This is a genomic window from Alkalihalobacillus pseudalcaliphilus (assembly GCF_028610675.1).
GTDB classification, from domain to species: Bacteria; Bacillota; Bacilli; order Bacillales; family Bacillaceae_D; genus Alkalihalobacillus; species Alkalihalobacillus pseudalcaliphilus.
In genome coordinates this window covers 174691-232361 of sequence record NZ_JAQQWS010000006.1, presented here as the reverse complement: position 1 = coordinate 232361, position 57671 = coordinate 174691, and the positions used below count along the sequence as shown (strand labels likewise).

The window sequence follows — 57671 nt, the reverse complement described above, 5'->3', positions numbered from 1 at the left end:
CAATTTCATTGATTGCACGAACCATATTAGCAATTTCTGAGCGTGGGACCGTTGCATCCTCTAAAATTGTAGTTGGTTTTAAGCGAGCTAAGGCTGACAGTGCAGAACGCCGTGCTGTACTCAATTGTTCTGCTTCAAATTCAGATTTGGCGACATCTACTTTTAATGCACCACTTTGTACACAAATAGTCGCGATTTTATCCATATCTGTTTGAACGGATTGAATAGGTCCATCTTGTTCGATTAATAAAACAGCTTCTACATCCGTCGGCAGTCCAATCTTTGAAAATTCTTCAACGACTTTAAGGGTAGGTTGATCTAAAAACTCTAACGTTGCAGGTATGACACGGTTGGCTATAATGGTTGATACCGTTTGTGCAGCAGCCTCCATGCTGTCATACAAAGCAAGCATCGTTTTTTTCGTCTCTGGTTTTGGTATGAGCTTGAGAATGGCTTCAGTTACAATACCAAGCGTACCTTCAGAACCAACGAATAAACGAGTTAAGTCATAGCCAGCCACGTCCTTAGCAAGTTTGCCTCCGGTTCGAATGATTTCCCCATTCGGTAGAACTATTTCAAGCCCTAATACATAGTCTCGAGTTACACCATATTTTAAACCACGCAATCCGCCAGAATTCTCGCTGATGTTTCCACCAATTTGAGAAATTTTCATCGAACTGGGGTCTGGAGGGTAAAAGAGTCCAATTTCTTCTACCGTTTGGATCATTTCTAAAGTGTTGACACCAGGCTGGACCGTGATCGTCAAATTTTCCTCGTCTATTTCAAGAATTTGATCCAAGTGCTTAAATAAAAGGACAATGCCACCTTCAAGTGGTGTTGTACCCGCGCTTAAATTGGTGCCAGAGCCTCTAGGTATGATGGGAATCTTGTGTTGGTTACATAGCTTGACAATTTCTGCCACTTCTTTTTTATCTCTTGGTGATAGAATAGCATCAGGCATTGCTTGATAATTAGGTGTCGCATCAAAAGAGTAAACGAGCTTAGATGCAGGGCTATCCTCATAGTTTTCTTGACCAACAATGTCGATAAATTCGTTTTTTAAAAGCTCTGTAATCATCCAATCAACTCCTATTCTTGCTATCTCCATCATAAAAAGAACGGGCCATAAATCCTATGTGCGAATGTCTAAATATAGGCGCGAGAGGAGTAATAGTTTTGGTTATAAGTACAATTTTAAACGATAATCTAAGGGTTACTTTTTTGATGCAATGTAGGAGATAAATAAGAAGGTGAACGAATGTCAAAGTCACTTCCATTTTCCTTTAAGAGGTATAGACATCTATATTAAATATTCGGTATGATTAATAGAATAAGAGGAGGGGCATTTATGTTTGCTATAGGTATTGATGGTGGTGGTACAAAAACGGTGGCGATTCTAGCTTCGTCTACTGGAGAAATCGTGGCACAGGCTTCAGGAGGTACTACGAATCCCAATAGTATCGGAATACATGAGGCAAAAAGTGAGCTTATAAGACTTTTACATTCATTGAGTATTCAGAATGAGCAAGCTTATAAAAATGTGGTTAGTGTTTTTGCTGGGTTATCAGGGATAGAGGCCAAGAATTATAAAGAAGAGATAGGTCAATGTTTGCAGAGTCATTTACCTGAGGTCCTTATAACGATAGATAACGATGCGGTGATTGCACTATACTCAGGTACTTTCGGTGGACCTGGTGTTGTACAAATTTCCGGAACAGGGTCGATTACATACGGCATAGACTCAAAGGGAAACCGTCATCGAGTGGGAGGATGGGGTTATTTAATTGGAGATGAAGGAAGTGGATTTGCGATCGGACAAGCAGGACTTCGTGCAGCTTTTTTAGAAAATGATAACCGTGGTCCCAAAACCGAGATAACGAAACTTCTTCTCAAACATTTTCAAGTGACTCATCTAAGTTCGGTAATCACTTTTGTTTATGGAGAAAAGGCAAGGGCGACAATAGCGTCATTAAGCAAAATCGTCATGGTTGCCGCGGACAATGGAGACCGTATTGCCAATGAAATTATAAAGGCCCAGTCACAACAATTAGGTGAACAAATCGCCGCCTTAATCTCGGCGAAGCCATTTCAAACAGGAGAAAAAATCCCTGTCGTTCTTACTGGTGGTGTGATGAATCGAAGTGATTTATTTATTGAGGATATCATGAAAACGTTAAAAGACAATCTGAACGAACAGGTTGAGTTAATTCTACCAAAGCTCCCCCCAGTAGCTGGAGCTGTAATCGCCTCTTTTCAAGCAGCCAATCATCATTTGGAAAAGGAAAGCTTGAGTGACAAATTTTTAAAGGGTTACTTGTAGAATTGTCGAAATAGATATGGACATTGACATATCGTGAGTGAAGTGCGAATGGGAGGCGATCATAAATTCCCTAAGCGATTCGCACCGTGAAAAAAGGCGATTTCCGTCGATTGTTACGTGGTTTTTAAGAGCGGTGGGTAGAGCAGAGTTTATGAGTAGCTGAATTTGCGTTTAATATGACGGAAATGAGACATTTCCGCAGTCGCACCTTACATAGGTGCGTGGATTGAAATCATCGTTTATTAACTCCCTTCGTGACCGTAGACACAGTCGCACCTTACATAGGTGCGTGGATTGAAATCTGTAACTTGAGCTTTTTCATTTCAAGCCACTCGTCGCACCTCATGTAGGTGCGTGGATTGAAATTCCAAAATTATTAACTAAGAGAGGTGGGTTAATAGTCGCACCACATGTAGGTGTACACCCCTTAACTTTACAGGTTAAACCCTTCTCTCTCCAAAAACTCTGCTAGATTAGGAGACTGTTTATACTTTACTGCCGCTACCTTGTCCTTATCTACAATAACTTTAGATAAGTCAATTTGGTTTATGCTAGCTATGGCTAATGTATAGTGTATGACGTCTGCTAATTCTTTTTCTAAGGATGAATTTCCCGTATTAGACTTTCTTCCCTCTTGCTGATTTAATGCTTCAGCAACCTCTCCAATTTCCTCAACTAGTTTCATGAATAAATCATTAGAGGTGATCCCTTGTTTGTATTTCAATGCTAAATAATCTTGTAATCCCTTGATAGTTAGTTGCTTCATATATTTTCTCCTCCGAAAAACATTTACTTTATTACATACATATAACCTAATAACTAAATGAAATGTGTAAAAATTTAATTTTCTGAAAGCTCACGTTCCTTCCAATAGTAACATACTTACTAATAGGTGAAAAAATACTGACTTGAAGATGTGGACGAATGCTTTAGAGACTACTAACGGTAAGGCCTTTGTAAAGTTATAGTTGTGTATAAAATACAGAATATTTAGTTTTTGGTGTATGAACTATATTTTGTCTAGTTCCTTATTTTATTTCGTTTGGGATAATTAACAGGTAAGAGGAGGTATCTTTTAAATAAATGTAAGCGTTTTAAAATGTAATCGTGATAAAGGAGGATGTTTCAATTGGGAAGAATTTTGAAGAAAATGAATCTATTGTTTCTTATTATTCTATTAACTACTTCATCAAATTGGTCAGCTATAGTAGTAAAAGCTGAAACGCTAACAAGAATTGTGTATCATCAAAAGTTTGAAGATGGGGTGGGTGTTGCTAAGTCTGCAGGTAATTCTACTCTTGATTGGGTTACATCAAGTGAAGAAGGACATGCTATTTATGTAACTGATAGAACAAATGATTACGATGGTGTTGATATCTTTTTTAGTGATGTGGGCATGGAACAAGACAAAAAATACTCAATTGAAGTGTCGGGGTATATAGGAAACGATGAAAATATTCCTAGTGACGCACGTGCTTTACTTCAAAATGTAGATAGCTATCAAGGTTTATATGTTTCTAGTGAACTAGCAACAGGAGAACCTTTTACTTTAAAAGGGTCATACATAGTGGATATAAATAAAGATAAAGCATTTCGAATTCAAACGAATGGTGCAGGAAAAGAACTTTCCTTTTATATTGAAGAAATCCTAATTACAGAAGAAGAACAAGAGGATGAAGAAGTACCAACGGAACCGAGTGAACCAATTGAGGAATTTTCAGCTATTAATTTTGAAAATGGTGAGTTAAATGGTTTTGAAGGAAGAGCAGGAACAGAGATATTAACGGTAACGAATGAAGCGAATGCTACGGAAGATGGCTCTTATTCTTTAAAAGTTGAGAATAGAGAACAACCTTGGCACGGCCCTACTTTAGATGTAGATCCTTTTATAGAACTAGGTGCTGAATATAAAATTTCTGCTATGGTTAAGTTGATTTCACCTGAGACAGCCCAACTTCAATTGTCCACACAAATTGGGAGTGGAGATGGTGCTAGTTATAATCATATACATGGTGAAACGTTAGATGTTGAAGATGGGTGGGTTAAGCTTGAAGGAACCTACCGTTATACAAGTTTAGGTAATGGTAACGTGTCTATTTATATTGAGAGCTCTAATCAGGCAACGGCTTCTTTTTATGTCGATGATGTTACATTTGAAAAGCTTAATTCAGAAGCAATTGAAATTGAGGATGAGTTAGAAGCGATTAAAGATGTCTATCAAGATTATTTTCTTATTGGTAATGCAGGGGCCATGAATGAATTCGATGGGGTGAGAGGGCAACTGCTAATGAAACATCATAATCTTATTACAGCAGAAAATGCGATGAAACCAGGTTATGCCTATAATGAGCAAAGGGAATTTGATTTTACGGCTGAGGATGATTTCGTATCGGCTGCATTAGAAAATGAATTACGCATACATGGTCATGTTTTAGTTTGGCATCAGCAATCGGCTGAATGGCTTCACACGGATGACGAAGGAAATTATTTAGACCGTGAAGAAGCACTAGCCAATTTACGTACACATGTTCAGACAACCGTAGAGCATTTTGGTGAAGATGTGATTTCTTGGGATGTAGTGAATGAAGCTATGAATGATAATCCTCCAACCCCAACTGATTGGAGATCATCCTTAAGGCAATCTGGGTGGTATCATGCAATTGGTGAGGATTATGTGGAACAAGCTTTCTTAGCAGCTAAGGAAGTTATTGTTGCAAATGGCTGGGACATAAAATTGTATTACAATGATTATAATGATGACAACCGAAATAAAGCAGAAGCCATTTATCAAATGGTCAAAGAAATCAATGATAATTACGCTGCCGAAAATAACGGGGAGCTTCTTATTGATGGAATTGGTATGCAAGGGCATTATAACTTAAATACGAACCCAGAAAATGTGAGAATGTCACTTGAGAAATTTATATCACTTGGTGTGGAAGTCGGAGTAACAGAACTTGATATAACAGCCGGTAGTAATGGCGTACAGACTGAAGAAGAAGCGAATACACAGGGATATTTGTATGCTCAACTTTTTCAATTATATAAAGAGCATGCTGAGCATATTTCACGTGTTACATTTTGGGGCTTGAACGATGCAACTAGTTGGCGTGCAGCCCAGAGCCCATTATTATTTGACCGAGATTTAAAAGCTAAACCTGCTTACTATGCGGTCATTGATCCGGAGCGTTTTATTGAAAACCACGAGGTGGATAGTCAAGAAGCTAATCAAGCCACCGCTGTCTATGGTACACCCCTTGTAGACGGAGAATACGATGAAATTTGGGATAATGCCGACGAGTTACTCATTAACCGTTATCAAACAGCGTGGAATGGAGCTGATGGAGTCGGACGAGTTTTATGGGATGAAGAAAACCTATATGTCTTTATAGAAGTGAATGATTCTGAGCTCGATAAGACGAGTGATAACCCATGGGAGCATGATTCGATTGAGGTATTTATTGATGAGAATAATACGAAAACGTCTTATTATGAAGAGGACGATGGACAATATCGTGTTAACTTTGATAATGAGACGTCATTTAACCCGCCAAATAAAAGTGAGGGATTTGAATCGGTGACTAAAGTGACCGAGACTGGTTATACAGTCGAATTGAAAATTCCGTTCACAGAAGTGACGCCAGAATCAGCAATGAAACTAGGTTTTGACCTACAAATTAATGATGCCCAAAACGGCTCACGTCAGAGTGTCGCGACATGGAATGATTTAACTGGACAAGGCTTCCAAGACCCCTCAGTATTTGGAGTCTTAACACTTGTTGCAGATGGGGAACCAGGAGAACCCGGAGAACCCGGAGAGCCAGGAGGACCAGGAGAACCAGGAGGACCAGGAGGACCAGGAGAACCCGGAGAACCCGGAGAACCCGGAGAGCCAGGAGGACCAGGAGAACCCGGAGAGCCAGGAGAACCAGGAGGACCAGGAGAACCCGGAGAACCCGGAGGCTCAGGAGGTAAGGGTACAGAGCAGAACGGGAATACATTACCCCATACTGCCAGTAACTTCTACCAGTATTTATTGATAGGGTTCGTGTTCTTGCTAATTGGAGGTACGGTATACGTCGTAGCCAAACGAAGACTAGCTTAAATATAACGTGTTCCAGTAAATAAACAGGTCAGTGTTTTAGACCTGTTTATTTGTGTCCAATTTTTTCATACGGTTAAATGGAATTCATCCATTTTTAACAAGGATTTTAGAGTTATGTGAAGAACTGAAGGAGAGAGTAAGTTTTAATGATGGCTTTATGATTAGGAGGCTTTTGATGAGGCATTACAATACATATAGGTCAGACCTGCTAGAAAAGGATTTTTATCCAGTTGTAAGGTCTTATTATTATCGCACTTGGGAGAAATTTTATATGGATGTCCATGATCATGAAGATATTGAAATTATGTATGTGATTGATGGACAATGTGAAGTGGAGATTGAGACTCAAGTTTTTCCATTAAAAAAAGGGAATTTTATCTTGCTCGATGCTAGAAATCGACACAGACTTATTGTCGAGCAGGATCATTATTGTCGAATGCTTAATATAGAAATTGATTTTGTCGAAAAGGAAGATATTTATCCTTCAATTAGAAAGTTAGTCAGTAAAAATGACATATTGGCTGGACTATTTGGAGCGAGGTTTACCTATTTAATCTTTAAAGATACTCTAGATATTTATCAAACGTTAAAAAGTATAGTCTTGGAGATGGATACGAATAGTGATGAGGTTGAGTTGATGGTCTATGCCCAATTAACACAATTATTCATACTACTTTCTCGTATGATTGATGCTCAAAAAAAGAAAGAGATAGAAAAAGTTACAAATCGGTATGTGAAAAAAACCATTGATTTTTTACATCAAAATTATGATGTTCCTTTGAAAATGCCGGATATAGGAAATGTGGTTAATTTACATCCAGGCTATTTACATCGCATATTTAAGGAACATACGAACCAAACCGTGATTGACTATTTAACACATTTACGAATGAATAAAGCAAAGATGCTGTTGACAGAAACAGAGATTCCTATTATAGATATCGCTTTATACATTGGGGTAAACAGTCGACAATATTTTAGTTTACTATTTAAGAAGTATACACAACAATCTCCTTACGAATATCGCAAAAATCATCAACGTCAAGTTTAGTTAAATCGCTTAAGAAGTTAATATTCGTTACATAATTTTTTGAAAATAGTTAAGAGATTGAAAACAATATGGCTATCTATTTGTTAGAGTTTTGCTATATAAATGTATGGTACGAAGTTTTTCAGAAAGTAGACTGTACATAATGTGTGTCAGTTCTATCACGTTAAATCAGAGGAGTTGAGATGAACATGGAAGAACATGTGATTCGTTGGGGAATCTTAGGAGTAGCGAATATCGCAAAAAATGCTGTTATACCAGGAATCGTTGAGTCGAAAACAGGTGTAGTATCTGGTGTTGCCAGTAGGAGTTTAGAGAAATCTCAAGAATTAGTAAAGGAATTGAATCAAGGTAGAGCATATGGGTCTTATCAAGAACTTCTTGATGATCCTTCTATTGATGCCGTCTATATTCCTTTACCAAACCATCTCCATAAGGAATGGGTTATTCGTGCAGCCAAAGCGAAGAAACATATTCTCTGCGAAAAGCCGATCGCCTTAACTACAGAAGAAGTGAAGGAGATGAAACAAGCTTGTCTTGAAAATGAAGTGCTGTTATTTGAGGCTTTTATGTATCGTCATCAGGAGCGTTATCGGAAGATTCAATCACATATTAACAATGGTGATATTGGTGAAGTGAGGGGAATTAGAAGTTCTTTCTCCTTTAATAATGCACAGGCATTAGATAACTTCCGAATGAAGCCTGAATATGGAGGAGGAAGTCTTTATGATGTAGGTGTTTATCCTCTTAGTTTAGCAAGGATGATTTTGAAGGATGAGCCTGAAGCGGTGACTGTTCATAGTTTTACTCCTGAGTCCCATAATGGTGTTGATATGGTGGCATCAGGCTTAGTAGAGTTTAGCAATGGCCGTTTTCTAACCTTTGATTGTGGCATGTGGTCTGCTTTTAGAAATGACGCAGAAATTCTTGGAACAAAAGGCAGAATTGTCATTGAAGATGCTTTCACAGACGGGCTAAAAGGTTTTTCTTTAATAATCGGCAATGAAACAAATGAAATCGAGGTAGCTGATACGAATCATTATGCCAAACAAGTTGATTTTTTGGCGCGAGTATTACGGAAAGAGACCGGATTAATTTATGATATCGAGGATTCGATTTTAAATATGAAGGTGCTAGATGCTTGTCTACAATCACAAAAAAATCGTGAAAGGGTGGTGTTGTAGTATGTTGCGTTCTATCTCTGTAGAAGGATTAGAGAATCCGGTTTCTTCACTGATAATAGGATCGGATTACTTCACGCCAGATAAACAAGAGCTTGTTAATGAAGTAATTGAACAGTATCTTACTGTAGGTGGTAATACGATAGATACGGCCTTTATTTATGGTGGTGGACAAAGTGAAAAGGCGATAGGACAATGGGTCGATCGTAATAGCAGTAACCGCGAACGTTTGCAAATTTGGACTAAAGGAGGGCATCCGAATAAGAATGGCCCTACAATTAATCAAAAAGATTTGACTGAGCAAATCAAAATCAGTTTAGAGCGTTTAAAAGTCGACCAAGTTGACCTGTATGCACTTCATAGAGATGACCCAACTCTTCCAGTTGGAAAGATTTTAGAATGGTTAAATCAACTTGTAGAAGATGGATATATGAAAACTTTTGGAGGATCCAATTGGTCAACTAAACGATTAGAAGAAGCCAATAATTATGCAAAAAAACATAGAATGCGAGGATTCTCTTTCTCGAGTCCGAACTTGAGCTTAGCAAAAGCAAAAGAACCTTATTGGCCAGATTGTGTAAGCCTGGACCGTGAAGATATAATATGGCATGAACAAACGCAATTACCCGTACTATCTTGGTCATCACAAGCACGAGGATTCTTTACAGGGAAGTTTAATAAAGCGGAGCAGTCAAATCAAGAACTCGTCCGTGTGTTTTATAATGATGCGAATTGGAAAAGATATGAAAGGGCTCAGAAGTTAGCTGAACAAAAAGGGATGACAACGATTGAAATAGCTCTTGCTTACGTCCTCAATCAATCATTTCCAACGGCAGCTATTATCGGACCACGCAATTATAAGGAAATAGTATCTTGTGCGAATGGAGCAAGTATTAATCTTTCTACTCAAGAATTAGAGTGGCTCAATTTAGAAGTTGATTTTATAGAATCGTAAAAGGTTGCATTTTTACCATTATTTCTCCATTATAGGGAATGAACACCACAAATAATGAGGAGGGTGAGATGGTGAAAAAGTGGGCATATTTCATTTTAGTCGTTGCTTTTGGATTCGTAATGACGGCTTGTAATGAAGAACAAGTACAAATAGAAGAAGGTAATGGCGGGTTCTTATGGAAAGCTGTAAATGGGGACACCGAAGTGTATTTACAAGGCACGATTCATTTAGGGACCGAAAATTTCTATCCACTAAATAAACAATCAGAAGAAGCTTATGAACAAGCAGATGTTGTTTTACCTGAAATTGATTTGACGGATCTTAATAATATGACGCTATCCTCACAATTGATGATGGAAAAAGCGATGTACCCAGAGGGACAGTCATTACAAGATGATTTGTCGAGTGAAAATTATGAGAAGCTTGAGAGCATTCTTTCAGGCTTTGGAGTTGATATGGTGATGGTCGAGAACTTTCAACCATGGTTTATGGAAATGACTCTTTTACAACTTGCTCTTGAGGAAAGTAGCTATCAGGCGGAGCAGGGTGTTGACCTATATTTCCTTGAACGTGCAGTTGAAGATGGAAAACAGATTCAGGAGTTAGAATCCATTGAAGAACAACTTGATGTTTTATCAGGTTTTTCTATGGAACAACAGCTTGTCACTTTAACAGACGCTATCGAAGGCTTTGACGATATGGAAGATGAGTTAGAACAAATGGCTAACGCATGGTTAGCTGGTGATGTCGATGCTTTAGCTGAAATTGATGAGGATTACGACGAGTCGTACGAAGAGTATATGCTCGAACTAAATGAAAATAGAAATATTAAGATGGCTAATGAAATTGCTGAGATTTTAGAGGCGGATAGCGGCCAGAATTATTTTGTGATTGTAGGTGCCATGCACTTTGCATCAGAGCCGACAATCATTTCACTTCTAGAAGAACAAGGATACGAAGTCGAATTTGTCTATTAAATTTTGTAAGCTCCCGCGTGGCTTAGTGGTGGGCTGAAATCCACTGGCTGTGCCAGTTAATTCAGCACCACCCCGCAGGACGTGGAGCATAATTTTCGGTAGCGATGAGCAATGCTCCATGTTCGCACTAACTTTTATACAAAATATATTTTCTTATTTGCATTTCCAGTCATTGTCTGTTATTCTTAAGTAGAATTATTTTTGTTCGGTTAGTAATAAGAGTGTTTAAGTTTTTCGCCTTAGATATCTAAAAGAGCAATAATAGTATCAAAATTATGAATCGGTTTGATTCATGCAGGAGGTAACAACCATGCAAGAAGGTACAGTAAAATGGTTTAACGCAGAAAAAGGTTTCGGTTTCATCGAAGTTGAAGGTGGAGACGATGTATTCGTACATTTCTCAGCTATCCAAGGCGAAGGATTTAAATCTTTAGACGAAGGTCAAAAAGTAACATTCGATACTGAGCAAGGCCAACGTGGTCTTCAAGCTACTAACGTATCAAAAGCATAATGATAAAAGGACTCAAATTTTTGAGTCCTTTTTCTTTTGAGAAAAAAAGCTCATCGCAGAGCCCGATTCACTCCGCCACCAACAAACATGAAAGTCATCTATCGCCACCTTAAGGTTCATAAGGAATCGTGAAGATACGGAGGCAAAACCTAGGAGTATCTGCACAAAAAGAGGGTTAATGTGAAGATACGGAGGCGAAACGTAGGAGTATCTTCACAAAGTGGTCATTCATATGTAGTGGAGACTTTTAAACATCTGGCCCGTTTACAACTCGATCACCATTGGAGTCGGCTGAACAAAAAGGGGCACTGTCCTACTAAGGTCATTTATCGCGAGATGGATGACGAGCTAACTTCAAGGCACAACCTATCGCCCCTAAGTAATTTTCATATAAAAGGAGGGAAAAGAAATGTCAGACAATCAAAAATGGTTTCGATCCGTTCATTTAGATGATTCGATTGTAAAAGCACTGGAGCTATTAGGTATCCACCAACCTACTGAGGTACAAGAACAAGTAATTCCTAAGGCTTTGTTACATCTAGACCTTATCGTGCAATCTCAGACAGGCAGTGGAAAGACACTCGCTTATGCTTTACCAATCTTAGAGAAAATACATTGGGAGAGCAATCGTCCACAAGCGCTTATTTTAGTGCCAACGCGAGAGTTAGCTGTACAGGTGACAGAAGAATTAACAAATGTAGGACTTATGAAAAGGATTCATTCTGTTGCTTTGTTTGGCAAGGATTCCTATCTGAAACAAAAGAATTTGTTAAAACAAAAAACGCATGTGGTTATAGGTACACCGGGAAGGGTCCTTGACCATTTACAAAAAGGTACCCTAATTGTGGAAGAAATAAAGCATTTTATTATCGATGAAGCTGATGAAATGTTAAACATGGGTTTTATTGATAATGTGAAAGAAATCATGGCGTATTTGCCCAAGGAGAAGCAAACTTTATTTTTCTCCGCAACCTATCCTGAAGAAGTGAAGGAATTATGTTTGAATTTCATGCGTGGTCCCGAAAGTATCTCAATAAAGCCGCATGAAAAAGTGGTTAAACAAATTGAACACGCTAAAATCGAAATACCACAAAAAGAAAAAAGACAACTATTACAACGTGTGTTAATTAAAGAAAACCCTGATAGCTGCATCATCTTTTGTCAGACACAAAAAGAGGTAGACCAATTGTATCGAGTATTAAATCAATCAATGCAGGCACTAGAGAAGCTCCATGGTGGACTAGCTCAACGTGATCGTTTTAGGTCGATTGAAAAGTTTCGAGATGGTAGTTGCCGTTATTTAATTGCTACAGGCTTAGCCGGTAGAGGGATTGATGTAAAAGACGTTTCACTCATTATCCATTTTGATGTGCCTACTGAGGTTGAAAACTATGTGCATCGTTCAGGGAGGACTGGTAGGGCTGAACAATCAGGTAAGGTGATTACGTTAGTTTCACCAGATGAGCAAGCTAGTCTTGAAGCGATAGAAGCTTTTTTAGGGTATAACATACCAGTATTACCTATCCCAAGTGAAGAAGAGACCCAGAGGACAAAACACCTTTTTGATAAAAAAATGAGAAAGACAGAGCAAAAAGAAAGTAAAGCGATTCACTTGCAAACAGAAGTGACGAAGCTATTTTTTAACGGTGGGAAAAAGAAGAAGCTTCGAGCCATCGACTTTGTCGGTGCCATTACGAATATTGATGGGGTAGACGCCTCTGATATTGGCGTTATTTCCATTTATGAGCATCAGACATATGTTGATATTCTTAATGGAAAAGGCAAGCTTGTTTTGAGTGAAATGAAAATGTTAACGGTAAAGGGCAAACAATTAAAGGTCCACATTGCGAAAAAGTCATGATAGCAACCTGAATAAAAACACGCTTATAGTTAAAAATACAAATTAACTATAAGGAGGTGGTAACGTTGACAAAAAAACAAGCGGTCGGAAGTCAAAAGAATAAAAATCAAAAAAGAAATAACGAAGCTCAACCAACCCATACGTATGACAAAAAGTTAAACGGACCCAATCGTCCAGCAGAATAATTATAAAATAATGAAAGGGATACCAACAAACCTGACGTTTTTCCCGCAAAAGCAAATGGGAGAGTTTCAAATTTATATGAGGTAATCCCTTTTTATTATTGAGAGGCTTTCTTTTGGTGCTGTAAATTCTCGATATGACGTAGTGAGACAATAAAACAGATCATAAAGCCCATAAATACGGTTGGTGCTGAATATCCAAGATAATAATAAAAACTAGGAACGACAATATTTGCTGCAATGGTAATGAAGAGAATTGACTGGCGAACCATTAATGCTATTAACCACAAACCGATAAATACGAGTGATATCATTGGCTCTGAAGCAAGGAAAAATCCTAAACAGGTTGCAATCCCTTTGCCACCTGTAAATTTCAAAAAGACAGAGTGAATATTACCGAGTAAAAGTAACATTCCAAGTCCCATTACTCCAAGCGGTGAAAAAGAATCCATCGCAAACCACGTAAAGATAAAGGCCTTTCCAGCGTCACCTAATAAAACGAGTAATCCATATTTTTTCCCAAGGGATAAAAAGGCATTACTTGCCCCAATATTTTGAGTGCCGACCTGTTGAATATCTATTCCTTTCAGATACCCAATGATTTTACCGGTTGGAATTGAACCAATTAAATAAGCTAAAACACCAAAAATGATAAATGAAAACATGCTGCTTTCCCCTTTCCCATAAACATTTTACTACAAATTGACATAATGAAAAGAGAAATCTGTTATAATTCATGCCTAAGCAATATGTGGAACAATTGATTAGAATAGGAAAATAAAAAGTTCTAGATTACAGGTGAAAGAAAAAATGGAGAGTTACATCTATATTTTTAATTGTCATGAAGATGAACGAGAGCTATCATATTTAGAGAAAAGGATGTTTTTTGGTGTTAAGACCAATGATAGGCTGCTAAAAAGTAATACGCGAATTTGCCCTAGCCGAAGTCCGTTTATAAAGGGGCGCTTACGGGTTATTTATGAGGCAAAAATGTTAGCTGATTTACAGTCTCAGTGTGATGGGTATGACACTTTAGGCAAAAGTTTTAAAATACAAGTTATAAAAATGAGTGGTTTACAAGAAGGTTTACATTTCACCGAGAGGAAAAGTTTAGAAAGTGAAATAGGTAAGAGTATGAGAGGCAAGGCCAATTTAAAACAGCCAGAACTGACATTAGCCATTTTGAAGAAAGGTGACTATTGGTATTTTGGTGAGTATGAAGAAGGAGAACCAGTTTGGTTGAAGCACCAACAAAAGCCAAAGATGTATTCAACTGCGTTAGGTACTCGTCTTGCAAGAGCCGTTGTTAATATCGCCGTCCCTCATATTTCGAATCAACAGGTCATTGATCCGTCCTGTGGGATTGGAACCGTATTAATTGAAGCATGCTCAATGAATATTCGTATTTGTGGTAGTGATATTAATCCATTGGCAGTAATAGGCACAAGAGAAAATCTTGCTTTTTTTGGATATGAAGCTGTTGTAAAAAAAGAAAACATGCTTGAAATCAAAGAGTCTTATGATACGGCTATTATTGATATGCCATATAATCTCTGCTCAGTCATCTCAAATGATAAAAAGCGAGCAATGATGATGCATGCACGTAAGTTCACGAAACGACTAGTTCTTGTAACGGTAGAACCTATGGATGACCATTTAATCGAAAGTGGTTTCACAATTATTGACCGATGTACAGTAACTAAAGGCCATTTTCAAAGAGAGGTCCTCGTGTGCGAATAAGGGGAATACATGAACGAAATAAAAGTCGATCACACATGTACGAGAGCAGAAAAAAAGATACAATGAAATAAGAAGTAACCAACAAAGCTATAAGCAGTTCTAGTGTTGTTAGGTGCATAAAACAAGTAACCTAAGCAGACCATGTCTCGTCGTTAAGTCCCGAAAAACACAAAATTAAATAACCTATTTAACTTGAGCGGTGTATCACCCTTTGAACATATACAAGAAGCACAAGGCGAAGCCCGGTTTACTTCGCACCAACAAATAAGTAAGTCAGCTATCGGTAATTTAACGATTCATATAAGTTTGTGCATAGAAGGAGTCCAAAGCAAGGGGTAACTGCACAAAGAGGCGGTTAATGTACAGATGTTGAAGCTAAACCCAAAGAAGTATCTGCACAATGTCTCTTCTTCATGGATAGTGCAGCTCCGACACCAACAAAAATGGAAGTTAGGTTCTGCTCTTTGACTGTTGGCACTTCGTTCATTGGGCCTTTGTTTTTTTTCATTATAATGATAGTAAAATGATTTTTTGAACTTGAGAATTAGCAGTAGCGGGCGAGTTATGCGGAGACTCCCGCGGGACGTAGTGGCGGGCTGAAATCCACTGGCTGTGCCAGTTAGCTCAGCGCCACCCCGCAGGACGCGGAGCATAATTTTTGGTAGCGACGAGCAACGCTCCATGTTCGCACTTTCATACAAAAGGAGAACAAAATGAATAATTATCGATTGACCATTCAATATGATGGTACACGCTATAAAGGCTGGCAACGATTAGGTCATACCGATCAAACGATACAAGCCAAAATAGAGCATGTTGTAAGTAAGATGGCGGATACAGCGACAGAAATAATCGGTAGTGGCCGAACGGATGCAGGGGTACATGCCATGGCTCAAATCGCCAATTTTAAAATGAGCAAAGCTATGAGCGAGAAAGAGGTACACAGTTATCTGAATAGATTTTTGCCTCAAGATATTGTGGTGACAAATGTTGAAATTGTTTCTGACAGGTATCATGCAAGGTTTCATACAAAAGAAAAGACATATACATACAAAATATGGAATCAAGCTTACACGAATCCGTTTTTAAACAAATTTAGTATGCATGTTGAGCAAGAGTTAGATATTGAAAAAATGAAAAAAGCAGCTCAATATTTTGTCGGCACACATGACTTCACCGCCTTTTCAAATGCTAAGTCCAATAAAAAAACAAAAGTACGGGACATTTATAGTCTTGAGATAACAAAGGAAGCAGGGCTAATCGAGATTAAAATATCTGGAAATGGTTTCCTTTATAATATGGTTCGCAAAATAGTTGGTACGTTGATTGAGGTAGGGGTAGGCAATATAGATGGGGAGATTATTCCGCAAATCATTAAAAGTAAGGAGCGTAACCAAACGGGCCGTATGGCAGAAGCGGCTGGGTTGTTTTTAATGTAATAAAATCAAAAGAGCCCGTTTATTTTATCAAATGAATAGAGGCTTTTTTGTATGTAAGTGAACTTCAAGGCACAACCCATCGCCCCAAGGTAACTTTCATATAAAAGCGATCTGGGAAATGTATTGGCTGCATTCAAAAAAGACATTGTTTTGAAGTGTGTTAAATTGTATAATTTATGTGAAGTGTTTCACATATGAATGGAACGATTTAAAGTACTAACTCTAATAATCCATAATGAAGTGAGTGATTCGGGTGAGAAAAAAAGTCATTCTAGCAGGTGGAACTGGTTTTACAGGGAATTACTTTGAAAAACGATTTTCAGAAATGGGATACGAGGTCTATATTATTTCACGACAACAACCGCATATTACCTGGCAAGAGAAGGATAACATTCAACAAGCATTAGAAGGTGCTGAGTTGTTACTTAACCTAGCAGGGAAGTCTGTAAATTGCCGTTATCACGAGAAAAATAAAAAAGAAATTTTTTCTTCAAGGACAGAAACAACAAACCTTTTAGGTGAACTTGTTGCTACTTGTAAGACGCCTCCAAAACTGTGGATTAACGCTAGTACGGCAACGATTTATCGTCATGCAGAGGACAGGGCTATGACAGAAGAAAAGGGTGAAATCGGTACTGGATTTTCAGTTGAGGTTGCCAAGGCATGGGAACAGGCTTTCTTTTCACATAAGCTTAAGGAAACACGGCAGGTTACTCTTCGAATTTCCATTGTTCTTGGTCAATCTGGTGGAGTGATGATTCCTTATTCGACCTTAGCAAAGTTTGGATTGGGTGGTCATCAAGGCAACGGTAAGCAAATGTTTAGTTGGATTCATATAGAGGACTTATTCCAAATGGTGTTATTTACGATGACATATGAGGAAGTAGAAGGAATTTATAATGCGGCAGCACCGTTTCCTATTACTAATCGTACCTTTATGAAGACGGTGAGAATGGCGTACAATCGTAAGTTGGGATTACCGGCTACGAAATGGATGCTTGAGGTGGGAGCTTTTTTCTTACGAACAGAAACAGAATTGTTGTTAAAAAGTCGTTGGGTCACTCCAGACCGTTTTCTGCAGAAAGGTTTTACTTTCCAATATCCAACTATTGAGGTAGCCTTAGAAGAAATTTCTACTAAAGGATTGTACCGTACGTAACGTCAAGTAGTATAATAAATGAAACAACAAAGCAGGGGCTGATACAATGGGGCAGACGTATTCCGTTGGTGAATTTTCGAAAAAAACAAGCACTTCCGTTAGAACGTTACATTATTACGATGAAATCGGTTTGTTAACGCCGAAGAAGCACCCAACAACCGGTCATAGGCAATATGAAGACCAAGATCTCATCACATTACAGCAGATTGTTACGTTTAAATGGTTAGGGTATTCGCTTGAAGAAATTGCTCAAATGATTAGTCAAATTCATGATGTGAATCATTTAAAAGAAAGCTTAAAGTTTCAAAAGTATTCATTCGAGCAAAAAAAGAGTCAAATTAACCATGTCATTGAAGCGATTGATCGAACATTAGAAAATATCGATGATAAAAAACAATATGACCCAAGTGTTTTCATAAGCTTTATTAATGGTGTTCAGACAGAGCCGCACCAGAAAGATTGGATCGCTAAATATACAACGCCTGATATAGCCGATCGATTATTTTCAGTATCACCAGAAAGGCAGAAAGAAATTGATCAGCACTATTTTACCTTTATGAATTCATTAAAGGAAATGAAGAATAAGCCATATGATTCAGAAGAGGCAGAGCAATTTATCAGGGAATTTATTACGTATACAGATTCATTTCTTGACCAAGAGCTAGTCGATATTTTAAAAGGTATTGATGACATAGAAGTAGAGGAGCTCACCGCCTATTCTCCTTTTATGGAGAGTGAATCAGAATGGTTAACAAAGGCTATGGAGCATTATGAGAAAAAGTTTGGATAATCTTTGTTATATGTAAGTGAATAGTCAAAAAAGCTGTTGAGGAATATCCTTCAAACAGCTTTTTTTGTTAGGGTTAATATTGCGAAAAATCAAATAGTTATATACACTAGTCCTAGGAATAAAGAGAGATGTTTACGGATTACATTACGATAAAAGATGAGCTGAAGTAGTTCTAATCTATTTAGCGGAGGGGCTAAGATGTCTTTATTAGAACAAATGCTAACGTTTACAGATGAAGAAGAAGAGGTTTTAAGAAATCGTCATGTATTGCAGTCTTGGTATACTTCAAAAAAAAGCTTTGTTATTGAAGCAAGTAAGTTTCTACAGCCTGGATCAGAAATTATGATAAGAAAACATACCCGCTTTATTGAATTCCCGAGACATAAGCATGATTATATTGAGATGAATTATGTGTATCATGGCAGCTCTACTCAAGCAATAGGTAAGCACACCGTTCATTTAAATAAAGGTGAATTGCTTATTTTAAATCAGCATATTGAACATCAAATTGAAGTCTGTCAAAAAGAAGACATCATTATTAATTTTATTATCCAACCTACTTTCTTTGAGTATATTTTTTCATTGCTTAATATAGAGGGACCACTTTATAGTTTTCTCGTGAATAGTATCCATAATACCGAGCAATTCGGCCAATATTTACACTTTAAATGTGCGGAGGAAGAAACCATCCAAGCTTTGATTAATACCATACTTGAGGAAATTATATCGCCAGGACCATTTTCTAAGCCAATGATAAAGTTATATGTGGGGCAGTTAATTGTTGAATTGACAAAGAAAGCGAATACATTAGAAGGGGTACATGAGAACTCTCTTCATAATCAATGGATGAGAGAAACATTAGCGTATATTCATGAAGAATATAAGCATGCATCTTTGACGGAACTTTCTAGAAGGCTCAACCAACCAGATTACCTCATAAGTAAGGTCGTAAAAAAACAAACAAATAAAACGTTTAAGATGCTATTACAGGAGAAAAGGTTAGATGTTGCAGCTAAGATGCTCGAACAAACTAATATCCCGGTAGGTGTCATCTCTGAAGAAGTAGGTTACATGAATTTTAGTTACTTTTATAAGATTTTTAAGAAAAGGTTCAGTAGAACACCATTAAATTATCGTAAAGAAATGTCACTTCAAGGATGAGTGGCATTTTTTTTATTTATGAAGATTGCAAATAAGGACAGTTTTTTGTCAAATATAAATATTGGATTCGTGATTGAAAACGCTTAATGTTTACTTAAGATGTTGTAAGGATAGAGGTGATAATCGAATGTATGCTCACCGATTAGCGGTAGACATAGGTGCATCAAGTGGAAGAGTGATGGCGGGAAGAATCGAGCAGGGAAAAATTAACCTTATGCAGGTTCATCGCTTTGAAAATAAATTAATTGAGAAAAATGGACAGTTTTGTTGGGATATCGAAAAGCTTTTTAATGAAATTAAAAAAGGTATTCAAATAAGTGTGAAGAATGGATTAAATCCTATCAGCATTGGTATTAATACGTGGGCTGTAGATTTTGTACTTCTTGATCAAGACAAAAATTTACTAACAGAGGCTGTGTCATATCGAGACCCGCGAACAAAGGGCATGATGGAAAAGGTCATCGCACAGCTAGGGGAAGAAAATTTGTATGAGCGCACCGGAATTGCCTTTCAACCTTTTAATACGATTTATCAGTTATTAGCTATCAAAGCAAAGCAGCCGGAGATTTTAGAAAAAACCAAATACTTTTTAATGTTACCAGATTATTTTCACTATTTGTTAACTGGGAAGTTAGTGAATGAGTATACAAATGCATCTACGACACAACTACTAGATGTTTTTACAAAAGAATGGGATCAATCTCTATTAAAGCAATTAGAGTTACCGAGTGAGATTTTTCAATCACTACATAAGCCTGGTACAAATATGGGCTTCGTCACAAAAGAAATAGAAGAGGAACTAGGTGTGCGATTAGAAGTGATTTTGCCAGCTACACATGATACAGCATCGGCCGTAGCTGCCTTGCCAGAATCGAAGTCTTCTATTTATATCAGCTCAGGAACATGGTCCCTAATTGGGATTGAAAACCACTTCCCATTATGTGTGAGACCTGCGTTAGAAGCCAATTTTACGAATGAAGGGGGCGTGGATGGCCGCTTTCGTTTTTTAAAAAATATAATGGGACTTTGGATGATTCAAGAAGTGAAAAGATTATTAGATGAACGATGGACTTTTGAAGAGTTAGCAAACGCTAGTAAGTGGTCAAATTATTCGGGTGTGATAAATGTGAATGATTCACGATTTTTAAAGCCAAATAACATGATTACGGAAATACGTTCCGCGTGTAAGGAAGCAGGATTTCCTGAACCAATTGAACCGGCTGATCTGACGAGATGTATTTATTTGAGTTTAATAGAAAGCTATAAAGAAGCAATTAAAGAGATTGAAGCAATCGTTGATCAACCTTATTCATCTATTCAAATTATCGGTGGTGGTTCAGCTAATTTAGAGTTGAATCAACTTTTAGCTAATCAAATCAACCGTATTGTCAGCACTGGGCCAACTGAAGCAACAGCGATTGGTAATTATATCGTTCAGGCTATGGCTACTGGTGAAATAGCTTCATTATCTGAAGCGAGAAAATTAATCAAGCAATCATTTGAAATTCATTATTATCAACCAAAAGGAAGTGGCACCTATGTCAATGAGGTTTGAGAATGCAAAAGAAGTATATGAGCAATGGGGGATAGATATAGAAGAGGCTTTTACGAAGGTACGTCGCGTTTCAATTTCTGTACATTGCTGGCAGGGTGATGATTTAAAAGGGACAGAGGCTGTTCAGAATGAGCTTTCAGGTGGGATTGAAGTGACCGGCAATTACCCGGGGCGTGCAAGAGATGGTAATGAGCTTCGGGCAGACTTAGAAAAAGCACTTAGCTTAATTCCAGGAAAACATCGAGTGAATTTACATGCGATGTATGCGGAAACAAATGGTGAGTTTGTCGAAAGAGATCAACTAAAGCCTGAACATTTTAGGAAGTGGGTTGATTGGGCCAAAAAGTTAGGTATTGGACTTGATTTCAATCCAACTGTTTTTGGACATCCAATGGCGGCGGATGGTTTAACACTTGCTCATCCAAAAGATGAAATTCGCAAGTTTTGGATTAATCATTGTAAAGCATCCAGAAGAATTGCCGCTTATTTTGCTGAAGAATTAGGCACTGCCTCCCTTGTCAACTTATGGGTCCCTGATGGTTTTAAGGATACGCCGAGTGACAGGCTTACACCACGTAAACGTTTAAAAGAATCATTGGATGAGATTTATGCGGAAGAATTCGATCCTAAGTATGTCATAGATGCCGTAGAGAGTAAGTTATTTGGAATTGGCTCTGAAGCTTATGTCGTTGGTTCGCATGAGTTTTATATGAATTATGCTAATCAAAGTGGGAAACTTTGCTTATTAGATACAGGACATTTTCACCCTACTGAAATGGTATCAAACAAACTGTCGGCGATGCTTTTGTTTCATTCTAGAGTTGCCCTACATGTATCTAGACCGGTACGTTGGGATAGCGACCATGTTGTTACATTTGATGATGAGTTACGAGAAATTACAACGGAGCTTGTCCGTAATAATGCGTTGGAGCGGGTCAATATAGGCTTAGATTTTTTTGATGCAAGTATTAATCGTGTAGCAGCTTGGGTAATAGGCACAAGAAATATGAAAAAAGCACTCTTGTATGCAGCGTTAATCCCACATAACTATTTAAAAGAGTTGCAGGATAGAGGGGATTTTACATCAAGGCTTGCACTACAGGAGCAAATAAAAACGTTTCCGTTTGGGGATATTTGGGATGAATACTGCAAGCGTATGGGTGTGGCAACAGAGAACGAGTGGTTAGACGTTGTCCAGCAATACGAAAAAGATGTTCAGTTTAAGAGAGAAGATGAAAAAGTAGGTAGTTAAAAAGAATGAAGGTGGGAAGAAAATATGGTTGTGAATAAATGGAATCCTGACGTGGCAGAAATGATTGAAGCAGGTCTAGGTGAGTTGGTCTACCGCTCTAATTTGATTGGTTCAGACCGAGCGGTGTGTAATTGGGGTGGGGGTAATACCTCAATGAAAACGAGAGAAGTAGATTTTCGTGGTGAAGAGATTGACGTATTATGGGTAAAAGGCAGTGGATCTGACTTAGCGTCGATGAAGAAGGAAAACTTTACGGCACTAAAATTAGCTGATATTGAGCCGTTAAAAGAGAGAGAAGAAATGAATGATGCGGATATGGTCAACTACTTAAGCCATTGCATGTTAGAGCCTACACATCCTAGAGCTTCTATTGAAACATTATTACATGCTTTTCTACCGTTTAAACATGTTGACCACACTCATCCCGATTCGATTATTAGCTTATGTTGTGCGGATAACGGCCGTGAGTTAGCGAATGAATTATTTGGTCAACGTTTTGTTTGGGTGCCTTATATAAGACCAGGGTTTCAATTGTCAAAAATGATCGCTGAAGGGGTGGCACAAAACCCAGATGCGGAGCTCGTATTAATGGAAAAGCATGGCCTTGTTGTTTGGGGAGATACAGCCGAAGAAAGCTATCATAAAACGATCTCGGTAATTCAAGAGGCGGAAGCATTTATTGAAGAGAAGCGTAAAAGTTCTGATGACATCTTTGGAGGTAAGAAGTACAAATCATTACCTGATGTAGAAGAGCGGCAAAGAATTTTAAGTGAGATTATGCCACTAATACGTGGGTTAGTAAGTGATGGAGAACGGAAAATGTTAGTAACCTATGATGACTCAGACTCTATTTTAGAGTTTGTCAATAGTTACGGTGCGAATGAGCTATCCCAAGTAGGCGCAGCTTGTCCCGATCATCTCGTTCATACAAAAAGGGTTCCCTTATTTATTGATTGGACACCTGAATCCGAACTTACGCGTTTAAAGGAAGCTATTTCTGCAGGGATTTCTGCTTATCAAGAGGAATACGTGGCCTATTTTGAGCGAAATGCTCACCAAGATGACCAAATGTTTGAGCCGTCCCCCCGTGTAGTGTTAATTCCAGGAGTTGGCATGATCAATACAGGTAAATCTCTAGCCAATGCACAGGTAAGTGGAGCCTTATATACAAGGGCTATTTCGGTCATGCGTGGTACAACTGCATTAGGCAACTTTGTTTCATTAAATGAGGAAGAGTCCTATGAGATCGAATATTGGCCATTAGAACTTTATAAATTATCGTTAGCTCCAATGGAGAGTGAATTCTCTAGGAAGGTCGTATTTATTACAGGTGGTGCTGGGGGAATCGGCAGTGAGACAGGCCGTCAATTTGTTGAAAAAGGGGCACATATAGTCTTGGCAGATTTGAACCTTGAAGGTGCCGTACGAGTAGCAAGTGAGATTAATGATAAATGGGGAGAAGGTCGAGCGTTAGCATTAAAGATGGATGTCACGAGTGAAGACGAAATCCAAGAGGCATTTGCTGAGGTTGCGAGAACTTATGGTGGTGTAGATGTCTTAGTTAATAATGCTGGTTTGGCTACATCTAGTCCTTTTGAAGAGACGACATTAAAAGAATGGCAGTTAAACATGGATGTACTTGGTACAGGATACTTCCTCGTTGCTAAGGAAGCTTTCACACTCATGAAACAACAAAAAACGGGTGGAAGTATGGTCTTTATCGGCTCTAAAAATTCGATATATGCAGGGAAAAATGCTTCCGCCTATAGTGCTGTCAAAGCAATGGAAGCACATTTAGCCCGTTGTATAGCGGCAGAAGGTGGCGAATATGGAATTCGAGTGAATACAGTCTTACCTGATGCTGTATTACAGGGATCCGCGATTTGGGGATCCGCATGGCGAGAGGAACGAGCTGCCGCTTATGGAATTGCACCTGACCAATTAGAAGATCATTATAAAAAAAGAACAACGCTTGGTGTTAATATTTACCCAACCGATATAGCTGAGTCGATCTTATTTTTTGCATCATCGAAAGCAAGTAAAACAACAGGTTGTATGTTAACGGTAGATGGAGGTGTACCTGCTGCTTTTACACGTTAAGACGGTGGGACAATCTAAGTGAAGGGAGTATGACCAGTGAAAAGGTTGGCATCTGTGATGAAGGTTCATAAAGAATTTTATGAAGAGTACGAGAGAAGACATCATGAATTATGGCCAGAAATGAAACAGACATTGAAAGATTATGGTGTAAGCCACTATTCTATTTTTTTACTAAAAGAGACGGGCCAATTATTCGCTTATCTATGGGTAAAAGATGAACAGCTCTATGAACAGGTGGCTCAAACAGACATTTGCCAAAAATGGTGGACTTATATGGAACCGTTGATGGAAACAAATGCCGATAGAAGTCCAGTCTCTATAGAAATGTCAGAGGTCTTTTATTTGGAATAAGTTATGTTCAAAGGAGTGAGGGAATGTCTGATTATGTGTTAGAACTTAGGAATATAACTAAAGAGTTTCCTGGTGTAAAAGCACTGGATGATGTTCATTTCCAACTGAAACCAGGTGAAATTCATGCGTTAATGGGTGAAAATGGAGCAGGGAAATCAACGTTTATTAAAGTAATAACAGGCGTCCATCAACCGAATAAAGGTGATATGTTCGTACGTGGTAAAAAGGTAGAACTAAAAAACCCAAAGGAAGCTCAAGCTTTAGGTATTGCAGCTATATATCAGCATGTGACTAATTATCCAGATTTAACTGTAACGGAAAATATCTTTATGGGGCATGAGAAGGTACAAAAAGGGACAAGAAGGCTCCTTTGGAAACAGATGCATAAAGAAGCAAAAGATATATTACGCTCATTAGGGTCAACGATTGACCCTAAGACGGAGATGGGAACATTAAGTGTTGCCCAACAACAAATTGTCGAAATTGCCAAAGCGATTTCAACCAATGCCAAAATAATCATTATGGATGAACCGACAGCAGCATTAACGTCAAGGGAAAGTGAAGAGTTATATAAGATTGCTGAAAGTTTGCGAGACCAAGGGGCATCTATTATTTTCATTTCTCATCGCTTTGAGGATATGTATCGATTGGCTTCTCAAGTAACTGTTTTACGTGATGCTAAATATATTGGTTCCTGGGCAATAGATGAGATATCTAATGAACATTTAATTGTGGCTATGGTTGGACGCGAAATCACACAAGTATTCCCAGAGAAGAAGGGGCAAATTGGAGAGAAGATTTTAGAGGTCAACGGATTAAGTAAAGTCGGCCATTTTGCTGATATTTCTTTTTCATTACACAAAGGTGAAATTTTAGGATTAACTGGATTAGTAGGTGCTGGAAGAACAGAGGTTTGCCAAGCACTATTTGGACTAACTCCTTATGAAAAAGGTCAAATGATTCTAAAAGGAAAAAAGGTCAAGATTAAAAGTCCGAGAGTTGCGATGAAATTGGGCATCGGTTATTTACCGGAGGACCGTCAAGATCAGGGACTGGTTTTACAATGGGGAATTGGTAAAAACATTACATTACCGGCATTAAGTAGTTTATCAAAAAAGGGCTGGCTTCGAGAAAAGAATGAAAATAAATTGGCGAAAGAGCTTGGAGAAAAAGTCCATGTAAAAGCCAATGGTATTTTTGATTTAGTTAGTTCCTTATCAGGTGGAAATCAGCAAAAGGTTGCGGTGGCTAAGTTATTAACAAAAGAGCTAGATATTATTATTTTAGATGAACCAACTAAAGGTGTAGACGTAGGGGCTAAATCAGCTATCTATGAAATTATCAATGATCTAGCAGCTCAAGGATATGGCATTATTATGGTGTCCTCGGAAATGCCTGAAGTTCTTGGTATGAGTGATCGGATTGTTGTCATGAAATCAGGTCGTATTAAGAAAATAGTTACAAAAGAAGAGGCTACGCAAGAATTGATTTTAGAAGCGGCAATGACAGAAACGAAAAAACAAAGCTCTGTTTAAGAACGTGCAGAAAAGAGGTGAGGTATTTGGCACAAATCAGTATGGGAGATTCACAGGAAGTAACCGATGAAAAGAAGGTATCCATACTAGTTGGCATTTCAAAGTTTCGAGAATTAGGGTTACTCGTATTTATCATTTTGTTATGTATTTTTATTCAAATGCGTAATCCAAGTTTTTTAACGGTTGGAAATGTAACCGATTTAATTACGAATACGGCTATACTTAGTTTATTGGCGTTAGGGATGATGCTCGTTCTCATTACAAGAGGTATTGATTTATCGATTGGTGCAACTTTAGCATTGTCAGGAATGATTGTCGCTCAAACCGTGAGTGCCTATCCAACATTGCATCCATTATTTGCAATCTTATTAGGAATTGCGATTGGAATAGCTTGTGGGCTTGTCATTGGTTTTTTAGTATCTAAGATAGGTATTTTACCAATTATTGCAACATTAGCAATGATGAATATATATCGTGGTCTAACGTATACGGTGAGTGATGGCCAATGGGTAAGCGCCTATCAAATGCCAGAAAGCTTTGTTGGTATCGCAACAAGTACAATTTTAGGTATCAATACGCTCGTCTTTATTGCCATTGTCATTTATATAATCGGTTACTACTTTATTAATCATACGATGACGGGTAGACAAATATATGCAGTTGGGAGTAATCCAGAATCAGTTAAAGTGAGTGGTATTAACGAGACAAAAATTTTATTTATCGTTTATTCCATCATGGGTGGCCTTGCAGGCTTATCAGGTGTTTTGTGGGTATCAAAATTTGCATCAGCACAAGGTGATACCGCATCTGGTTATGAGTTAACAGTTATTGCAGCATGTATTCTCGGTGGTGTTAGTATAGCCGGTGGTTCTGGTAAGGTACTTGGCGTCATTTTAGGTGCTGCTTTACTAGGGATTCTAAATAATGCCTTACCACTCATAGGAGTGTCACCTTTTTGGCAAATGGCTATTCAAGGCTCTATTATTATTGGAGCTGTATTGATAAACGCTCTGGTCAAGCGTGGTGTCGAACGAAATAACCTACTGAAGAGGAGGATTTAAAGGTGGAAAGTATGACTAATCATACCGAATATGTACGTCGAACTTTAAAAAATAAACAAGAGTTTTCACTTAAACGATTTTTCTTTCAGTGGGAATGGGTTCTAATCCTCGTATTTATATTAGTTCTTATTATTAATACGAATCTATCACCTTATTTTCTAAGTGGTAGTGGGCTAATCAGCGCAACGAGTGTATTTCTTGATAAGGCCTTTATCGTTTTCCCGATGGTCATGATTATGATTTTAAGAGATATTGATATATCTGTAGGGTCAACAGTTGCCTTATCATCTGTAGTCATGGCAACGCTTTATAATAATTTAGGTGTGCCGATGGAAATGGCGATTGTTATATGTTTGATTGTCGGCGGATTATGTGGTCTTTTAAATGGATTATTGATAGTTAAGTTTAAAGAATTATCAGCGGTCATTGTCACATTAGGAACAATGATTCTATATCGTGGAATTGCTTATGTATTCTTGGAGGATCAAGCTTCTGGTAGTTTTCCAGAATGGTTTAGTTTTTTTGGCTGGGGAAATATTGGTGGGGTTCCTTTCATTTTAATTGCATTTATTGTGTTGGCTGTTTTATTTACATTGTTATTGCATAAGACCACATTTGGACGGCATGTATACGCGATTGGAAATAACCCTAAAGCAAGCCGTTTCTCAGGTGTTCAGGTCGATAAAGTAAAAGTAATTGTTTTCACATTAGCAGGGTTAATGGCGGCTGTAACGGCGATATTTCTTGCATCAAGGATGGGGAGCACGAGACCCAATGTAGCGATGATGTATGAATTAGATGTAATTACGATGGTTGCATTAGGTGGGATAAGTACAGCAGGAGGAAAGGGTCGAATGATTGGGGCAATTATTGCGGTATTTATTATTGGCTATTTGCAATACGGGCTAGGCCTTATCAATATCTCCTCACAAACGATGTTAATTATTATTGGTGCGTTGTTAATTATTGCTGTTGCGATACCAAAAACAAACCTATATCAACTGGCTAACCGTTTTAAGAAGAATAAAGAGTCTCAACAAGTAAAGGAATGAACTACATAGGCATTCTATCATGGATGCCTCTGTTCAAATAAAAGATAAAGGGGAGTAAAAGCATGAAAAAATTACTTAAGTCACTTGTCACTGTGGGTTTAGCACTAACATTATTAGCAGCTTGTGGTTCAGATGAGACAGGCCAGTCTAATGGAGGAGAAGGTTCTGGAGATAATGGTGATGGAACAAAGACACATGCCATGATCTTTAAGAATACTGGTAACCCTTACGGAGAAAAAATGATGGAGGGCTTTGAAAGTGCATTAAATATTGAAGGGCATGAAGTAATTTTGCGTTCGCCAGATCAGCCAACTGCAGAAGGGCAAATCCAAATCATTGAACAGTTAATTACACAGCAAGTAGATTCGATTACGATTGCTGGGAATGATGAAGACGCTTTGGAACCAGTATTGAAAAAAGCGATGGATGCGGGGATTAAGGTTTTATCTATGGATTCTGCTGTAAACGCTAACAGTCGAATGGTTCATGTCAATCAAGCAAACCCTGAAAGTATTGGTCGTACACTTGTAGATGCGATTGCTGAAATGATGGACAATGAAGGAGAGTTTGCGATTTTAAGTGCAACGTCACAAGCAGCCAATCAGAATATTTGGATTGAATATATGCAAGAGACTTTAGAAGAAGAGCAATATTCGAACATTGACCTAGTTAGTGTAGTTTATGGTGATGACTTAAGAGATAAGAGTACTTCAGAAACGGAAGCCTTGTTATTACAATTCCCGAATTTAAAAGGTATTGTTTCGCCAACGACTGTTGGGATTGCAGCAGCAGGTAAAGTTTTATCTGATAGAGGTCTAAGTGGTGAGATTGCGTTAACCGGTTTAGGCTTACCAAGTGAAATGGCCACATATATCCAAAACGGAGTGTCACCAGCGATGTTTCTTTGGAATCCGATTGATGTCGGTTATGCAGCTGGATTAACCGCTAAAGCTCTAGTTGAAGGCGAAATAACAGGTGAAGTGGGCGATAGCTTTGATGCTGGAGATTTAGGAAATTTGGAAATCGTTGAAGATGGTGAAGGTACTCAAATTTTGTTAGGTGATCCTTACCGTTTTGATGCTGATAATATTGATGAGTGGAAGGAAGTTTATTAAATTATACAAGAATGATAAAAAGCTTCTTTACAGAACGGACATATCACCTGTCTGATTTTATAAAGAAGCTTTTTTTTATCGGTAATTCATTGACATGTCCCCTTCTTTTATGGTAAAAAAATGATAGATTTAGCACTCAGATAATGAGAGTGCTAATTAGATTTGAAAGGGGCGTTTATCATTGAAGAAGGAATTTAAAGCTGAATCAAAACGATTGCTCGAAATGATGATTAATTCGATCTATACACAAAAGGAGATCTTTTTAAGAGAGCTTATTTCCAACTCAAGTGATGCAATTGATAAGATCTATTATCGAGCATTAACAGACGACAACATTACATTTAATAGTGAAGATTATTTTATTAAAATTGATATGAATAAAGATGAACGACTTCTTACGATTACCGATACAGGAATTGGGATGACCAAAGAGGAGTTAGAGGAGAATTTAGGGACAATTGCTAAAAGTGGTTCTTTAGCATTTAAGTCAGAAAATGAATTAAAAGATGGTCATGACATCATTGGTCAATTTGGTGTTGGTTTCTACTCGGCCTTTATGGTTGCTGAAGATGTAACCGTGACAAGTCGAGCTTTGGATTCTGAAGATGCCTATGTTTGGAAGTCGGATGGACTTGATGGGTATACCATTGAATTAGTGTCCAAAGATTCTGTGGGAACTACCATTGAGTTAAAAATAAAAGAGAATACAGAAGAAGAAAGCTATGATGAATACTTAGAGGAGTATCGTATTCAAGCGATCGTGAAGAAGTATTCGGACTTCATTCGTTACCCAATTAAAATGGACGTAACCAATCGTAATCTAAAAGAAGGAACAGAGGACGAATGGGAAGAGTTTTCAGAAGAGAAAACGATTAATAGTCTTGTTCCTATTTGGCGTAAGAATAAAAGCGAACTTCAAGACGAGGACTATGAAAACTTCTATCAAGAAAAGCATTATGGTTTCGATAAACCATTGTCACATTTACATATTAGTGTAGACGGTGCGATTCGTTATCAATCCATTTTATTTATCCCTGAATCGATGCCTTTCGATTATTATACGAAAGAGTATGAAAAGGGACTAGAGTTATACTCAAATGGTGTACTGATTATGAATAAGTGTGCGGATTTACTGCCAGACTATTTTAGTTTTGTTAAAGGAATGGTGGATTCAGAGGATCTATCCCTAAATATTTCCCGTGAAATCTTACAGCACGATCGTCAGTTAAAGATGATTGCTAAAAATATAAAGAACAAAATCAAAAGTCAGCTTCAAGGTTTACTGAAGAACGAAAGAGAAAAATATGAAAAATTTTATGAAGCTTTCGGTCGTCAATTAAAGTTTGGAATGTATAATGATTACGGTGCTAACAAAGACGATTTAAAAGATTTAGTCATGTTCTATTCTTCAAAAGAGAAGAAATTAGTAACGCTTGCTGAGTATGTCGAAAGAATGCCAGAGGAACAAACATATATTTATTATGCGTCTGGTGACTCCATTGATCGTATTGATAAAATGCCGCAAACAGAGCTCGTTTCAGATAAAGGCTTTGAAATTTTATACTTTACTGATGATGTAGATGAGTTTGCGATTAAGATGCTGATGAATTACCAAGAGAAAGAATTTAAGTCGGTTTCAAGTGGTGATTTAGGGCTTGATTCTGAACAGTCAAAAGAAGAAGAGAGTAAGAAAAATGAAGAGCATCAAGACCTTTTTGCAGAAATGAAAAAAGTGCTTGAAGGCAAAGTGAAGGATGTTCGAGCATCTAAACGATTACGTACGCACCCTGTATGTTTTGCGACTGAAGGTGAAGTGACCATCGAAATGGAGAAAATCCTTAAGGCGATGCCAGATAACCAAAATGTAAAAGCCGAGAAAGTTCTAGAGATTAACACAGAGCACGAAGTTTTTAAAGCGTTAGCTAGCTCTTATGCAAGTGATAAAGAGAAGTTAGGTTTATACACGAATCTCCTATATAACCAAGCATTATTAATTGAAGGTTTACCATTACAAGATCCCGTTCAATTTACGAATGACATGTGTAAAGTAATGGTGTAATGATTTAGGAAAAAAGCGCTAATGACCATGGTTGGTGATTGGTGCTTTTTCTTTTTTCCTAATAATTCTTTAGGCTAAAAGAGAGAGAAAAAATTGGAATTTTTTGTGGATTTGTAGAGTGGACATGAATATTGTGGGATTTTCGCGATTCTAATCGAAATCACGCAGTTTTCCATGTATAATAAAGAAGGTTAGGCAATCTTTTTACGGTTAGTAGTTGAAGTATTGCTACATAAGTAGAGTAGAGAATATGTTAATTTTTATGCAAATAAGGAGGGTCTAGCTTTGCTCGTTACGATTATTGTATTGTTAGTCATTGCCATTGGATTATTAGTGTTTTCAATGCGTGCCAGTGGAAATAGTAGCCAAGAAGAAGAAAGAATGGAAGATTTAAAGATTTCCTTTCTACAGGAAGTACAAGATGTACAAAAAGAGATTCGTAGTTTAGAACTAGATTTAGAAATTGTTGCCAAGGACGCTGGGATTCAATTAGGGAATGATCGAGAGAGAAAATTAAAAAGAGAGTTGCTTGATTTATATAAGCGAGGCTATTCATTAGAGGGCATTGCAAAAGAGAAAAGATTGCCTGTTGATGAAGTGGAGAAAAAATTAAACCCTTATATCAGACAAGTTCATGAAGGGGGAAAAGTAGTCAATGGCGCATAAAGGATTACAAAGTTTTGCTGCCGGTATGATTGTCACTGTTGGTGTATGTGGAATTGCTTATTATGTAACAGGAAGTAATCAATCTGCGGGGGCAGAGGCAAGCTCAGATGTTGATGACTTAACAGAAGAAGAATTAATTGTTGAATTGCAAGAGTCAGGTTTTGTTGTTCAAACGGAAGCGGAATGGCAAACCCAGCTCGAAGACCTTGAATTAGCAGTGACTGAAAGGGTTAGTGCTGATTTTGCGGCTCAGCTAGAAGAAGCTCAAGCAGAGTCAGAGGCAGATGAGGACGAGGATGCTGACGGTAGTGATGATGATGACCAAGTTGTTTATCGCACGGTGTTAACGGTTTCACCTGGTATGACGAGTATTGATGTTGGTCGTGCTTTAGAGGGAGCAAATATTATTGACCGCGCCCGAGATTTCTTTGAAGAGGTTGAAGATCGCGGTCTTGAAAATGATTTAAGACCAGGCTCTTTTGAAGTTGAAAGTGGTATGTCGATGGATCAGTTAATGGATATCATCTTCTAACATGTATGATAAAAATGGATGAAAGGGGATTTTACCTTTTCATCTTTTTTTTATGAGCAGTACGTTATTTAAAGTGAACCGTTTTAGAACGGCTATCTAAATACTATTTCTAATGCTTCGTAATCCTTTGAAAAGGAGAAACAGACAAAGGAAAATGAAGGTGATGGCTGCAATATCCCCAAATAGGTTAGGCCAAGCAAAATCATACAGCGTAACATCGACTTTATTGATGGGAAAAACCTCGCATTCATATATTTTTGAATATTGTAACATGAGGATGGGATAGAAGTCGAATCTAGTAAAAGTAAGGATAATAGGGGTGACAATATGCGTCAAAAGAGAGAATGGTCAGAGATCAGAGAAAAAGGGCCTATCATATATATTTTAAAAGATGGAGTACTTGGCTGGGGAATACCTACAGCTATCTTATATTTCTTTTTCATAAGAATTTTAGATAACGGCTTTGCCTTTTCACAGTATTTTTCAGAGGGCTGGGTATGGGAATTAATGATGGCCCTTATTATCTTCCCATTAACCGGATTATTATTTGGCTGGCTTATGTGGATTTTGGGTGAAAGGAAATACAAACGGGGTAAGGTATAAGATTTTTTGGTTCAATAAGATGAAAAACACTAAACCCTGCTTTAGGGGAGAGTGTTTTTTGATTTGTATTGAAGTATAGATGTGGAATCTTGGGGTTGCGAGCGGAAAAAGCAGGAGAAAGCCCGAGCAAAAGCCGAATCTCGGGTTTGCGAGCGGAAAAAGCAGGAGAAAGCCCGAGCAAAAGCCGAATCACGGGGTTGCGGGCGAAAAAAGTGGAAGAAAGCCCGAGCAAAAGTCGAATCACGGGTTTGCGAGCGGAAAAAGCAGGAGAAAGCCCGAGCAAAAGCTGAATCGCGGGGTTGGTGGCGGAAAAAGGGAGAGAAAGCCCGGGCAAAAGCCGAATCACGGGGTTGCTCGCTGAAAAAAGAGTAGAAAGCCCGAGCAAAACGGAATAAGAGATACCGACGGCGGTGAATAGTCCTTTCATATAACTATCCATTAAAAAACTGCAACCAAACTAATTATCTTTCGTAAAAAGCATATAAATCGTTTGAATAAATGATCAGAACTGTGTTTTTTTCTTCCTGTAAAGGGGAATTACACTACAATATTCATAAAAAATGTTAAAATAAGAAATATGTGAAAAAATAGTCGAGGTGATTGAAGGTTGGATAATCAATTCAATAAAGCGAAAGGGTTTGGCGAGATACTCGATCAAACCTTTCGCTTAAGTAAAAGTAATTTTAGTGTATTCTTTTTGATTTTCCTTATTTTACAAGGGCCATTTATTTTGTTAGAAGCACTTGTGCAACTTGCTTATGGAACAAGTTTATTCCAAGCTGGCGAAACAGGAGCTCCTTGGTATGAAAGAATGATTTCTGGGTTAGGAATAGACGAGATTGGTGTCGAAGATGATTTGACGGTTTTAGCCCGCGATGCTTGGGTATCGTTTATAGCGATTATTAGTTACATATTATATCCAATCGCTCAGGCAGCGATCATCATTGGTGTATTACAAATCAAGAACCAACGAACATTTACGACGGGTATTTTATTAAAAGGTGCATTTTCACGTTTCGGGCCTGTAATTGGAAGTTCAATTATTTATTATTTAATCGGAGTAGCGATCTTTGTTGTACCATTTTTCCTATTGTTAGTATTTGGTGTGATTAGTATCGCGGTCGCTGATAACGTGATTACGATCCTGTTGTTTATTTTATCTATTATTGCTTTAGTCGTATTTGTTTTTTACTTCCTATTAAGATGGTACCTATATTTACCTTTTGTCGTTGTAGAAAAGGATTTTCCAGGTATCGGGAAAAGCTGGAATATTACCAAGGGACACGGCTGGCGTATTTTCGGGTTATTTGCTGTTATTTTCATTATCATGTTGATGGTAGCAACTGCGGTTGAATTTACTCTCTCCTTTTTCTTCGGTTATAGTGTGTTCACAACTGTCATAGCTAGTGTTGTTGCCCTATTTGTTAATATGGTTACGGCTGTCGCTTTAGCTGTTATTTTCTTTGATTTAAAAGTTCGGAATCATGGTGAAGATTTGCAAATGATGATGGACGATTACAAATCATAATAATTAGTTCGTTTCAAAGTTTACGAGTAGAGGGGGTGTTTCCTTGCTTGACCCACAAAATGCGAGACAGCAGCTGGAGCAGATTTTAAGTGAACGTGAGTATACGATTTATTATGAGGATACACAAGGGATCTTTTCCCGAGTCCTTAACGCGATTGTTAATGGGATTGTCGAACTAATTAGTAGACTGTTTCCAGATTTTGAACAGGTGGCAAGTGGTAATGAATTTCTTATTTTCGGTATTGTCGTAGCCGTTGTGATAGCTTTAATTATCGGTTGTATTTTCATGGTACGATCTATCCAGAGGAAAAGACGTTTTCGAGATAGTAAGCCGTTAGAAGTACTAACTGAAACTGAGTGGACCTATGAAATGCATGAAAAGAAAGCTTATGAGTTAGAAAGCAGTGGAGAATATTCACAAGCAACGCGCCATTTATTTTTAGCGATTCTTTTATTCTTTGATGAAAAAGGCTGGTTAGTAGCGAAGCGTTGGAAAACAAATTGGGAGTATTATGATGAACTTGTTCGTACAGACAAAAAAAGAGCAGAGCGATTCTTTGATTTTGCCTTATTATTTGACCGAGCCACATATGGAAGTCACGATGTTTCTGAGAGTGAGTATAGCCGTTTTAAAGAAGAAGCAATGACGATGTTAATGGATGAGAATCGGCAAGTTGACGAAGAGTAGAAGGAGGTGATTTTGTACCTTGAGTTCAACAAAGAAAATTTGGTTTTATATGGTCATAGGATTGGTGTTATTTTGGGGAGCGGGTTATTTTGTGTTTGCTCAGCAACCTAAGGAATTTCCACCTTTTGTTTCAGAATCACCTTCGCCATCTGGAACAAAAGCGTTGTATACATATTTTGATGGGCAAGAGTTGGAGGTAGAGCGATGGGAACATGCGCCCATTCATTTACAAGGTGAAAACCAGGTGATGCTAATGATTGAGCCAGCTTATATGCTTTCCCGTGAAGAGATGGAACAGTATATTCGCTTTGTTGAAGCTGGGAACACCCTCATTTTTATGAGTCATTATCCAACAGAGTATTTTGGACTAGCTACAGATATTGCAGCGGTGGAACTTTCAGAAGAACCTGTTGAAGTGACTACGGCAGATGGAGAGTTAAAAGAAGGAATCGTATCGACACCATTAAGGTTAATCGTTGATGATACGAACCATCTGTTAGTAGAAGATGAGTGGGGACCAATTGCCACAGAACAACAACTAGGTGAAGGCTCATTGATTGTAACGGTGACGCCCGAGTGGTTAATGAATCACTTTATTTTAGATGGTGATCATCTCGAACTAGTTTTATCGTTGATGAATGAACATATGGATGCGGGAACAACAGTGCTGATAGATGAATTTGTTCATAATCCAGATCAAATTGATAGCTATTATGAATTGTATCCATTTTGGTTCCAACTTCTCTTTGTGCAGCTTATACTGCTGACCATCTTTATTTTATGGGTTCAAGGTAAGCGATTTGGACCTATTGAGTCGGTACGCGAGGAAACGGTGCGTTTTAGCTATGAATCGTTACGGGCGTTAGCTGCATGGCATTTAAGAAGTAAGCAATATAAAAGTGGCTTACAGATTCAAGCAGATTTTTTAAAAGTGAGGATTCAAGAGCGCTTTGGTATTTCTTCATCCCATACTTTGAATGAAATCGCAGATGGATTGACAGCGAGGTTCTCACATCAATTTAATGAGAAAGAAATACACAGATTTATGGAAGGCTTACAACGTGTGTTAGCTAAGCCAGAAGTAAGTAAGCAGGAATTTTTACAATGGTCAAAAAGGATTGAACATTTCCGAAAAGAGGTGGAGCAAGGATGAGAGAAGAATTAACATCCTTAATAGAAAAGTATGAGCAACAAATTTTAGGACAGAATCACAACTTACGTTTATTATTGTCGGCTGTTTTAGCAGGTGGACATGTCTTATTAGAAGGAGTGCCTGGTACTGGGAAAACCCAAACAGTTCGTACATTAGCAGGACTTTTAGGTGGGGACTTTAATCGAGTTCAATTTACACCTGATTTATTGCCAAGTGATATTACAGGTAGTGCTATCTATGATTTGAAAGAAGGCGATTTTAAAACGCTCAAAGGCCCTATCTTTACCAACGTTCTATTGGCTGATGAAATTAACCGGACTCCAGCAAAAACTCAGGCAGCTTTATTAGAGGCGATGGAAGAGCAACAGGTAACGATTCAAGGAGAAACCTATCTTCTTGAAGAGGTTTTCTTTGTAGTTGCGACACAAAACCCGATTGAATTTGAAGGGACATACCCATTACCTGAAGCACAGCAGGATCGTTTTATGTTTAAACTGCTTATTGATTTTCCGAGTTTTGAAGAAGAACAGAGTATCCTTAAGCATGTTCTAGAGCGGAAAACTCGCCATGAAGTGCTTGAAGCCGTTTTATCTTTAGACACGTTTAGAGAAATTCGTACTGAGATTCAAACCGTGAAATTGAGTGAAGATATTTTAAAATATATGATGGAAATTGTTCGTAAAACAAGGGATGCGGAAACGATTCGAATTGGTGCAAGTACTCGTGCTGCCATTTCTATAGGTCGAGCTGCTCAAGCCTGGGCTTACTTAGCGGGCAGAGATTATGTAACACCAGATGATGTGAAAGTAGTGGCAAAGCCTGCATTGAGGCATCGTATTCAGTTATCTCCGCATGTAGAATTGGAGGGACGGACCATTGACCAAACGATCGAAGAATTGGTGGGATCGGTTGCTGTTCCGAGATAAAGGTTTTTTACCAACTTGGCGATTTGTCATATGCCTAGCTGGCCTATCTCTTATTTTATTTATTTTTTCTCATTTAGGATTAACGTGGCCGTGGGTGATAGCGGTTTATATCATTTTCCTCTTAGTTTCATTAGCTGATTTACTTCGTTTACCAGCTAAAAAAGAGCTTGAACTTACGAGAGAGATTCCGAATAAGTTGGAACGGAATTTAGATTATGAAGGATGCTTTACGCTTACGAATTATGGAAAAACATCTGTAGATTATCGTGTTATAGATGGATTGCCTCAATCTTTTTCACAACCTTTTCCTATTTACGGTCATGTGGGGAAGGGAGAAGCTCAAACGGTTCAGTATCCACTTAAAGCACCAGTACGTGGTGATTATGAGATTAATGAATTATTTGTTAGATACCGTTCCAAGATGGGGCTATGGGAAAGGCAAAATTACTTTGAACAAAAGGAATATATAAAGGTCATTCCAGACATTACTGAAATGAAGGCGTATCTAGAAAGTGCTCAACGCTATTTAAATGATGAGGGTGCCATAATTAAGAAACAAGTTAGTGGGGTTGGCGAGTTTTCGAAAGTACGAAATTATGTCGTTGGTGATGACCCAAGAATGATTAACTGGAGACAAACAGCCAAGCTAAGAGAGGTAATGACGAATGAATATGAGCCAGAACATGGCAAATACATTACCTTACTTATTGATTGTGGCAGAATGATGGGAACGGAATTAAAGACTGGAAACCGTTTAGAAAAAGCAATTGAAGCGACATTAACGGTTGCAGCTGCCGCTCTAAAAAAGGGTGATTATGTTGCGGTTATTGCCTTTTCTAAAAAAGTCTCCATCTATATTCCACCGCAAAAGGGTCTCGCTCACTTACAAACGATCCTAGACCAAATCTATGATCTACAAGTAGAGCCAGTTGAGTCTAATTATGGAGAAGTTTTTCATTATTTAGAGACCGCTCAAAAGAAAAGAAGTTTGATATTACTGTTTAGCGATATTCGAACATTTTTATATGAAGAAAGTGCGTTGCATTACCTTACTAGAATTAGAAGAAGACATCGGTTCTTAATGATTGGTGTAGAGGACCAAATGCTAAATGCGGTCACAGAACTCTCACCAGAAACCGTACAAGAAGCGATGACTAAAAGTATGGCCCAGCAGCAAGCTTTATTTAAACGACGAGAACAAAATCGATGGGAAAAGCAAGGACTCGAAATGGTTGAAGTACAAGAAGAACATATTGCTGTAACAGCCGTCAGCTCCTATATTAATATGCTTAATCGAGGGTTAATTTAATTGATAGGGAAAGCAGTCACTAACGTTCATATAAAACCCGCATGGTGGAGCCAATACCGCTCCACCACCAACAAACATGAAAGTAGAGTTTTACTCCTGAACTGGTGGAACCTCATTCAATTTGATTTTGTTCTTTTTCGTTTTAAAAGAAAGGTGTTAGATTGTTTTGTGAACTTGAGAATTAGTAGTAACGCAGCATGATTTTCGGTAGCGACGAGTAACGCTCTATGTTCGCATTTTCATATAAAAGGACTGCCACACATCAAGCGTGTACAGTCCTCTTATAATTATAATTGTTCATAAACCGACTTTGCTTGAGACTCACGCTTGCGAACTAACACATTTCCAATTACAACATAGGCAATTAAACCAGCTAACGTAAGGAATGCAACTAAGTATTTGACCTCAAGCGAGAAATTACCAGGTGTAATATAACCCTCTATAATACCAGCGATAATGAACAAAGGAATGGTTCCAAGTAAAAGTTGAACAGAACGCTTCGCCTGTTCCTTTAATTGATACATGCGAGAATGACCACCTGGAACGAGTAGCTTATAACCCATTAACAACCCGGCACCACCAGCAATAAAAATGGCAATGAGCTCAATCACACCATGTGGAACGATGTAAGCCCAAAATTCATACGTCATATTATAGTGCCAAAAAAGTCCAGCAAGAGCACCAACTAAAATACCATTATAAACGAGAACATAAGCAGTTAATAAGCCAAATGTAATGCCACCTGCAAATGCGAGAAAAGCTACCTGAATATTATTGGTTAAAATCTCAGTAGACATTAAGGCGGAATCAATATGATCATGTCCTGCACCTAGTTGATCAGGTCTAACACCTTGGGCAATTTCAGGGGGGAGTAGTGAATATAATAATAGACTATCTGAAGCAACAACGACATAACCGCCAATTCCTCCTAATGTAAATAGGAACATCGCAATCAGGACCATATGCCATTGCTCGGTTAAAAGCTTAATGAACTTCGTTGTAAAGAAATCACGCAATTGCTTCCAACTTGAAATTTGGTCTTTGTATAATAAATTATGGGCTTTTGAAACGAGTCCATTTAAATAGTTCGTAACATCAGCTTCGGGATAGAAGGTTTGACTATATGAAAGGTTTTGTGCTGATTTTTGATAAAGAAGCTGAAATTCATCAATATCATTTGCGGATACATGCTTTTTATTTCTCTGCATCTTATGTATGTATTGTTCAAGCTGCTTCCAATCATTTCGATTCTGTTTGACAAACTGTTTGACATTCATAGATTGACTCCTTCGTGTAATGGTATCTATCTTTTGAATTTTTTTATATAATTCTTATAGTCTTATTATAGTAATAATGATAAAAAATAGAAACTAATAACTTATTGTTTTTAACAAAAGAGGTGAAATTACTTGAATCAAGAACAAGTGAACATCAAAACACCTGAGTTCGTCTCTGTTCAGTTTAAGGCAGCAGGACTAGGAAGTCGTTCATTGGCTTTTATGATTGATCAATTATTATTGTGGGTCGTTAATATTGTTTTAGCTTTATTTTTTTTCTATGTATTTTTAGATTGGGGAGCTTCCTTGCTTTTAGCCAATTCAATTAGTTGGCCACTGGCTATTCTTGTCCTCGTTTTATTTTTAATCAATAGTGGTTACTTTATCATTTATGAATATGTTTCAGGTGGGAGGACACTAGGAAAAAAGATAATCGGTATACGTGTCATCCAAGAAAATGGGCATAGTATTACGTTACTTTCCAGTTTTATACGAAACTTTTTACGTCTAGTTGATCAGTTGCCAGCAGCTTATTTTGTCGGCATCGTCCTAATTTTCCTCCATTCTAAACATAAGCGTTTAGGTGATATTGTTGGAGGAACGATTGTAGTTCATGAACGTCGTACGAAACGAACGAAGAAAAAAGAATCGCCACTAGAGAAAGAGATTTTTCAAAGAGGTCTGAGAGTGGAACAATTAAAAGTAGAGCCTTATCAGTTGGAGGCTATTCGTGAAAGAGAGTGGGAGATGCTTCGTACTTATGCAGAGCGTTTTACCACCGTGAGTGTTCGTCAAAGAGACCCGCTTACAAAAAAGTTAGCTGATATTATCTTACCGCTTGTTCAATTAAAGGAAACGAATTTATCTATGACAGATAAAGAAAACATCCTCCTATTATTATATGTGTCTTTACAAGACGATTGGGATTTTGATTTATAAAGAGCAAAGGTTCAAATAAAAACCGTAGAATTTGATTCCACGGTTTATGATTAGCGAATATTAATTTGCAATCGATAGTGGGGGGGCATTAGCTGTAACTGAATGGCAATTTGGGTTAAACGTTCGTACCTTGCTGTTTCTAATGCGTGTTTTTCTTTTTTCCATTTTAGAATCTGCATACCCTCTGAGCTAGTAGGTTCAAGGTGACCATGTTTGCCTAAAGTGTATTGAGTTAAATCAAAAATCTTCAAATCTAGTTGATTTAATTTTTGGGCGTAATTTTTGATATGTTGTTGCTCTTTCTTATCAAGAGGAGATAAGGGCACAATAATACTCACCATCGCATCGACTCGTCGACTTGCTCGAATAAGGTTAAAGTTCAGCCCCTGATTTTGACCGGGTTCAAGACTATATTTTCCGTTTTTTAAACGTATAAGATGTAGCATGCCCTTATGCTTTTCTTCTTGGACCTTAACCCTTGTTTCAACAGGAGGAACAAGATATCGTTTTTCTGTTTTTTTTCTTGTAGGCAAGTTGACTATTTTATTCGTTTCAACAGGACGTACACCCAAGTCTAACCATTCGTAATCACGTTCTTCTGTTGAAGAGACTCGTAATGTGTATTCGGCTTTTCGATGTTTATTCATTATATCGACTCCTTTTTGTATGTTAGGACGTGTGATAAGCCAAACTAAACGATTTCTATAAAGTCCGTCGCTGTATAAGAGCGACTTCTGTAAAGGTGAAGAAGTGTTGTTATAGCATCTTATGATAATTACTAGATAAATATGACCATAGAAATGTAGTAGTCTTTTAAATAGAAAAGCTAGCAAATAGCGCAATAGGCTATTTGCTAGCTTTTTCTCTTTGTAAGGTTTGGCCAATAGAAAATTAGAATGGGGATATAGATGATCACAGAAGTTATGAGCATGACACTATTTCGCTCGAATGGTTTAAACCAACTCGTATCATTAGGAATAAATAGAGCAGCTAATAGAAAAGATAAGAAAGCTGAAATACAGAATGTAAAGAGTAAAGACCTTTTGTTTAAAAGAAACAAAGATACATAACTAGCCACTATGATATAGGTGATTGTTCCAACTAGTAAAAAGGGCGTTTCGATTTGTAATTGATGCCTTAATATTCATAGAGATGAAAGAAAAAGCTATAGGTAAAGATAGGATTAATGAACGTTATATTTGTTTTCTTCTTTTTTTGGATATATGATGAAGAGGTTATAATTGAATGAGGGGGCCAATAAAAGTGAGTCATTTAATGAAGTGGTTCGATAAAGGTATGTCAGAGTATCAATATATAGAGGCGATGAGTATCCATCAAGAGCGATTATTAAAAGTCTATAATGAAGTTGAGGTTAGTGAGGGAGAAAAGCGTCAACTTAAAGATTTACAAAATAAGCATTTAAAGGCTGTTATTTTAACGGCTGATTGGTGTGGCGATGCGATGGTGAACCTTCCCATTCTTATGCGTTTTGCTGATGAAGCATTAATTGAAACTCGTTATTTAATTCGTGATGATAATCTTGAGCTGATGGATCAATATTTAACTAATGGTACAGCTCGTTCTATTCCCATTGTTGTATTTTTGAATCAAGCTGGTGAGGAAGTTGCCAAATGGGGTCCAAGGGCAGCAGAAGTACAAGATTTTGTTGAGAAGTTAAAAGAAGAATTAGAGGTGCCTACGGATAAGGAAGATCCTCAATATGATGCTGCCTTTAAATCGTTTATTCAAGGGATTACGGAAGAATTCTCAACGAATGAGGATATTTGGAAGTGGGTTAAGAGAAGTTTGTTGGATGTGCTAGCGAAGTTGAAGTAAGCTTTAGTCTCTTATAGGAAGGCCGTCGATATATACAGTCGACGGCTTTTACTATTGTATGGAAGGTAAAACATGCAAATCGTTTATGAACGAAAAGACATCAGTTAAGGAGTGAAAACATACGCTCACGTTTGTTTGTGTCATGTTGAATCTTGAATGTATTAACATGTTCAGAATTGTTCAAATTGGTTCTGGTGAAAACTGTAGCATTTGTTCTCTTTCTTTTTGTGGTACAAGTCTTCCTCCTGTAGCCCAAACGATATGGTTGGATTGAGCAACTGTCTCTGTTAGCTGATGCTTTCTTAAGTAAGTTTGAAAAGTATCAGAAGAGTGAAATCGTAATCCGTTAAAGCCAGCTGCTGCTGATGGTTCGATGAAAATATTCTCACTCTTATAGAGCGTTTGTAAGAACAGGAATAAGTGTTTTTCCGAAATGGTGAAACTACCACTTAACAAGGGTTTCATCATTTGACCGATAAAGGATGAAGGTCGTCCAACCGCTAAGCCGTCAGCTGCTGTTTGCCCAGTTAGTCCAATGTCTGTTACTGCGATTTTGTCATGTTGATTAGTCGACATGCCAAGAAGCATACAAGGTGCATTTGTTGGTTCTACGAAAAAGCAATGGACATGTGGACCAAATGCTTCTTTCAACCCGAAGGTAATTCCCCCAGGTGCACCGCCTACGCCGCATGGTATATAGACAAACAAGGGTGTTTGAGCATTAACCTCGATATTTTGTGAATGAAGTTGCTGCTTGAGATAATTCGCGGCCGTTGCGTACCCTACAAATAAATCTATCGAGTTTTCATCATCAATAAAGTGGCTTTTCGGATTGGCATCTGACTCCTGCCTACCAGCAGAAACGGCTTTGCTATAATCGTCCTTATATTCCACAACCGTAACGCCTTTACGACGAAGTAAATCCTTTTTCCAAGCTTTTGCATCGGCTGACATATGGACGATGACTTGAAATCCTAGCTGTGCACTCATCATGCCAATACTTAATCCGAGATTACCGGTTGAACCAACTTGAATGGTATATTGACTGAGTAGATTGTTCATTTGCTCGGACCCAAATAGTCGGTAGTCTTGATCAATATTTACAAGTAGTTCATGCTTAAGAGCAATTTCTTCTGCCACTTTTAATACCTCGTAAATACCACCACGTCCTTTTACAGAGCCGGCAATGGCAAGCTGATTATCTTCTTTAAGAAAAAGCTGTCCGTCAATTTTTCCTCCAAATATGTTTTGCAATTCTTTTTTCATTTGAGGTATTGGGGTTAATGGTGACTCGATAAGGCCTTGAGTTTTCATTAACTCTGGAAATTGCTCTTGTAAATAAGGGGCGAAACGAATCAACCTTTGTCTAGCTTCTTCTATTTTATCTACTGAAATTTCGTGATTTTTCTGAGTCGATGACTTTTGATAATCGGGATTTAGCCAAATTAATTCTTTTTGTGATTGTAATTGGGTGAGCGTTTGGTTATTTGTCATGTCTATCTCCTCCTCTAAAGAACTCCTCCTCTATTTTAGCAGATTAAATAGCTTTAGCCTTATGAATCGTTATAATGATCGAGATTACCACAATGATAAAAAGGATATCAAAATAGAGAAGCAACCATTTGGCTGAGTTAAACTGATGTACCATCATACCAGTCATTGCTCCCATCATGCCCCCCATAACTCCTTCAACAGTTCCACATAAGATACAAAAGCTTTCAAAGTCTTTTCCTACTAGAAAACCAATGGATAAACCGACTGTACATGCAACCATCGTAGAAAGTACGAGGTCATGTCCAAAAAGCAGACCAAATGTTAATCCAAATGCTAAACCAGCCATCATACATAAAGCCATAATCACAATGTGTAAATGTTTGGTGGAACGCGAGAGGCTTATTTTATTCTTACTGACAAAAAACATACAAATGAACGTCAAAACTGTAAGGAAGCATAAATTCCATAGTAATATCGGCAAAAATCTGCACCCCTTTCATTACAATTCAGTTATTTATAAACTATTAGGTAAGTGCAGATTTTAGACCTTAGTCAAGCATGAAGGGAAAAAGATTGCCTTTTTGTATGAAAGTTAGTTATCGGCGATAGTTTGTGCCGTGAAGTAAGTTCGTCATCCATCTTGCGATAAATGACCTTAGTAGGACAGTGCTCCCTGTTTGTTCAGGCCGACTCCTGACGGCTTTCGAGTTGTAAACGTGCCAACAGTTTGAACAGTCGCCACTACTTTCTTCTTTGTTGGTGGCTGGTGGTGTGGTGCACTGAATCTTTTTAGGAAAGATCTTGCGAGCTCATTCCTAAAAAGTGGAGGCGCTACGGCAAAGTGTGAGAATCCTCAAAACCGTTTATGGATGAAAAGCCACCAGTTAAAGATTGAAACCGTACTTATATATTTGGAGAGGACTAGTTGTAAACGTATCCACAGGTTAAGAAGTCGTAACTATCCATGAAGAGTGGCCTTTGTGCAGATACTCCGAAGTTTTGCCCCAGCATCTGCACATTAACCCTCTCTTTGTGCAGATACGCCAAGGTTTGGCCTCAGCATCTGCACATTAACCCTCTTTTTGTGCAGATACTCCAAGGTTTGAGTCAGTATCTGTACAAAGCTTAATTAATCGTTAAGTTGGCACTTTCATATAAAAGACCCTACTAAAGTAAGGCCCTTGCTTTTTCCTTAATATCCTTTTTCAAAATCAACAGCATTAATAGGTAACTGCTTATCATCCTTTAAGTATGCTTCTAGATTAGGTAAGAAAATATCTTCAATCACTCGCTCATTATAATAAGCAGTAGACCCTGAAGTATGAGGAGTAATAATTACTTTCTCCATTTCCCAAAGAGGACTACTTGTAGGCAATGGCTCAACTTCAAAAACATCCAAACCAGCACCTCTTATTTCACCTGATTCTAATGCCCATATTAAATCATCTTCTTTAACAACTGGCCCACGACCGATATTAATAAAAAATGATGACTTTTTCATCTGTTTAAAACGTTCACGATTAAAGGAATGTTTAGTCTCAGATGTCAGGGGTGTTGCACATACTACATAATCACATTGTGGCAAAACCTCATCCAATTGATGGTGGTGATACATGTTATCAATAAAGGGGGCAGATTTTCCACTATGCCTAACGCCAATAACTTTCATATTAAAGGCTTTAGATATTTTAGCTATTTCTTGACCGATAGCACCGACACCGATAATGCCAATTGTTTTCCCATGAAGCTCTAATTGGTTAAATTCATGAAACCACCTTTTATTTTGTTGGTTTCTAACATATGTATGGATATTGCGTGTCAAACTAAGCATTAAGGCGAAAACAGTCTCGGAGATCGGGTTTTTATGTACGCCATTTGCTGTAGTAAGTAATACATCTTTTTCTTTAAAAAAGTGTAAAGGATACGAGTCGACCCCAGCACTCCAGCTTTGCAGCCATTTTAGATGATTTGTTCCAACTAATCTTTCGTAAAAATCCTTTTGCCAACCAATTAATATCTCAGCTGTTTGCAGATGGTTTTCCCAAAGGCCTTGCTCTTTTCCTATAACGATGTCCCAATTTGGTAATGCATGATATAACTTATCTGCTAAATCCGTATTTAAGTTTTGCACAACTACTAATTTTCGGTTCAATCTAACCACCCTTTTTTCTTCATTGTCTATAACCATTAATTTTAGGATAAAACATAATGAATCACTTGTCACATTTTTAAGGAAAAATTATACTGAAAATAAAATGAATTTTGATATCGAAGGTGGGGTACGAGTTGGATGTGAAAGAAGTAAGAGTTGAAGAAAGTCGTTCTGTAGCGGAACTGATGGTATTACTTTGGCCCAATCATTCAGTTGAAGGGTTTACAAACGACATAGAAGAACTAATAGAAAAAGATGATGCGTCTATATATGTTGCCTTTGAAGGTAATGAATTGATTGGTTTTTCACAAGTCCAGTTAAGAAATGATTATGTCGAGGGCACAGGCTCAAGTCCTGTGGGGTATTTGGAAGGGTTGTTTGTAAAAGAAGCGTACCGACTTCAAGGTTATGCGAAAGAGTTAGTAAAAGCCGCTGAACATTGGGCAAAACAGAAAGGTTGTTCGGAATTTGCAAGTGATTGTGAACTAACAAATGAGAAAAGTTTACATACTCATTTGAAACTAGGCTTCGAGGAAGCGAACCGTATTATTTGTTTTAAAAAGAAATTATGACCAAAAACAATGACCCGGAAGATCAAGCTATCTCGAAAAGAGAGCATTACTCATTTAGTTTTACACAAAACACTGATGGCGAAGCCCGATTCCCTTCACCACTAACAAAAACGAAAATGGCGTTTTGCCCTTTGACTGTTGGCACTTGATTCAATATGATTTTGTTTCTTGCTTTGGTAGCTTTTATTACTCTTCATTCATTTATTTATTTTGTATGAACGTTGGCACTGATACTCATATGCGGAGCTTTGCTTGCCGCTACCGAAAATCATGCTCCGAGACAATCACGTGGCACTGAGCTAATCGGTACAGCCAGCGGAACACATACGTCCTATGGGAGTCTCCGCATGACTCGCCCGCTAGGTTACAGTTAATCTCAAGGTAATCATCTTCCCAAAAAGTAACTTTCATTCCTGTTGGTGATGAGTTGCTTAGTAAGTAATCATGGAAGTTTTGTATGAGAAGTGTACGAACCAAGAAGCCTGCAATAGCTAAAGCGGAGGCTCAAGCAAGGCCTGCGGAAAGCGTGCCCCTCATTCCCGCAGCGATCTTCGAAGAAGAGCACATCAGCTTTAGATAACTTTCATACAAAATCATACAAATGGATATCCATCCATATCCCCCATCTTTTCCTCAGTAATTCGGGTTTATACCACTTTTTTTCATGATTCTCCAACAAAATAAGAGCAAATGCTAATCATTCTGTAACAGCTAAGAAATATAATAAGGGTATCTAATACTTGTGCGAAAGTATTAGTTTTGTTATGTGTGAACAGGAGGTGTAACATGGCAAGTACAGCCATCCAAAAAGCGAATCGTAATCCGTACTTTGACAACTTAAAATTCTTCCTTATCTTTTTGGTTGTTATTGGTCATGTAATAAGTCCATTAAAAGGACAAGAGGACTTTTTATATCACTTATATGCTATGATTTATATTTTTCATATGCCCGCTTTTATATTGATTTCTGGTTACTTTTCTAAAGGATATAAGAAAAAAGGATATTTGAAGAAAACCTTTAAAAAGATATTAATTCCTTATTTCATCTTTCAAATCTTTTATTCCATTTTTTATTACTTAAATGGGGATAAAGCTTTACAATTTGATCTGTTTTCTCCTCATTGGACGATGTGGTTTTTGCTATCATTATTTACTTGGAATTTACTGTTATTTGTATTCGGTAAGTGGCGTTGGTACGGGCTGGCCGCTGCGGTTTTAATTGGAATGGGAGTTGGGTTTATTGAGCAAGTCGGTACATGGTTAAGCTTATCAAGAACCTTTGTATTCTTTCCGTTTTTCTTTCTCGGATTCTTATTGAAACGTGAACATATTGAGCGATTTAAGGATTATCGATATACTCCACATATCGGAGCAATCATACTAATTACTTTATTTATTATAGTCATAGAATTTTTCCCTGAAGGAGGAATACCTTGGCTATTGGGTTCCGAGTCTTATAGAGAGATGGGTAGGGGCTACGTTATCGACGCGGGAATTAGGTTTGTTCAGTATATAGCTACGCCGATCGTCATCTTTGCTTTTATGGCGATTGTACCAAAAAGGGAGTTTAGCTTTACTGTTATCGGTCAAAGAACGATGTCGATCTATTTATTACACGGTATTATTATTCAACTTATCCAAACCTTTATCGATAAAAGTACACTTTATGAATTTGCGAATAATTATGCCTTATTGGTTGGATTATCACTGATTATTTGTTTTATTTGCGGGAATTATTATTCAAAGAAATTGATACCTGTATAATAATTATAAGCATACACATTATCTACTTGTGTATGCTTATTCTTTTTTTAAAATAGGGCAGACTAAAAAAACTTCGGGTTCCAAAATATTCTGATTTAAGCTAAAATGTAATAATATATAGAAAAATAAAATAGTATGAGTTTCCGTAAGGGGAGGAGCTAAATTGAAAGTCATATGGGGTTATATTCGTCCATATCAATTTGCGATGTGGATTGCTCTGATTTTGATGTTTATCGAATTAGTGGTTGAATTAATTCATCCACTCTTATTAGCAAGAATTATAGATGATGGAATTATGCAAAATGATTTGCAGGCTGTTCTCTACTGGGGCGGCATCATGGTTGTTGTTTCCTTATTTGCCTTTATTGCTGGTATTGTCAATTCCTTCTTTGCAGGTCATGTCAGTCAAAGCACAGGTCTCGACTTACGGAATGGTATGTATGAGAAGGTACAAGCTTTTTCATTCTCGAACTTACAGAAATTTCAAACTTCATCATTGATTACACGATTGACGAATGATGTGACACAAATACAGAATACGCTCTTTATGAGTTTGAGAATCATGTTAAGAGCACCGTTATTAGTTGTCGGTGGTGTCATTATGGCACTACTTTTAAATATGCAGCTAGCGATGTTTCTAGTCCTAACGGTACCCATTCTTTTATTATTTTTAGTATTTGTTATGAAGGCAGCAGCAAAACTCTTTAAACTCGTTCAGCAAAAATTAGATGGTGTGAACTCTGTCATTCGTGAACACCTTGGTGGAATGAAGCTAATTAAAGCGTATGTGAGACGTAAACATGAGCAAAAGCGCTTTGTAGATAGAAATAAACAATTAATGGATAAAACAGTTAAAGCATTAAGGCTCTTGGAAACGACGATGCCTATCTTGTTATTTATTATGAACGTTTCTATTATCGGTATTTTATGGTTTGCTCAATCAGCCATTCAAACAGGAACGGTACAAGTAGGAGAAGTGGTAGCCATCATTAACTATGTCCTTCGAATTACGGGTGCTTTGACTGTTTTTGCGATGATTATTATGGTTTTTTCACGTGCGAAGGCATCTTCAGAACGTATCGTAGAAGTGTTAAATACAGATGTGGATATGCAAGATGGCTCACAGCAAGTGAAGAAGGCTGCTAGCAAAGAAATTATGCGATTTGATAACGTTTCTTTTCGGTATCCGGGTAATGGGGATACGGCGATTAAGCAGATTCAACTATCTATATATAAAGGTGAAACCATCGCGATTATGGGTGGAACTGGTTCTGGTAAAACAACGATGTTTCAATTAATACCAAGACTCTATGATAGCACCGCAGGAAGTATCTTAATAAATGGTATGAATGTGAAAGAGTTTCGTGTGGAAGAGTTACGAAAATCAATTGCGTATGTGCCACAGGAGGTTCTGTTATTTAGTGGTACCATTGAAGAAAATATCGCTTGGGGTCGCGAGGATGCCACAGAAGAAGAGATCCATGAAGCAGCAAAAAGTGCTCAAATCCACGAGACTATCTTATCATTACCCGAGCAATATCGAGGCCGAATTGGTCAAAAAGGTGTTAATTTATCCGGTGGACAAAAGCAGAGAATTTCAATTGCTCGTGCCCTTATTCGAAAGCCGGACATATTACTGCTAGATGACAGTACAAGTGCTTTAGATGTACAGACAGAGAAAAGATTTATGCAAGCTTTACAAAAATATGAATGTACGACGCTTATGATTACCCAAAAGGTTATAAGTGCTCAAGAAGCAGATCGAATTATATTATTAGATGATGGGAAAATCGTTGCAACGGGCAACCATAATGAGTTAGTCGAATCATCTAAACTATATCAACGAATTGTTCAGTCCCAAGAGCGGGGAGGAGTGCTTGAAAATGCTTAAAAAGTTAAAAGAGCCTTTTCAATATGAACGAATTGACTTTCGAAGAAATAAAAAAAACTCAGAGGAACATGAATCAAGCACCGCCCCTCCTCCTAAGCATCAAGCCGCGTATTCAGGAAAACCGAAAGTACAAAATGGTTACCAAACGATTAAAAGAGTTTGGAGTTATTTAGCGACTTATAAAATACAAATCATCTTTATATTACTTTTAGTCGTTATTTCATCGGCACTTGCTTTAATTGGTCCGTATATCGTTGGTAAGTCCGTTGACTTCTACTTAGTTAATCGAGAAACTAACTTTTTTGTACAAATATTGATTATTTTAGCGATTATTTATTTGTTACACTCACTTGCTTTGTGGCTACAGAATGTTTGGATGGTTGGAATTGCACAAAAAACGATTTTTACTTTGCGCACACAGCTTGTTAAACATTTACACCGTCTCCCTCTACCTTTCTTTGATAAGAGACAGCATGGGGAACTGATGAGTCGTGTAACGAATGATATAGAAAATATAAGTTCAACATTAAATAGCTCGGTTATTCAAATTTTTTCAAGTGTGCTCACATTTGTTGGGATTATAGCTGTTATGTTGTTTGAAAGTGTCTTACTAACTGTCATAACGATGCTTGTGATTCCGTTAATGTTCTTTGGTATGAGATGGATTACAAAGCGTACGTCCGTTTTTTTCAAGGAACAACAGCGTGAAGTTGGTGAAATTAATGGTTATATCGAAGAGACGATATCAGGGCAAAAAATCGTTAAAACCTTCTCACAGGAAGAGCATGTTATTCGTGAATTTAGGGAAAAAAATAAAAAGCTAAGAAAAGCGAGCTTTTGGGCACAAACTTACTCAGGATTTATTCCGAAAGTGATGAATGTCCTGAACAATTTAAGCTTTGCCTTTATCGCTGGAATCGGGGCAATCCTTGTGTTATATGATCATGTTTCAGTCGGGACTATTGTTATATTTGCTGAGTACTCAAGACAATTCACGCGTCCATTAAATGACTTAGCGAACCAATTTAATATGCTTTTATCTGCGGTTGCAGGGGCTGAGCGAGTGTTTGACATACTTGATGAAGAGCAAGAAAAGAACAAACAAGGTGCCAAACAAGTCGCAAGTCTCCGGGGGAATGTTGAGTTTAAAGACGTTGTCTTTTCATATGACTCAGAAAAGTCAACGATTGCTGGTATGAATTTTGATGTAAAAGCAGGTGAAGTGTTAGCACTCGTTGGACCTACTGGTGCTGGAAAAACAACTGTGGTTAACTTACTAGCAAAATTTTATCAGCCTGCTTCAGGTGAAATCCGGATCGATGATATGCCTATAAATGATATGGATACCGAGAGCTTGAGGAGTCAAATGGCATTTGTTCTACAAGATACGTTCTTATTCCAAGCAACGATTCGAGAGAATATTCGCTATGGAAAGTTAGATGCTACAGATGAAGAAGTGGAAAAAGCTGCGGCATTAGCTAATGCAACCTCATTTATTAACAAGTTGCCTGATGGGTTTGATACGGTACTTGCTCAAGATGGAAGTGGTATTTCTCAAGGTCAAAAGCAATTACTCTCGATTGCTCGGGCTATTTTAGCAGACCCAGCGATATTAATTTTAGATGAAGCAACAAGCAGTATTGATACCATTACGGAAATCAAAATTCAAGATGCACTCCAAGTATTAATGCAAGGAAGAACCAGCTTTATCATTGCCCATCGTTTAAATACGATTGAAAGGGCAGATAAAATTTTAGTGATAGAGAATGGAAATGTGGTTGAGGAAGGATCGCATGATGTATTGTTAGCAGCAGATGGATATTATGCCAAATTGCACGGTGCATAACGATACGATACATTATAGCTGTTCAGTTAAACGATCTTATTCGGGCTGAACAGTTTTTTTTGTAACTAAAGCGATTTTCTGTTCTTAACAAAGAACGTTCATTTGATAATCTGACACGAAATTTTGAACATTTGGAGGTTTTTTGTTATTTATGTCGAATACCCCATAACATTATGTGTGGAGGGAATTGGGGAAACCTTATGATTACGGAAATGCTATTACTTCAGGTACTCATCGTATTAATACCAGGTTTTATTATGAGTTTGTTTCAGAGCGGGAAGGATTTTAAAGCAAATAAGACGACGCTTGTTATGGCTTTGCTTCATTCGATTGTAGCGGTTATTTGTATGAGTGTTACCTATGTTGAATATGGCGTACCATGGGATTTTCGTTATATACCATTAATGTTAGGCTTCCTATATGGTGGTCAAAAGGTCGGCTGGAGCGTATTGGTTGTCATGATTGGCTATAAATTCCTTATTGGTTGGGAAATCATGTATGTTATTTCGACCGTGTTGATAGCTATAATGAGTCAACTTGTATTATTCAAGTTCAAGAAAAATCTTAGACGAATAAAAAAAGTATGTTGGTTGTTATTCTTAGTCTTGTTTGCATTACTCCTTCAATATGTATTCGCGATTCATGAAATTTTGAGCACACTCAATGACCAAACCTTCTTTTCTTTCTTTTCGAGCCATTACTTTTATTATTTTGTCACCTTCGTACTAACGGCGACGTTTTCAATGCTTCTCTATGAGATGATCCTAGAGAAGTCAAAAATTTTAGGGGAAATTATTCAAACTGAAAGACAGAATACGGTTGCTGAATTAGCAGCTTCTATCGCACATGAGGTTCGGAATCCTCTCACGGTAGTAAAAGGATTTCTTCAATTAATGAAAGAAGATGCAAAAAAAGAGGATGACATTGAATATTTTAACTTGGCATTAAGCGAGCTTGAACGAGCCGAATATATTGTGAATGACTATTTAGATTTTGCAAAACCTAAGCTAAAAAAAATTGAATCAGTAAGTGTAACAAAATGTATTCAAGAGGTTGTTAGTTTACTTAATCCAATGGCCCTCAAAGAAAATGTTGAGTTAATTACAACGTACCAAGAGGAGTTGAATATATGGACTGATCGTTACCAATTTAAACAAGTCATTATTAATTTTATGAAAAATGCCATTGAAGCCATTGATGATGACGGTAAGGTGACCGTGCATGTATGGCAAGCATCTGGTTATGTGTACATTAGAATCAGTGACACGGGTAAAGGAATGGATAAACAGCAATTAGAGAAGATTGGAACGGTTTATTATACGACAAAAAAAGAAGGAACAGGGCTTGGGACGATGATTTCTATTCAGCTCATTCACCAAATGCATGGAAATGTCTCATTTGACAGTCAAGTAGGAAAAGGAACTGATGTATATATAAAGTTACCGTTGCAAAATTAGAAGCAAAATAACCACCATTTCATACGTTCTTAGATATGAAATGGTGATTACTGTTAGGATGCTGACATAGTTGTTGATTCTGGGGACTGCTTATGGGGTGGTCTTTTTGCTTTTGGAAGTAATGAAATATTCCCAATGACAATGCCGATACTAATAATAAGTACCCCTAACCATTGAATCCAAGCCACTTGCTCTTGAAGGATGAGGATTGACATCAAAAGAGCTACTGGTAACTCAGAAGATGATAAAATCGTTCCTAGTCCAGTTCCGACATGAGGCATACCAATTGCAAAAAGCAAAGGTGGTAGTGTCACACCAAAGATTCCTAAAAATAATCCATACGGTGCAAGTGAAATAACAGTACTTGGTTCGAATAGAAAGACAGGTGGGAAGATGAGTAATGTCGTAATAAGTCCACCTGTTGCAAAGATAGCACTTCTTTGAATAGGAGGAAGTTCTGCCCCCACTCTACCACTTACATAAGCGAAGGAAGAAAAGCTTATTGATGCAAGAATCCCCCAAATTGCCCCTGATAAAGCAAGTTTTTCAAACCCGCTAGATAAGACACCTGCTGCTAAAACAGAGCCAATGATTAATAATAAGATAGCACTCATTTTATTTTTACTAGGTTTCTTTTTATCGAGTAAATATTCTAATAATGTACCTACCCAGACGAATTGAAACAAAAAGATAATGGCTAATGAGGCATCTAATGTTTGCAGCGATTGATAATAAAAAATGCCGGTTAATGCCATCGGGATACCGCCTAGGACAAGCTGACTAAATCTTTTGAAAGTTACCGTCCTTTTTTTGCTAATTAAAACGAGGAACCAAATTAGTATCGTTCCTATTATGAATTGTCCTCCTGTGACTTGTGCTAGGTTAAAGCCTTGCTCATAGGCAAGTTTGACAAAGGTGGATAAAACACCAAAGCAGGCTCCCCCTAATAAGACAGCAAGTGGATATATAAATTGCTTCATTTTTTCACCTCATTGTTATTCCTTTTAGTGTATTTGTTATGAATAATAAGTACGAGAAAACATAAAAAGCCACACATTGATTGTTTGTATCAATGTGTGGCGAAAAAAGACAGTCGTTATGTCTAACGATTTTCTTGAAAAGTCCACAAATCCCAAGTTGAATAAAATGGGTTTTGTTATTTGGTTATGTTCGATAGAAATTCTATCAATTGCTTCAGCGATTGTCAAGAAGAGTTTTTTTGTATAAAAGTTAGTACTAATTCTCATATGCGGAGCTCTAATTACCGCTATCGAAAATCATACTGAGAGATAATAACGCGGTGTTGAGCTAACCAGCTTTACCTACCACATAGCACCTTACAAGGTAAATGATGTGACTACCTCGCTTTGCCTACAACGTAGAACCACTTTTACCGAGCATGTGTTGTTATTTGTAATTGAGAATTAGCAGTACCTAGCGAGCATAACGGTAGCGAGCGACGCTCTAAGTTCGTACTAAACTTCCATCCTTATTGGTGACAAAGTGAATCGGACTTCGCCATGGAAGTTCTGGATGAGAGTGGACTAGAGGAGATATGCAGTTATACGCACATAATCATGGACATCAATTTTTATATAAACTTTCCATACTGGATTTGCAAGCTAGTACCATATTTTGTGGACTTGTCTCATATAGTGAAGTAAGAGATGCAGAGGTGAGGAGAGAAGGTATGAATCGTTTTGTGAAAGGTGCATTGTTGTTGATGTTTGCTGCTTTCTTGGGCGAGTGTCTTGAGTTTATCATCAACGTTGTTTTGGCGAAGGAGTTAGGTGAGGAAGGTTTAGGTTTGTATATGTCCATTTTTCCAACGATTGCATTTATCGTTGTCATCGCAAGCCTTGAGCTTCCTATTTCCATATCTAAATTTGTTGCAGAGAAAGAACCGATTTTTCATTACAGTATGTTAAAACATGCATTATGGTTTGCGACACTTTGTACGGTTGCTTTTACGGCAATTGCTTTATTTTTGTTTCCGTTAATTCCTGTCTTTGAAAAGTATCATCCTTTTGTGAAATGGCTGTTTATCGTCTTAATTCCTGTCATCACCTTTAGTTCCGTTGCTAGAGGGTATTTTATGGGTGCACAGAAAATGGCTAAAATAGCGGTTGCTAATTTTATACGTAGAGCGGTTCAGCTCGGGTTTTTAGTTCTCATATTCCATTTTTTTGATTTTGACCTACAGACTTCGATTTTAATAGGTTTATGTGCAGTCATCGTTTGTGAAATGGCTGTACTCGCCTATTTAATTTTAGCTTTTGTTGGACAAATGAAATCGTTTCGGAAACAACCAAGGGCTGAGATGTCGGCTAAAAAAGTAAGGAAATCATTATTGGAAGTTTCATTACCTACGACAGGGTTACGAATCTTTCATGCGGCTACGTTTGCAATAAAGCCATTTTTAATTAAAGCGGCATTGGTGAAAGCAGGTATGGCAGAGTCAATGGCCATAATTCAATATGGGAAATTAGCAGGGGTAGCGTTTACGATAGGCTTTTTCCCAGCCTTTATTGCTCACTCACTATTAATCGTACTAATTCCAACCGTTTCTGAAGCGTATAGCAAACGAAATTATGATGAACTGCACAACCTACTTCGGAAGGTTTTAATGTTTACAGGTTTTTATGGTTTCCCCATCGTGGCCGTCTTTTATTTATTTGCCGGGGAGTTAACGACTTTATTTTTTGAAAATTCACCAGCAGCTGGTTATTTACAATTGTTAGTTCCATACTTTCTCTTTCATTACTTCGTCATACCGATGCAAGCTTACTTAATTGGCTTAGGGTTAGTCAAAGATGCTTTTATTCATTCGGTCATTACAACGGCGATTTCGTTTGTGATGATGTTTATGCTTGGAGCTATGCCTGCTTTTGGCATGAGTGGTGTTATTTTAGGCATGAATATGAGTGCTGTGTTACTGACCTTCCTTCATTATGCAACGATATGTAAGAAATTAGGGTTAAGCTGGACTTTAAAAAGAGAGCAACTAGGTGATTTGCGGTAGTGTGCAGGTAAAGAAATCATTGAAGAAGGAACTAAATTCCTATTTTTGTAGAATATGAAACTCATAAAATGCTAAAATAGTTTGAAAAGGAACAAAGAGGGAAGCAGTATGATTTCTATGATGTTCGGTTATGCATTAGGTTTTTTTATTCTTATTGAAGATCCCACGTTAGCTTATGAACCTGGGTATTGGATTTGGTTAGGTATATGGAGTGGGTTTATTAGTGCGATACAGTTATTTCGATCGCAGCTGATATTAGCAACTATCTTTATTAGCTCTACTTTTTTCGCACAATTCATTCTTTTTACTTTTGAGATGATCTTGCCATGGCTTCTTTATTTATGGATTTATGCTGTCGTTTTAAATACCCTTGAACGGAGAGTGAGTTTATATAGTTTAATAGCTTTCTCTTTTGTACTCGTTATATGGCATTCAGAAGTTCCTTTTAGCCTCTTTTTTATGAGTGTGGCTAGTATGATTTTAATCCTTTCCAAGCAACAGCAAAAA

General features: G+C 37.7%; 49 protein-coding genes (2 of these 49 only partly in view). 39 read left to right on the top strand and 10 right to left on the bottom strand.

The annotated features are described in order from the left end of the window. Nucleotides 1-1078, bottom strand: partial view of a glycolate oxidase subunit GlcD gene (gene glcD / locus PQ479_RS14350; RefSeq protein WP_047989811.1) — the 5' portion only. 338 nt of this gene lie to the left of the window's left edge; only the first 1078 of its 1416 coding nucleotides appear in the window; the start codon lies at nucleotides 1076-1078; its stop codon lies off the left edge, out of view. A 270-nt stretch (nucleotides 1079-1348) separates the two neighbouring features. On the opposite strand from glcD, the gene PQ479_RS14345 reads away from it, so the two are divergent. Further along, nucleotides 1349-2320 (top strand): N-acetylglucosamine kinase, encoded by a 972-nt coding sequence (locus PQ479_RS14345; RefSeq protein ID WP_047989810.1) that lies wholly within the window; start codon nucleotides 1349-1351, stop codon nucleotides 2318-2320. A 433-nt stretch (nucleotides 2321-2753) separates the two neighbouring features. Here the strand turns inward: PQ479_RS14345 and PQ479_RS14340 are convergent, their stop codons facing one another. Further along, nucleotides 2754-3086, bottom strand: a complete 333-nt coding sequence (locus PQ479_RS14340; RefSeq protein ID WP_047989809.1) for a MazG nucleotide pyrophosphohydrolase domain-containing protein — start codon at nucleotides 3084-3086, stop codon at nucleotides 2754-2756. A gap of 363 nt (nucleotides 3087-3449) precedes the next feature. Between PQ479_RS14340 and PQ479_RS14335 the strand changes: the two genes are divergently transcribed. The 7 genes from PQ479_RS14335 to PQ479_RS14305 all read left to right on the top strand — a co-directional run bounded on the left by PQ479_RS14335 (nucleotide 3450) and on the right by PQ479_RS14305 (nucleotide 12958). After that, nucleotides 3450-6425 (top strand): endo-1,4-beta-xylanase, encoded by a 2976-nt coding sequence (locus PQ479_RS14335; RefSeq protein ID WP_053070467.1) that lies wholly within the window; start codon nucleotides 3450-3452, stop codon nucleotides 6423-6425. A gap of 175 nt (nucleotides 6426-6600) precedes the next feature. Next, nucleotides 6601-7476: an AraC family transcriptional regulator gene (locus PQ479_RS14330; protein ID WP_047989808.1), complete on the top strand. Its 876-nt coding sequence runs from the start codon at nucleotides 6601-6603 to the stop codon at nucleotides 7474-7476. Between the two features lie 188 nt (nucleotides 7477-7664). After that, nucleotides 7665-8657, top strand: a complete 993-nt coding sequence (locus PQ479_RS14325; RefSeq protein ID WP_047989807.1) for a Gfo/Idh/MocA family protein — start codon at nucleotides 7665-7667, stop codon at nucleotides 8655-8657. 1 nt (nucleotide 8658) lies between these two features. Further along, nucleotides 8659-9609: an aldo/keto reductase gene (locus PQ479_RS14320; protein WP_337957108.1), complete on the top strand. Its 951-nt coding sequence runs from the start codon at nucleotides 8659-8661 to the stop codon at nucleotides 9607-9609. Between the two features lie 71 nt (nucleotides 9610-9680). Continuing rightward, entirely contained in the window at nucleotides 9681-10586 is a 906-nt protein-coding gene (locus tag PQ479_RS14315; protein ID WP_273717055.1) for a TraB/GumN family protein, read from the top strand. A 310-nt stretch (nucleotides 10587-10896) separates the two neighbouring features. Beyond that, nucleotides 10897-11097 (top strand): cold-shock protein, encoded by a 201-nt coding sequence (locus PQ479_RS14310; protein ID WP_047989806.1) that lies wholly within the window; start codon nucleotides 10897-10899, stop codon nucleotides 11095-11097. A 409-nt stretch (nucleotides 11098-11506) separates the two neighbouring features. Beyond that, nucleotides 11507-12958: a DEAD/DEAH box helicase gene (locus PQ479_RS14305; protein WP_047989805.1), complete on the top strand. Its 1452-nt coding sequence runs from the start codon at nucleotides 11507-11509 to the stop codon at nucleotides 12956-12958. A 280-nt stretch (nucleotides 12959-13238) separates the two neighbouring features. Here the strand turns inward: PQ479_RS14305 and PQ479_RS14295 are convergent, their stop codons facing one another. After that, nucleotides 13239-13805, bottom strand: coding sequence for a glycerol-3-phosphate acyltransferase (locus tag PQ479_RS14295; protein ID WP_053070465.1), 567 nt, complete (start codon nucleotides 13803-13805; stop codon nucleotides 13239-13241). Between the two features lie 145 nt (nucleotides 13806-13950). On the opposite strand from PQ479_RS14295, the gene PQ479_RS14290 reads away from it, so the two are divergent. The 17 genes from PQ479_RS14290 (at nucleotide 13951) to PQ479_RS14210 (ending at nucleotide 33310) form a co-directional block, all read left to right on the top strand. Further along, nucleotides 13951-14880: a TRM11 family SAM-dependent methyltransferase gene (locus PQ479_RS14290; protein ID WP_047989804.1), complete on the top strand. Its 930-nt coding sequence runs from the start codon at nucleotides 13951-13953 to the stop codon at nucleotides 14878-14880. Nucleotides 14881-15593: 713 nt separating this feature from the next. Continuing rightward, nucleotides 15594-16319 carry a tRNA pseudouridine(38-40) synthase TruA gene (gene truA, locus PQ479_RS14285; RefSeq protein ID WP_047989803.1) on the top strand — a complete coding sequence of 242 codons (726 nt, stop codon included), beginning with the start codon at nucleotides 15594-15596 and terminating at the stop codon, nucleotides 16317-16319. Nucleotides 16320-16572: 253 nt separating this feature from the next. After that, the gene (locus PQ479_RS14280; RefSeq protein WP_047989802.1) at nucleotides 16573-17478 is read left to right on the top strand and encodes a TIGR01777 family oxidoreductase; all 906 of its coding nucleotides are present in this window, start codon (nucleotides 16573-16575) and stop codon (nucleotides 17476-17478) included. 46 nt (nucleotides 17479-17524) lie between these two features. After that, on the top strand, nucleotides 17525-18268 hold the full coding sequence (locus PQ479_RS14275) for a MerR family transcriptional regulator (protein ID WP_047989801.1): 744 nt from the start codon (nucleotides 17525-17527) through the stop codon (nucleotides 18266-18268). A gap of 198 nt (nucleotides 18269-18466) precedes the next feature. Beyond that, nucleotides 18467-19429, top strand: coding sequence for an AraC family transcriptional regulator (locus tag PQ479_RS14270; RefSeq protein ID WP_047989800.1), 963 nt, complete (start codon nucleotides 18467-18469; stop codon nucleotides 19427-19429). 127 nt (nucleotides 19430-19556) lie between these two features. After that, a complete protein-coding gene (gene rhaB, locus PQ479_RS14265) occupies nucleotides 19557-20984 on the top strand; it encodes a rhamnulokinase (RefSeq protein ID WP_047989799.1) in 1428 nt (475 codons plus the stop codon). Next, complete coding sequence (gene rhaA, locus PQ479_RS14260; protein ID WP_047989798.1) at nucleotides 20968-22236, top strand: L-rhamnose isomerase; 1269 nt, start codon at nucleotides 20968-20970, stop codon at nucleotides 22234-22236. Before rhaB ends, rhaA begins: the two co-directional genes overlap by 17 nt. A 24-nt stretch (nucleotides 22237-22260) precedes the next feature. After that, a complete protein-coding gene (locus PQ479_RS14255) occupies nucleotides 22261-24336 on the top strand; it encodes a bifunctional rhamnulose-1-phosphate aldolase/short-chain dehydrogenase (protein ID WP_047989797.1) in 2076 nt (691 codons plus the stop codon). A gap of 36 nt (nucleotides 24337-24372) precedes the next feature. Beyond that, nucleotides 24373-24687 (top strand): L-rhamnose mutarotase, encoded by a 315-nt coding sequence (gene rhaM / locus PQ479_RS14250; protein WP_047989796.1) that lies wholly within the window; start codon nucleotides 24373-24375, stop codon nucleotides 24685-24687. A gap of 23 nt (nucleotides 24688-24710) precedes the next feature. After that, complete coding sequence (locus tag PQ479_RS14245) at nucleotides 24711-26222, top strand: sugar ABC transporter ATP-binding protein (protein ID WP_047989795.1); 1512 nt, start codon at nucleotides 24711-24713, stop codon at nucleotides 26220-26222. Nucleotides 26223-26248: 26 nt separating this feature from the next. Beyond that, nucleotides 26249-27283, top strand: a complete 1035-nt coding sequence (locus PQ479_RS14240; RefSeq protein WP_273717053.1) for an ABC transporter permease — start codon at nucleotides 26249-26251, stop codon at nucleotides 27281-27283. An 11-nt stretch (nucleotides 27284-27294) separates the two neighbouring features. Continuing rightward, complete coding sequence (locus PQ479_RS14235; RefSeq protein WP_047990084.1) at nucleotides 27295-28335, top strand: ABC transporter permease; 1041 nt, start codon at nucleotides 27295-27297, stop codon at nucleotides 28333-28335. Between the two features lie 62 nt (nucleotides 28336-28397). Then, entirely contained in the window at nucleotides 28398-29450 is a 1053-nt protein-coding gene (gene rhaS, locus PQ479_RS14230; RefSeq protein WP_047989794.1) for a rhamnose ABC transporter substrate-binding protein, read from the top strand. A gap of 181 nt (nucleotides 29451-29631) precedes the next feature. Next, entirely contained in the window at nucleotides 29632-31509 is a 1878-nt protein-coding gene (htpG, locus tag PQ479_RS14225; RefSeq protein ID WP_273717052.1) for a molecular chaperone HtpG, read from the top strand. Nucleotides 31510-31794: 285 nt separating this feature from the next. Continuing rightward, a complete protein-coding gene (locus PQ479_RS14220) occupies nucleotides 31795-32175 on the top strand; it encodes a hypothetical protein (protein WP_053070463.1) in 381 nt (126 codons plus the stop codon). Next, nucleotides 32165-32707: a hypothetical protein gene (locus PQ479_RS14215; protein WP_047989793.1), complete on the top strand. Its 543-nt coding sequence runs from the start codon at nucleotides 32165-32167 to the stop codon at nucleotides 32705-32707. Before PQ479_RS14220 ends, PQ479_RS14215 begins: the two co-directional genes overlap by 11 nt. Before the next feature lie 327 nt (nucleotides 32708-33034). After that, nucleotides 33035-33310, top strand: coding sequence for a hypothetical protein (locus PQ479_RS14210; protein WP_047989792.1), 276 nt, complete (start codon nucleotides 33035-33037; stop codon nucleotides 33308-33310). Here PQ479_RS14210 and PQ479_RS14205 read toward each other — a convergent pair. Continuing rightward, the gene (locus tag PQ479_RS14205) at nucleotides 33264-33749 is read right to left on the bottom strand and encodes a hypothetical protein (RefSeq protein WP_273717051.1); all 486 of its coding nucleotides are present in this window, start codon (nucleotides 33747-33749) and stop codon (nucleotides 33264-33266) included. The two genes, PQ479_RS14210 and PQ479_RS14205, sit on opposite strands and share 47 nt — an antisense overlap. Before the next feature lie 168 nt (nucleotides 33750-33917). Here PQ479_RS14205 and PQ479_RS14200 point away from each other — a divergent pair, with 168 nt between their 5' ends. Genes PQ479_RS14200 through PQ479_RS14180 form a run of 5 tightly spaced genes read left to right on the top strand, consistent with a single transcriptional unit; the run spans nucleotide 33918 to nucleotide 38914 of the window. Then, entirely contained in the window at nucleotides 33918-34838 is a 921-nt protein-coding gene (locus PQ479_RS14200; RefSeq protein WP_047989790.1) for a hypothetical protein, read from the top strand. A gap of 43 nt (nucleotides 34839-34881) precedes the next feature. Beyond that, entirely contained in the window at nucleotides 34882-35526 is a 645-nt protein-coding gene (locus PQ479_RS14195; RefSeq protein WP_047989789.1) for a DUF4129 domain-containing protein, read from the top strand. Between the two features lie 19 nt (nucleotides 35527-35545). Further along, on the top strand, nucleotides 35546-36679 hold the full coding sequence (locus tag PQ479_RS14190) for a DUF4350 domain-containing protein (RefSeq protein WP_053070462.1): 1134 nt from the start codon (nucleotides 35546-35548) through the stop codon (nucleotides 36677-36679). Further along, entirely contained in the window at nucleotides 36676-37605 is a 930-nt protein-coding gene (locus PQ479_RS14185) for an AAA family ATPase (protein WP_047989788.1), read from the top strand. Before PQ479_RS14190 ends, PQ479_RS14185 begins: the two co-directional genes overlap by 4 nt. Next, nucleotides 37556-38914, top strand: coding sequence for a DUF58 domain-containing protein (locus PQ479_RS14180; protein WP_047989787.1), 1359 nt, complete (start codon nucleotides 37556-37558; stop codon nucleotides 38912-38914). Before PQ479_RS14185 ends, PQ479_RS14180 begins: the two co-directional genes overlap by 50 nt. A gap of 287 nt (nucleotides 38915-39201) precedes the next feature. Here PQ479_RS14180 and PQ479_RS14175 read toward each other — a convergent pair whose 3' ends face one another. Continuing rightward, nucleotides 39202-40191 carry a stage II sporulation protein M gene (locus tag PQ479_RS14175; protein ID WP_047989786.1) on the bottom strand — a complete coding sequence of 330 codons (990 nt, stop codon included), beginning with the start codon at nucleotides 40189-40191 and terminating at the stop codon, nucleotides 39202-39204. 132 nt (nucleotides 40192-40323) lie between these two features. Here PQ479_RS14175 and PQ479_RS14170 point away from each other — a divergent pair, with 132 nt between their 5' ends. Beyond that, a complete protein-coding gene (locus PQ479_RS14170) occupies nucleotides 40324-41130 on the top strand; it encodes an RDD family protein (RefSeq protein WP_047989785.1) in 807 nt (268 codons plus the stop codon). A gap of 50 nt (nucleotides 41131-41180) precedes the next feature. On the opposite strand, the gene PQ479_RS14165 is transcribed toward PQ479_RS14170, so the two are convergent. Next, a complete protein-coding gene (locus PQ479_RS14165; protein WP_047989784.1) occupies nucleotides 41181-41777 on the bottom strand; it encodes a hypothetical protein in 597 nt (198 codons plus the stop codon). A gap of 616 nt (nucleotides 41778-42393) precedes the next feature. Between PQ479_RS14165 and PQ479_RS14160 the strand changes: the two genes are divergently transcribed. Then, nucleotides 42394-42966, top strand: coding sequence for a thioredoxin family protein (locus tag PQ479_RS14160; RefSeq protein ID WP_273717050.1), 573 nt, complete (start codon nucleotides 42394-42396; stop codon nucleotides 42964-42966). A 180-nt stretch (nucleotides 42967-43146) separates the two neighbouring features. Here PQ479_RS14160 and PQ479_RS14155 read toward each other — a convergent pair whose 3' ends face one another. The 3 genes from PQ479_RS14155 to PQ479_RS14145 form a co-directional block, all read right to left on the bottom strand. Further along, on the bottom strand, nucleotides 43147-44460 hold the full coding sequence (locus PQ479_RS14155; protein WP_047989782.1) for a D-serine ammonia-lyase: 1314 nt from the start codon (nucleotides 44458-44460) through the stop codon (nucleotides 43147-43149). 43 nt (nucleotides 44461-44503) lie between these two features. Further along, complete coding sequence (locus PQ479_RS14150) at nucleotides 44504-44941, bottom strand: hypothetical protein (RefSeq protein ID WP_053070461.1); 438 nt, start codon at nucleotides 44939-44941, stop codon at nucleotides 44504-44506. A gap of 711 nt (nucleotides 44942-45652) precedes the next feature. Further along, nucleotides 45653-46648 (bottom strand): D-2-hydroxyacid dehydrogenase, encoded by a 996-nt coding sequence (locus PQ479_RS14145; RefSeq protein WP_047989781.1) that lies wholly within the window; start codon nucleotides 46646-46648, stop codon nucleotides 45653-45655. Nucleotides 46649-46746: 98 nt separating this feature from the next. Here PQ479_RS14145 and aac(6') point away from each other — a divergent pair, with 98 nt between their 5' ends. The 5 genes from aac(6') (at nucleotide 46747) to PQ479_RS14120 (ending at nucleotide 54142) form a co-directional block, all read left to right on the top strand. Beyond that, entirely contained in the window at nucleotides 46747-47184 is a 438-nt protein-coding gene (aac(6'), locus tag PQ479_RS14140; RefSeq protein ID WP_337957107.1) for an aminoglycoside 6'-N-acetyltransferase, read from the top strand. Between the two features lie 786 nt (nucleotides 47185-47970). Continuing rightward, entirely contained in the window at nucleotides 47971-48948 is a 978-nt protein-coding gene (locus PQ479_RS14135; RefSeq protein WP_047989780.1) for an acyltransferase family protein, read from the top strand. Between the two features lie 163 nt (nucleotides 48949-49111). Further along, nucleotides 49112-50839 carry an ABC transporter ATP-binding protein gene (locus PQ479_RS14130; RefSeq protein WP_273717049.1) on the top strand — a complete coding sequence of 576 codons (1728 nt, stop codon included), beginning with the start codon at nucleotides 49112-49114 and terminating at the stop codon, nucleotides 50837-50839. Then, the gene (locus PQ479_RS14125; RefSeq protein WP_047989779.1) at nucleotides 50832-52685 is read left to right on the top strand and encodes an ABC transporter ATP-binding protein; all 1854 of its coding nucleotides are present in this window, start codon (nucleotides 50832-50834) and stop codon (nucleotides 52683-52685) included. The genes PQ479_RS14130 and PQ479_RS14125 overlap by 8 nt, the downstream gene beginning before the upstream one ends. A 200-nt stretch (nucleotides 52686-52885) precedes the next feature. Further along, nucleotides 52886-54142, top strand: coding sequence for an ATP-binding protein (locus tag PQ479_RS14120; RefSeq protein WP_047989778.1), 1257 nt, complete (start codon nucleotides 52886-52888; stop codon nucleotides 54140-54142). A gap of 53 nt (nucleotides 54143-54195) precedes the next feature. Here PQ479_RS14120 and PQ479_RS14115 read toward each other — a convergent pair whose 3' ends face one another. Next, nucleotides 54196-55122, bottom strand: coding sequence for an EamA family transporter (locus PQ479_RS14115; protein ID WP_047989777.1), 927 nt, complete (start codon nucleotides 55120-55122; stop codon nucleotides 54196-54198). Nucleotides 55123-55832: 710 nt separating this feature from the next. Between PQ479_RS14115 and PQ479_RS14110 the strand changes: the two genes are divergently transcribed. Beyond that, nucleotides 55833-57164 carry a polysaccharide biosynthesis protein gene (locus PQ479_RS14110; RefSeq protein ID WP_047989776.1) on the top strand — a complete coding sequence of 444 codons (1332 nt, stop codon included), beginning with the start codon at nucleotides 55833-55835 and terminating at the stop codon, nucleotides 57162-57164. A gap of 108 nt (nucleotides 57165-57272) precedes the next feature. Then, nucleotides 57273-57671, top strand: the 5' portion of a protein-coding gene (locus tag PQ479_RS14105; protein WP_053070460.1) for a sensor histidine kinase. It continues 705 nt past the right edge of the window; the window shows 399 of its 1104 coding nt (coding positions 1-399); it begins with the start codon at nucleotides 57273-57275; its stop codon lies beyond the right edge, outside the window.

Bases quoted from the DNA above. Each gene is read 5' to 3' on its own strand.
- PQ479_RS14345 (WP_047989810.1), top strand. From the start codon at position 1,349: ATGTTTGCTATAGGTATTGATGGTGGTGGTACAAAAACGGTGGCGATT.
- PQ479_RS14340 (WP_047989809.1), bottom strand. From the start codon at position 3,086: ATGAAGCAACTAACTATCAAGGGATTACAAGATTATTTAGCATTGAAA.
- PQ479_RS14330 (WP_047989808.1), top strand. From the start codon at position 6,601: ATGAGGCATTACAATACATATAGGTCAGACCTGCTAGAAAAGGATTTT.
- PQ479_RS14325 (WP_047989807.1), top strand. From the start codon at position 7,665: ATGGAAGAACATGTGATTCGTTGGGGAATCTTAGGAGTAGCGAATATC.
- PQ479_RS14320 (WP_337957108.1), top strand. From the start codon at position 8,659: ATGTTGCGTTCTATCTCTGTAGAAGGATTAGAGAATCCGGTTTCTTCA.
- PQ479_RS14310 (WP_047989806.1), top strand. From the start codon at position 10,897: ATGCAAGAAGGTACAGTAAAATGGTTTAACGCAGAAAAAGGTTTCGGT.
- PQ479_RS14305 (WP_047989805.1), top strand. From the start codon at position 11,507: ATGTCAGACAATCAAAAATGGTTTCGATCCGTTCATTTAGATGATTCG.
- PQ479_RS14295 (WP_053070465.1), bottom strand. From the start codon at position 13,805: ATGTTTTCATTTATCATTTTTGGTGTTTTAGCTTATTTAATTGGTTCA.
- PQ479_RS14290 (WP_047989804.1), top strand. From the start codon at position 13,951: ATGGAGAGTTACATCTATATTTTTAATTGTCATGAAGATGAACGAGAG.
- truA (WP_047989803.1), top strand. From the start codon at position 15,594: ATGAATAATTATCGATTGACCATTCAATATGATGGTACACGCTATAAA.
- PQ479_RS14275 (WP_047989801.1), top strand. From the start codon at position 17,525: ATGGGGCAGACGTATTCCGTTGGTGAATTTTCGAAAAAAACAAGCACT.
- PQ479_RS14270 (WP_047989800.1), top strand. From the start codon at position 18,467: ATGTCTTTATTAGAACAAATGCTAACGTTTACAGATGAAGAAGAAGAG.
- rhaB (WP_047989799.1), top strand. From the start codon at position 19,557: ATGTATGCTCACCGATTAGCGGTAGACATAGGTGCATCAAGTGGAAGA.
- rhaA (WP_047989798.1), top strand. From the start codon at position 20,968: ATGTCAATGAGGTTTGAGAATGCAAAAGAAGTATATGAGCAATGGGGG.
- PQ479_RS14255 (WP_047989797.1), top strand. From the start codon at position 22,261: ATGGTTGTGAATAAATGGAATCCTGACGTGGCAGAAATGATTGAAGCA.
- PQ479_RS14245 (WP_047989795.1), top strand. From the start codon at position 24,711: ATGTCTGATTATGTGTTAGAACTTAGGAATATAACTAAAGAGTTTCCT.
- PQ479_RS14235 (WP_047990084.1), top strand. From the start codon at position 27,295: ATGACTAATCATACCGAATATGTACGTCGAACTTTAAAAAATAAACAA.
- rhaS (WP_047989794.1), top strand. From the start codon at position 28,398: ATGAAAAAATTACTTAAGTCACTTGTCACTGTGGGTTTAGCACTAACA.
- PQ479_RS14215 (WP_047989793.1), top strand. From the start codon at position 32,165: ATGGCGCATAAAGGATTACAAAGTTTTGCTGCCGGTATGATTGTCACT.
- PQ479_RS14210 (WP_047989792.1), top strand. From the start codon at position 33,035: ATGCGTCAAAAGAGAGAATGGTCAGAGATCAGAGAAAAAGGGCCTATC.
- PQ479_RS14205 (WP_273717051.1), bottom strand. From the start codon at position 33,749: ATGGATAGTTATATGAAAGGACTATTCACCGCCGTCGGTATCTCTTAT.
- PQ479_RS14185 (WP_047989788.1), top strand. From the start codon at position 36,676: ATGAGAGAAGAATTAACATCCTTAATAGAAAAGTATGAGCAACAAATT.
- PQ479_RS14175 (WP_047989786.1), bottom strand. From the start codon at position 40,191: ATGAATGTCAAACAGTTTGTCAAACAGAATCGAAATGATTGGAAGCAG.
- PQ479_RS14165 (WP_047989784.1), bottom strand. From the start codon at position 41,777: ATGAATAAACATCGAAAAGCCGAATACACATTACGAGTCTCTTCAACA.
- PQ479_RS14155 (WP_047989782.1), bottom strand. From the start codon at position 44,460: ATGACAAATAACCAAACGCTCACCCAATTACAATCACAAAAAGAATTA.
- PQ479_RS14145 (WP_047989781.1), bottom strand. From the start codon at position 46,648: ATGGTTATAGACAATGAAGAAAAAAGGGTGGTTAGATTGAACCGAAAA.
- PQ479_RS14135 (WP_047989780.1), top strand. From the start codon at position 47,971: ATGGCAAGTACAGCCATCCAAAAAGCGAATCGTAATCCGTACTTTGAC.
- PQ479_RS14125 (WP_047989779.1), top strand. From the start codon at position 50,832: ATGCTTAAAAAGTTAAAAGAGCCTTTTCAATATGAACGAATTGACTTT.
- PQ479_RS14120 (WP_047989778.1), top strand. From the start codon at position 52,886: ATGATTACGGAAATGCTATTACTTCAGGTACTCATCGTATTAATACCA.
- PQ479_RS14115 (WP_047989777.1), bottom strand. From the start codon at position 55,122: ATGAAGCAATTTATATATCCACTTGCTGTCTTATTAGGGGGAGCCTGC.
- PQ479_RS14110 (WP_047989776.1), top strand. From the start codon at position 55,833: ATGAATCGTTTTGTGAAAGGTGCATTGTTGTTGATGTTTGCTGCTTTC.